We start from the raw sequence: 57671 nt of genomic DNA on the forward strand, positions 1-57671 counted from the left end.
AATCAGGATTACAATCCTATCTTTATTAATGAAGAAGACGCTGAAGATTTTAGAATCATTGGGGAGTTTGAGGGAATCATAAAAGATTAAAACACTCTCCACAGATTATCCCTTAACTTCACCTTACATTCAAAAGAATTTCTGGTAAAAATCAAATACGACTTTTAAATAGTCTTCACTTTCATATCATTATTCAAATATTAACCGTAGCTTTGTTAACTTATAAAACTCAACACATGGAACCTGAATCTAAATACGAATCCGTCCCCCAAAGTTTTGCTTACTGCCTGAATAAGCAATGCAAGCATTCCGCGAAGTGCCTGCGCTATCTTGCTTCGAAACAACTTACACCGGAACAGACAATTTTTTCAATCGTAAATCCGGCTTGCACAACGCCGCAAGCAGATAGCTGTCCCTTTTTTAAAGCTGACCAAATGGATAGATACGCTTTGGGGATTACTTATCTATTGGATGATCTCCCTCATAACAAAGCGATTGACATTAAAAGGGCAATGAAAGCCAATTTTAGTAAAGGGACCATTTACCGCATCCAGAAAAAAGAACGGTTGATTACCCCTGACGAACAAAATATCATCCGTATGATCTTTATCCAACATGGCATCCATACCGATCCGCTTTTCGATAAATATATAGAGCAATACGATTGGTAATAAACCGTTCACCCTTCAGGTCGCAATCAATTTAAAATCACGCTCGGATGGGTAATATTCCCCACATGGATGGGTACTATTCCCCACTGCAGTGGGACTAATTCCCCACGTTGAAAAAAATAGTGGGGAAATTTTAATGTCCGTCCATCATTCTGTTTCTCAAAAAGAAATACTACCTTTACCCCATTAAAATCAATAACCAACAGCGAATATGACCTTCGAATACATCAGCCAATTACTAAAAAGCCATACCTCCATCCGATTATTGAAAGCGGACAATGCTCCTCTCATCATCAGTTTTCTTTTCGAAACATTTAAGGAAAACTTTACGAATCAAGGCGAAGGAGGGATAAAAGAGAAAGAACTTGCCGACCGTTTGGCGGATATGCTTTATGTGTTGAATGATTCGAACAAGATCTATCCCAAACAACCCAACGAATACCTGACAGACTGGGCTAATGCTGGTTTCCTTCGCAAATATCCCTGAAAAACAGACGAATTTGTCTACGAACTGACACCAGCCACCGAACTTGTATTCAAATGGATCGACAGCCTGGATAAAAGAGAATTTATCGGTACCGAATCACGCCTGAAATACCTTTTCGAACGGATGCAGGAGTTGGTTGGTAAAACGCAAATGGATGTGACGGAGCGTTTGGCTCGTCTGGAAGCGCAGAAGCAGGCATTGGAGCAGGAGATTGAAAATATCAAAGAAGGCAAGCTGGAAACGATGGACGACAGACAGATCAAAGAAGAATATTTCCTGATCGAAGATACGGCAAAATCGTTACTGGCTGATTTTAAAGAGGTAGAACAAAATTTCAGAGACCTGGACCGTAACTTCAAAAGACAGATCATCACCTCCAGCCAGTCGAAAGGCGAGGTATTGTCCGATTTATTTGAGCAGCAGGATTTTCTGTCACAGACTGATCAAGGAAAAAGTTTCACGGCTTTTTGGGAATTCCTACTCTCGCAATCCAAACAACTGGAGTTCGAACAATTACTTACCCGTATGCTCGAAATCCCGGTAGTACAACAAATAAGGAACGAAAATTTCCGTATGGAACTGCTGAGAAACAATCTGATCGAGGCCGGCGACCGGACAAATAAGACGACCAACTCGCTTTGGGGACAACTCCGGAAGTATCTGGAACATAAATCCTTCTTCGAAAACAAGCGGATACACGAGCAAATCAGCGAAGGACTCAAAGTGATATTCGAACATCCGGAAATCGACTTCACAAAACTTCCGGCACTGGAAGTAGATGAAACTATTCGCATCAATCTGATAGCCGATCAACCGCTCTATATGCCTCCCGAACAGGTTAAATTCAAAAAACAGCCGATGCAGGAAGGCAAGGCTTCGGGCGGCAACGAGTTGCTGTATGAGCAGTTTGAAATTAATATACCCAAACTAAAGGATCATATCAAACAATTGTTACTCAGGAAGCACGGTCCTGTCTCTCTGCCGGAGTTAATCCGGGAATATCCGATTGAGAAAGGAGTAGCCGAAATAGTTGCTTATCTGGATATTGCAAGTAAAAACGAAAAGCGGTGCACCGTTTCTCATAATGAGCAGGACGAAATATTAATCCTGAACGCTCAAACCGGACAACGCTTTCAAGTAAAAATTCCGAAAATCATCTTTAATCAATGAAAAAGGTTTATTCAAATGTATTGATAGCCTTACTGAAAGGCATTGTTTACAGTCATCAGGAAGAGATCTGGAACACACTGATCCTACCTGAAAACGAGCGGGATGTACGAAACTATTTCGCCGATATTCATTTGGATCTCATTATCGACAAATCGGAAGGATACGCCTATCTGAAGCAGCAACAAACTTCCGCCGATGAAGGGGAAAATGAACAGGAAACGCCGATGAAACTGATCCGACGACGTGCACTAACCTTCCATGTTTCCCTACTTTGCCTGTTGCTTCGCAAACATCTGATTGAAAACGACCAGACCGGCGAATCGACACGAGCAATACTCAGTCGGGAAGAAATCAACAGTCAGATGAAACTGTATATGAAAGAGAGTACCAACGAAGCAGTTGTCAATAAACAAATCGATGCTGCGATCAAAAAGGTTGAAGACGAAGGCTTCCTGCGCCGAATGAAAACCGAACAGGAGCAATATGAAGTGAACCGCATCATCAAAGCCTTTGTTAATGCCGATCAGGTGAGCGAATGGTTGGAACGTTATAAAGAATACGTAAAACAGTCGAAGAAATGAATAACGAAATTCAGCAGGTAGGCCATCGCCTACAATATATGGAATTATTGAACTGGGGAACATTCAACGGTAAAATATGGAGAATCACGCCGGAAGGTGAAAACTCGTTACTGACCGGGGCTGTCGGTTCGGGTAAATCGACCGTGGTCGATGCGCTGACCTCGTTATTGGTTCCTCATCAACGCATTACGTTTAATAAAGCGGCCGGCGCCGAAAGTCGGGAACGAAATCTGGCATCCTATATCAAAGGAAATTACAGTTCGAAGAGCGACGAATTGACCAACGGTAGCAAAGCTGTCACCTTACGCTACACAAAAGCAGGAGAGGCTACTTTCACCGCCATCGTCGCCAACTTCCGGAACACCGGGTACGAAACAAACATATCACTGGCACAGCTTTTTTGGATAGAAAACGGCGGTGTACGTAAGCTCCTGCTGATTGGCAACGAGCCGCTCACAATCAAAGAGCACCTTTCAGGCTTTACAGACGCAAAAGAGTTGAAAAAGCGATTGCGTGCTAACAAAAGCATCGAGATATTCGATGACAACTTCGCCAGATACAGCCAGCGTTTCCGCCAGTTATTCGGCATGAATTCCGACAAAGCGATCGAATTGTTCTACCAGACTGTCTCTATGAAATCAGTAAGTAGCCTCACCAACTTCGTTCGTGAACAGATGTTGGAACACACCAATATCCAAGAACAGATCGAGGAATTGAAAAAGCGGTTCGACAACCTTCATCAAGCGCATGCCGCCGTTATGGAGGCTCGCAAACAACGGGATATACTGTCGCCCTTGACTACATTGGACCAGGAATATTCAGAAACCCGGCAGCAACTGCAGGAAATAGAGTTCTTACTCTCGGATGCCATTCCAACCTATTTTGCCGACAAGAAACTTCATCTGCTGCAAAAGGAAATCGCGACTTGCCAACGCAAACTGACCCAGTTGGAAAGCCAGTTCAACCAGGCCGAACAGGAACTCGATAACTGTCGTAATTCCATTAACGATCTGCGACAGGCTATCCATGAAAACGGTGGCGACCGCCTTGAACAAATCAAGAAAGAAATCGAACAAGCGACCGTTGCCCAACAAGAGAAAAAAAGACAACACGAACGATATCTGCAACTGACCGTAGATTGTGGAATCCCTGCCGCCAACACCGAACAGACCTTCTTCCGCAACCAGAAAACAGCCGAAGACAAGCTGGAAGAGGTGGTTGCTGAACGGGAAAAGACAACTACTTTGCAAGGTGGAAAGATAGCAAAACACTTGCAAACCAAGCAGGAGATCGAACTGCAGAAACAAGAAATAGAATCGTTACAGAAACGCTCCAACCAACTTCCCTCCGGCATCCTCGATATACGCAACCAGCTCGTCCGGCATTTGGGTATCCGGGAGGAAGAAATCCCCTTTGTCGGGGAACTATTGAAGGTACGCAGCGAAGATAAGGAGTGGGAAGGTGCTTTGGAACGCCTATTGCATGGTTTCGGGATCAGCATGTTAGTCCCTGACCGATACTATCATTTGGTCTCGGGATTTGTGAATACGAACAGACTGCAGGACAAGTTTCAGAAAGGAGTTCGCCTGGAGTATTTTCGCGTTCCGGCAGAAAATAAATTATATCAGATAGAAGATGTTTCTTCGGAATCTGTGATCAATAAAATAGACATCAAGCCCAATACGCCGTTTTATAACTGGTTAGAAAAAGAATTGGTACGCCGTTTCGACCTGCAATGCGTCTCTCTGGAAGAGTTTCGGTCGGTTAGCGACGGTATCACGAAAGAGGGGCAGATCAAAACCGGACGTCTGCGCCATGTGAAAGACGACCGTCGCGATCTGTGGGACCGTAGAAACTTCATATTGGGTTGGAACAATAAAGAAAAAATATGTGCCATCGAATCATACCTGCAAACACTCCAGAAACAATATAAAACAGAGGAGGCCGAGATCAATAATCTGTCTCAGATGATCAACCACTATAACACGACGCAATCTTACCTTCAGGAAATCAAACGATTCCGTAATTGGAACGAACTGAACTGGCAAGGTGAAATAGAGAATATAACCCGTCTACAGGAAGAAGAACGGCAGATCACCGACAGCAACGACCTGATCAATACGCTCAAAGAACAACAACAGCAGGCCGAAAAGAAGGAAAAAGAACTGAAAGAACAATATAATCAGCTCAGAGACAATATGGGGCGCCAGAATACCTTGATAGAACTGGCTACCAACCAGCTGCCGGAGCAAAAAACACTATCAGCATCCTTGTTGAAAGAAGACAAGGAAATATATTACCCGAAGATAGACCTGTTACTACAAAACAGGTTTTACACACTTCATTCTATCGACAATCTCAAAGGCGAACTCATTAAAAGCCAGGGAGGAACACGCCTGAATATTCAGAAGAAATCGGAATCTACACGTGACAAGATCACTAAAATCATGCGCGAATACCGCTACGCCTTCCCTTTCGATGCCCTCGAACTGGCTGAAGATGTCGAAGCATGCGCAGAGTATCTGAATATCTATCATCGTGTCGTCACCGAAGGATTGCCCGCCCACGAAGCCCGGCTCAAAGCAATGTTGAACCAGGATACCATACAAAGCATTGTCACTTTCGACAGCAAGTTGGACTTGCATGCCAAACAGATCCAGGAAAAGATCGGCATCATCAATACCCATTTGGAAGCCATAGAATTCAACAAAGGAACCTATATTAAACTCCAGGCTGTCACCAATCCCGACCGTGAAATCATGGAATTCAAAGAAAACCTGAAAGCATGCTACAGTAATATCCTCAACACCGACGATGCCTACACCGAAGAGCGTTTCGAACAGGTACAACAGATACTGAATCGCTTCCGAAGCAATGAAAACCGTGACATCGAGTGGACCGGTAAAGTAACCGACGTACGCCAATGGTTCCTCTTCAATGCCAGCGAACGCTATCGCGCCGATGATATGGAGAAAGAGTTTTATGCCGGAACCTCCGGTAAATCGGGTGGACAAAAGGAAAAACTAGCCTATACTATCCTCGCCTCTGCCCTCGCTTACCAGTTCGGATTAAACTATCAGGAAGAACGTAGCAAATCGTTTCGTTTTGTGGTAATAGATGAAGCATTCGGACGGGGAGACGATGAAAGTACGCAGTTCGGCCTCGACCTGTTCAAAAAACTGAACCTGCAATTGCTGATCGTTACTCCTATGCAGAAGATCCATGTGATAGAAAACTATATCCGCTCCGTTCACTACGTCTCCAACCCGGGAGGTAATGACTCACAGATACGTAACCTGAGCATAGAGGAATACAGAAAGGAAAAAACGCAGCATAATTTACATATAGAAATCGTTTCATGATTACACCGCAAGAAATAAAAAAACAATGCCTCAACTGGTGGAGAGAACTACTCTTGTCTGTCATGGCTGGAGAAGAGTTCTTCCCCAGGGCTATCACCCGCATAGGGAAGATCACAGCCAAAGATATTCTCTTAAAATTAACCGAGCATAAAGCAGCCATTGCCGAATTACAGAAAGGTGCTGTTACCTATGGGTATAGCATAGAAATGAGCGAGAAAAACTTCGATAAGATCGGCTTTCAGACAATCCCTTCAAGTATCGTCATCCCTTCATTGGACGTCTACTTACGCATCACTCGGAAACGATCGGAGTTGGATATCTTCACCCGAAATCTACACTATATTGAAACAGCGATGCCACAACTTTTAGCCTGGGCAAAAAACAATCCGCTCCGACTTATCTCTCACAATACATGGAGCGACACTGTAAAGGTTTGCCAATATTTCATCGGAAATCCCCGTCCTAACCTATACATCCGAGAATTACCGATCGACGTTCATACAAAATATATTGAAGAGAATAAGGATTTGCTTCGTTCCCTGCTTGACACGATCTTACCCGAATCGGCTATTAATTCGGAAGAAAAAACCTTTGAGAAGCGATATGGCCTGAAAATAGCAGAACCACTGATACGCATCCGTTTCTTAGATACCTCATTAGCTTACAATAAAATATTGACAGATATATCCATTCCTCTGACAACTTTCAGCCGATTAAATTGTCCTTGCAAACGTCTGTTTGTTACAGAAAATAAGATGAATTTCCTAACGTTACCCCAACTACCCGACAGTATTGCACTATGGAGCGGAGGCGGTTTCAACGTCAGTTATCTTAAAGATATTCCCTGGCTGAAAAACGTACAAAGTTTCTACTGGGGAGATCTGGATGCACAAGGCTTGCAAATTCTTAACCAGTTTCGCAGCTACTACCCTTCTACTATATCTTTACTGATGAACTGGGGTACTTTCCACCGATACACTCACCTATTCAAAAAAGGAACACCGGCTCCATTACAATTCCTCCCCAACCTAACTGCCGACGAATATTCTCTCTATCAACATCTTCAAGAGAATAACCTCCGTCTTGAACAGGAGCGCATCCCCCATTCCGATTCGCTCCGCATCTTCACTCCGTATCTCAATATATACTGAAATCCTGCGGCTTTATCACAAACCCGATCCTCAGCATGCTTTTGAACTGATTATATTCCAGCAAATTCTCTCCGTAGCCATTATAATATTGAAGGAAGAAATATTGGTTTTCGTTATTATTGAATTTATAGCTCAGTTCTACCTGGGTATTAAAGCTGAACCATGTTTTACGTTTCGTCAGAATCACTCCGCAGTTAAAGCGTTTATTATCTGTTCGGAAATTCGTTGCCACCTGGAATATACCGTTATATTTCAGTAAGTCCTTATTATATTTTCCATCGACGATCGGTATCCATGTTTTGAACTGAGCTTCCCAGTTCTTATTAAGGACAACGGCCGCTGCAAATGTGACCTTATTCCAGCTACGGGAAGCCGTGCTATCTTTCCCGTTCGACTCATGTTCTAGCATTAAATATCCCTTACCGATATACTTATTATGATGAATGATCAGGTGTCCCAAACCGATCCCCGGATTGAAGTTCAGGTCGCGCATAGGAAGAGATTCCTGAAAAACATTCCAGAAAGCTTTCTGAGTATACTGGATGAAAAGATACGTATCGAAGGGTAACTTACTCTTGGTCAGACGTTGCGCAATACTTAACTGAAATTTGACATCCGAATTGGCAGCAGTCGGTTTATGCCCGATCGTCGTTCCTCCAATGAAATAATTATCTTTAAACAAAGTAAAATAAGGAGCTTTATCCAATACCGCACGTACACTGTCTGCATTATATTCCAGCTTGGGATCCTGAACCAATACCTGGGAGAAAACGGAGACAAAGCCGGACAGAAATAAGACAAACAGAAATATAGTTATCCTTTTCATATATAATATTATTGTATGTAAAATCAATAAAAACAAAGCAAAGATAACAAGCGTACCATCAAACAATTCTCCCCGATTCCCTGAATTATGGTCAATTCAGTTACCTTTTCTTTATTAATAACCATTTCTTATCCGGTAAGTTCATTTTTTATATCTTTGTCTGCATGGAAAAAGTATATCAATATTATCAGGATACAATAGCAGCATACACACGCCGCTCGGACAATCTAAGAAAGAAAATACATTTGATAGGAACAATACGCCTGCTGCTCGTAGCCGGACTTCTTGCCGCCATATGGTTTTTAAAAGCTGAAAACTGGATGATGCTGGCAGGAGCTGTGGTTCTGTTCCTTATTCCTTTTGTCGGGCTGATGGTCTATCATACGTTTTTGTCATCGAAAAAATCGTATGCCGATGTTCTTATATCACTCTGCAACAATGAGCTGAAAGGACTGGATTATGACTTCAGCGCTTTCAACGGAGCACCTGAAAAAAGCAGCGGAGAACATTCTTTCAGCCTGGACCTGGACCTTTTCGGCAACCGTTCCATCTTCCAATCGATCAACCGTACGGTCACTTCCGTAGGAAAAGAGAGGCTTGCCGACTGGTTTATCAATCCTCTCACCGATAAAGAGGAAATTCTCAAACGGCAGGAAGCGATCCTCGAACTCAGCGAAATGACGCAGTTGAGACAACATTTCTATGTTACCGGCATGCTGCATCCCGGAGAAAAAGGAGATATTCGTACGCTGATCTCACTGACGGACTATCAGCCGGCGTTTATCACCAGTTTGCTTTGGAAAAGCCTGATGTGGATCATTCCGGCCATATGGATTGTTCTGATCGTGGGAGCATCGGTCGGCTCAATCCCTTTTGCTCCGTTAGGCATATTCTTCGCCATTGCATTTCTTATTTCCAACCTGCGGGCAAAACAGATCAGCACACTTCACAATTCAGTGAATAAGATGGAAAAAATACTATACACCTATTCTTCACTGATCAAAAGTATTGAAGGTGATATTTTCAAATCCTCCGAACTGGCAACGATCAGCAGTCGATTCAACGGACCGGAGGGAACAGCTTCCCGTTCATTGAAAAAGTTATCCCGCTGTATCGGAGCCCTCGACCAACGAATCAGCTTTATGGGAATCATCCTGAACATATTCATCCTGCGTGATACCCGGACAGCAATCAGGCTGGAACGCTGGATACAGGCACATGTCAAAGATATTCCTTTGTGGTTCGATGCTTTGGAGAAGTTCGATGCGTATAGTTCGCTGGGCGGCTTCGCATTCAATCATCCAAGTTACATTTATCCGGAAATAGCAGACACTTACTTCAAGATGAGCGGCAAGGCTTTGGGACATCCTCTCCTTCGTCGGGAAGTCTGTGTAAGAAACGATATATCCATCGAGAAAAATCCCTGGTTCCTGATTATTACCGGAGCGAATATGGCAGGAAAAAGTACTTACCTGCGAACTATCGGGGTCAATTATTTGCTGGCTTGTATCGGTGCTCCGGTTTGTGCGAAGGCTTTAACCGTCTATCCGGCAAAGATGGTGACCAGCCTGCGTACTTCCGACTCGCTGGTCAGCAACGAATCTTATTTCTTCGCCGAACTGAAACGGTTGAAGATGATCATCGACCGCCTGCAGCAAGGCGAACAATTATTCATCATCCTGGATGAAATCCTGAAAGGAACCAATTCCATCGACAAGCAGAAAGGTTCGATCGCCCTGATGAAACAGCTTGTTTCTTATCAGGCTTGCGGCATCATCGCCACACACGACCTGGTATTAGGTGAACTGGAAAAGGAGTTCCCTGATCAGATTAAAAACTACCGCTTTGAGGCAGATATCCAAAACGAAGAACTAACGTTCTCCTATCAATTAAGGGAAGGCATTGCCCAAAATATGAATGCTTGCTTCCTGATGAAGAAAATGGGAATAACCGTTTAAAAGAGGTTGTGTCTGCATTTTGACACAACCTCTTTTATGTTTTATAGTTCTGCTATATAGCCTTTAGCCTATTCAGTTTTTTTCTCATTCATTTGGTAACAAGTTAGTATTATCCAATTGTACGGGGTTCCAAATAGACCAATAACCATAGAATTAGCAAATGTAATAGAGTCCTTTCCTGCTTTTCGCAGTTCGCGCACATCTTTTTGATATTAAAAGCTATAGCAAAGAAAGGAAAGTCCATTGTAATCTTTTCCCGGATATCAGTCCTCTACTTTAGGTGTAGAAATCACCTTAAGCATCATTTTAGGATGATAAGGACAACGGCCCGTTTCTTTATAAAGTTTCTTAAAAATTGTCAAGATTGAGATTATCAACAACAGCATTGACTATGCGGACCGGGTCGTTCGCAGCTATATTTTCATCAATTCTTTGTGGAAAAAAAACGATTTGATTGGGTATGTAAGAGCGAAAATAGAACTTTGCCATAACAAAAAACTTTAGGTAATAACAAAGCCCGGGCTTGGGAAAGTCTGGGCTTTACGCATAAAGAAAAGGTTGTGCCTGAGTTTGACACAACCTCCTTTTTCTTTTGTTTCTTACTGATTCCTATAATCTTTAGGAGATACGCCATACTGTTTTAAGAATTCACGATAAAAATAAGACTTATTGGAAAATCCGGATTTAAACATAATTTCCGATACGGTAAATTTTGTACTCCGCAATAATTTAGCAGCATATTCCAATCGGATATTTCTAATAAACTCACTGGGAGTTTTATCCATTATTTCCTTAAACTTACGATATAAAGTAGCTTTGCTTACTCCAATGAAATCGGCAACAGCAGAAGGGCTAAGCGCCTCGTCATCTATGTTCTCATTGATAAAATCAGTTACATTTTGGATAAGAGCCTCGTCTTCAGGATGAAGAATAAATCCGTCTTTAACCTTCAAAGACGACAGGCTCGAATTGAAATAGTCTTTTAAAAGCGCCTGCCTCGATAACAGATTCTCTATGGTCGATATGATTTGCCGCGGATGGAAAGGCTTGCCTATATAGGCGTCAGCCCCATGATTATAAGCATTCACCTGATCGCTGACCGATGCTTTCGCCGATATTCCAATAATCGGGATATAGCTTGTCTTTACATCAGATTTCAGGTGATCGATCAAAGTGATTCCGTCCATATCAGGCATAACCATATCGCTAATGATGATATCCGGATGATTTTTCTCTATTTCCTTAAGGGCTTCCAGGCCATTGTTTGCTTCCCGTATAGTATAGTCCGATAAAATATCCTTCAGCAGACTCCGGATATTTTTCTCGTCTTCTACGATCAGGACTTTCACTTCCTTATGAAGTTCCGGCTCTTTTCCCGTTTTTTGTTCTTTTTGTATGACTTCTTCATCAATTATAATAGAAGAACTATCCACAGATAAAGATGGAATACTTACCTGAAATTCGACATACTTACCCAATTCGCTATTTACTTTTATTTCTCCTCCCAATAATTCGGTCAGGCTTTTGGTCAGATTCAGACCGATCCCGTTACTGACTGAGTTATTCAAACGCGGCGTATCAAAGATTTTGAACTTATCGAAAATTTCGGCCATCTGCTGTTCGGTTAACCCTTTCCCCGAATTTCGAATAATCAAATGCAGTCTATTGTTTTGAGTCGCATCCTGAAATGCTTCCAACCGGATATATCCATAACCCGGAGTATATTTAAAAGCATTGGATAAAAGATTGAAAACAATCTTCTCCAAAGCATTCCGGTCCGAATAGATCTGAGTGGTATCATGTATATCTATCTTGAAATCGATCTTGTTTTCCTTCAGTATATCCACATAATTGCCGGATACAGACTCTATAAATGACTCGACTTCCATATTTTCCGGATGCAAATCCATATTACCGGACTTAGTCTTACGGAATTCCATAAGTTCACTAATCAGCTTTTGCATCCGCTCTGCATTATTTTTTATAATCAACAAATATTTCTCCGTCTCTTTATCCAGTCCCGACTGTTCCAACAAATACTGGACAGGAGTATAGATCAATGTCAACGGGGTAAAGAATTCATGAGCCACATTGGTAAAGAAATTCAGTCTCGACTCGTAGAACTTTTGTTCATGCTGTTTCTCTATCTGTGCAATCAACACCTGGCGATTTAAACGGATGCGATTCTTTATAACAGACCTGGTAATGAAAAATAGAATTAAACACAAAACCCCATAGACAACCAAAGCCGGGATACTGAACCACCACGGATATCCCATTTTTATAATCAGCTTATAAGTATTGCCACCCCAAACTTTATCGCCATTGGTACTCTTCACTTCAAGCTGATATTTTCCCGGTGGAAGTTGAGTAAAAACTATATTGGGATTATTACCTACATAGATCCAGTTATCCGAATGATTTTTCAACCGATAGGCATATTCACAATTATCATTATTAATGAAGTCTTTAGCGATAAACGTAAAAGTCACAAACTTCTCCTCATAATTGAGTTTCAAGACATCCTGTTTTATCCTGTCATGGATATTCTGGACACTATCGTAAATCTTCAGACTGCTGAGAACGAGCGGAGGTGTAAACTCACGTAAATGCATATTTTGCGGATTGAAGTAACTTAATCCACTTACGCCTCCAAAATATAAAAATCCTCTACTGCCCTTAAAATAAGCACCATCCGAAAATTCATCGTTTTGCAGTCCGTTCCTAAATGTATAATTTTCAATCTTATTATCCGGGATATTCAGATTGGATAATCCCTGATTCGTACTAAACCAGATATTCCCGTCATCTCCCTTCAATATGCCATGGATTGTCTTGTTGTTCAGCTGTTCATTGGCATATTGGAAGAGCTGAAGATTACTACCCTGATTATCCAACCGGTTCAACCCATAACTAGTTCCTATCCAGATATTATTCTCATCATATAATAAAGACAATACGTCATTATTGGTCAGTAAAATATTCGTATCGATATCTTCCAGTGAGCAGATTCCGTTGTTGGGAATATCGATCCGGTTCAATCCTCCACCCCGTGTACCAAACCATAAAAAACGGTCATCAGGGCTTGAGGTAATAGCATAAACCACGTCATTATTCAATGAACTGTTTTTATCGGATGAAGTATATTGCCGGAAACCATCTACCTTATAGACACCATCTTCTTTCGAAATATTCATTTTAATTAATCCATAGCCGGAAGTTCCTATCCAGAGCAGCGAGTCGTTATTCGTAAAACAAATACTGTAAACGGCTTTAAACGCCGGATACTTATCCGGGACTTTCAGTTTCAATAATCGCCCGGTTCCAGCCTCCAGGATATTAATACCCGCCCCTTCCGTACCGATAAATACATCATCCGATCCGTTCTTCCTCATTGTGTACACAGAATTGGATATCAGCCCTTTACTCTCATCCAGAAAATCAGACAGTCGCTTTGTCTCCGTATTCAGTAATTTTACTCCGCTACCTTTTGTTCCTACCAATATATTATCATCAACTTCACAGAAACTTCTTACGGGGTGAAGCGTGTGAACCGTCCGGAAGATAGAATTATACGAATACAGTTGTGCTAACCCCTGCCCGTCGGTGCCGATCCATAATATACCCTGGCTACCCGGATAAATAGTAAACACAGATAGCTGCCTGGGCAGTTCATCCAGATACGAATAGGTCTTTTCATCCAGATCATAGACGATACACCCTCCTTCTATAAAACTAATATAAAGCTTCTTACCTAATAATACCGTCTGTGAAACCGAATTACGAATATCCAGTTCTACACGATGTGAAACAGTAAAATCTGGATTGAATAGATACAGGATATTCCCCTCATTCAAAATGAGGGTGCCGTTCGATCTGAATATCTTATTTACAGGGCCAGCTGTGGAGACTGACTGTAAATCCGCCTCCCTAAGCTCACCTTGTATCCAGTTGTAATTCAAATATTTTACATTTCCATTCTCAAACAAGAATATTATATTCCCGGTATCATCCGTACAATAATCTTTTACCGTATCCGTAAAAGTCGTTTTTACCGGATTGAATTCATCTGTCTGTTCATCGTAACGAAACAAATATTTCCCCCTGACAAAACAAATGATCTCTTTCCCTCCTATGTTTCCCAGAATAAATGATTTTTCCTGATTGGGTATTTTATTATCCGCTTGCAGATAATAGCGGGTTATTTGATGTGTCTTCTTATTCAAACGGTTTATACCATTATCTGTTGCGATCCACAAATAATCTTCTTTTTCTATGAGCTGCCTGATAATATTATTACTGATCGAGTTCAGATTACTCTTACTATATCTGAAAGTGAGTATATCTCTCCCATTGAATGCATTCAGTCCATCCCATGTTCCTACCCAGATAGTATGCTCATTATCCTCTAAAATACAATTAACCGAATTATTTGTCAACCCGTCTATGTTTGAAATGTATTTCAAAAGGTTAGAAGCATTGATATTTTCCGGAGAGAAACATGAAACAAAAAGAATGAAACATATTTTTATTACCAGTGAACTTTTCATGCAAGTGTATCTTATTTATGGCACTTAGAACAGTGACAAATATAAAGAATATATTTAGAATAAATAGGCTAAATATGTTACAGAGAATAGTCGATCACATCCTGACCGATCATCAACTTTCCTTTTTTCTTTGTCCTGACAGCCGAAGAAGGGAGGCAAACAATCGTTGCCGCTTGATCGGCCTGTAAGCGAATGGGCACTTTTCCCTGGCAATTTTTCCGGAGATACTGCTTCGACACCAGATCATACAGGTCGACAGGTGCTTCGACATCCAGGTTCAAAGTAACGGTCTTGTCTTCAAAATAAGGATTGAAGATTAAATAGGTCGGATATTTCCTGTCGGAATAGAAATCGGTGGCATTACAATCCAATTGAAGAATACCTTCCACATCGGTCGTGTCGACAATAGCCGCCAGCATTCCTACCCATGCCGAACCATACAGGCAGATGTCTGTCGCAGACGACATTGTTTTTACCTGGTCGCCTATCGCATAAGGACCTTCTTCAGCCAATAGCCCCTGAAAAGGTTCGAAATGATTACCATGTTCCAGATCCTTCCTCAAACCTTCATAACATATTACATGCTGAGGGTCTCCCTGCCAGATAGAACTCGACTGACGGTTACGAGGGTGTTCATCCGAATAAAACAAACGGCATGCATTAGCCAGGTTCAAGACCCATTTACCGATTGTGGCAGAATAAGCCGGATTATATTTGACAATGGGGACGAGTGCTGCTGCCTGTGAGAAAGTATTCATGGCAAAGGCATACTGTTCTTCTTTCTTTTGTCCTACCAGTCCATGCACATCATATTTATTCCAACGTTCACACATTACTCCCCACCCATCCCGATCAGAATTGTTTCCGTCAAAACACCAGTTCAACATTTTCAACTCATCATAATGAGTACCCAGTTCTGCATTCATTCTGACAGCCAGGTATGCACCATAAGGCATCATGATCTCATAAAAGGTACCTTCCGCTTCCTGACGGTTCTGTAAAAAAGCCATGCATCGACGAGCCGCATCCAAATACTTCCGATCACCGTATTTTATCCAGGAAATATATTGCAGCCATGCAAGCCCGGCTGCTGCATCGGGTTCACGCCATACATTATTATGATACCCTTTACGGTTCTTAAAGTCAAATGCCGTAAAGTTAAAATCGGGGTATTCTCTCCCCTGTCTTAAATCATCGATTGCTTCGAGCCAGTTATCCACAGTTATTTTCATCGGCTCCTGCATTTCTTCTTTTGCCGGATATAAATCGACCAGCATGGAATAAGCCATTGCAGGCCATATCTCATACCAGAAACTTTCGCCGGCCTTCCTGTTCAATCCGTTTAGAATAAGGTTTGTCCCGTTCTTCTTATTAAAGAACTGACGTATCATTGTCACATAATCTTCTCCCTGATAGTTACTTTTATCTATCTTGAGCAAACTCGCGCTAATCAGGGAACCCATTGTCGGCAACGATTCATAGGTGTTTCCTCCCAAACGCCTTTTATCCACATAACTGGGAAGCCCGAATGTCCGGAAAGGGAAATTGACCTGTGAGTCATCCCACCAGATAAGAGGAAGGTTTTGCCCTTTAGCATTGAAATCATAAAATAACTTATCCTGCTGTGTGGCAATATCTTTCCAGTTTTTCATCTTATAAGGGAAAGGCATATTCGGCATATACTGTACAAGACGAATCTCTTTTTGCTTCACCTGACTTTGAACGGATGTGCCGGCCGACAAGATCCCGGCCAATAAAATCAATACGATCTTTTTCATAATTGCTACATTTAGATTAAAAAATAAAGTATTAGTACATAAATAAAGTATTATTTCACCTTCTTTATTACATAAGAATTAGGCTGTGGATTATTATTTCCCCAAAGCTTCTTATTTAATTCATCAGCCCTTTCCACCCAAAAACTTTCTTTTTCTTTTAAAGTAAGATACTTATCAAAATTTTCTACATTGTCTTTAAATAGTTTCATTATATGAGCTTTGGGAGTAGTTATATCATCTATATCATATCTTCTTTTAAGTTCTCCATATTCTATCATTGCAATATAACGAATGTTCTCTACTATGGAAGTATATTCTGCTATGATTTCAGCAAGTAAGGTCGCCTGTTTATTCTGAGGCGTATGAGCTATTGTGGCCAAATTTACACCTTGTGAAAAATCAGAATCGGAAAAACTTCCAATCATCATATCATTTATGAGAAGTTCATATTTACCAGGTGTTAATCCTTCTATTTGAAGTATTTCCTGATTTAGTTCATTATCAAAATCCATAAAAAGAGAGGCTTTATCCGGCATTGCAGTTTTAGGATAAGGCAACGCATTCTCCAATAATGAAAATTTAATTGATTCTTCCTTAAATGCCAAATCACTAACCAAACAGTTTATTTGTTCACTAATAGAAGAATGTTTTACATTAAATCTTAATTTTGAGACAAAAGGAGTAGCATTTGTAGACTTAATAAAAATATATCCCATAAGAAAGTCAGCCAAGGGTGTTGTATGAATCCGATCACGCGTCAATAAAGTAAATGTGGAATCAATAGCTTGCTGTTCTAAAGTAATCCGGTGCATAGGATTATAAAAATCAACAACAGGTATATTCCGTTTTTTTCCTAAGTTAATTACTTCATTCACTAACCGTTCTAATCCAAGTCTTTTAGGATCTACAGGTTCCGTACTTTTTACTGAAGAATCATAAGGAGAAGGGGTAATTAGGATAACCTTACTTCCACTCTTTTCCAGTCTATCCACAATTCCTTCCAGATCACGGCTATAATTTTCCTTTGAAAAAAGCCCGCTCTTCTCCCACCAAATGTCATTTATTCCCAGCATAATAGTAGATATTGTAGGCTGATGTACCAGAATATCCCCATCCATACGACGGGTAAGAGTCCCTGTGGCTGTGTCTCCCCCTGCACCACAATTAAATAGAAGAAACTGCTGTGTAGGATAACGAGTTATATAATAAAGGTATACCATTTCCAAATATTTACCCCGATGAGTAATACTGTTACCTATGGCACACCAACGATCACCCTTTTTAAATGCCGTATGGGTCTGAGCAAGAGAAGGCAATGCAAGCATAAAAAGGCATAAACACGGAATTATAGTTTTAAAAATATGATTCATAAACAGTTGAATTTATTTATTAGGAATTTCTTCACTGAAAGCCAATACTGGTAAACCAAAAGTATTATATAATGAACCTTTCACCCAAGGCTGATAACAATATCTCACATATTTCGGATTTGTTATTTCAGTAATATCGATCTGGATGAAATTCTTATCTAATTCTCGTACATATACCGGATATGCTTTCACCGGTCTGAAAACTCCATCAGCTTCCGCTATTTCGAACCCTTCAATATTGTTACGGGGATAAAAACCATATTCGGCATGATCAAATTCAATCCATATCTTACCATTACCAGTGATTCTACATTCCTTAAAAGAAGGATTATCAGCCCTTATTCCCGACATTCCATATGTTTTAGCTAAAGCGATATATGCTAATCTTTTAGCCACTACCTCTTTCTGACAGGGATGAATGCAGTGCGGCTCACCCACATCAATTGTAGAAGCCATTGCTACAAAAGGAACTTTTTTTGCTACTTTATATTGTTCCATGCGTAAATCAACCGAAGCTAAATGTTCCATAGGAGCAACTTCCACAAAATAAAAAGGTAATTCGCCTTGTCCCCAATCACTTCTCCAGCGGGCAATCATTTTCTCAAATACCGGCCCATAAGACTTCGGATTAGAATCCCAATTTGATTCACCCTGATACCAAAGAAATCCTTTAATACCATATTGAGAAATAGGTTTAACTAACTGATTATATAAAGCGGAATTACCACTGGTAGTACTGTGACGTTCATTCGCAGTGAATGTATCAAGATCAATTTTGCTAGACCATTGTTCAATTCTTGTTCCACCTTTAGCAGAACATATCATTCCTATAGGTATATCCAAAACATCACTTAAAGTTCGTCCGAAAAAATATCCTATGGCACTGAAATCAGCAGCAGTAGCAGAGTCTACAATTTCCCATTTACCAGCGTATGGCTTATCTGCACCTTCACCCTCCGAACCAAATGCTACTGTAAAGATTCTCATTTTTTTCAATTTGGCCGCAGTAGCGATGGCATCATTAGAGCCAACAATAGGCTGGCTAGCAGTCATTCCTTTTAATTGCATTTCCATATTAGACTGACCGGAACAATACCACACATCACCAATCAATATATTATTTATGGTAATGGCTTCTCCATCCGTAAGAGTAATGAAATAATCACCTCCCGCAGTTGGAGTTGTAACCTTCACCAACCAATTTCCCTGATCATCGGTTTTTGTCTGGTAGGTTTTACCATCCCAACTAGTAGTTACTGTTACCTTCGATTTATCTGATTTACCCCATAACTTTACATCGCTATTTTGCTGAAGCAACATATTGTCCCCAAGTATGGGAGGTAACGTTATCCGTGCATATATACTAGAACTGAATATCCAGAACAATGATAATAGTAAAATAATATTTCGCAGCATTATGATTAGGCTTTAATAGTAAAATTTTCCCTTAAGGACTGTTCATGAACAGCCCTTAAGGGAGATTTATTAATAATTAGGATTCTGAGTTAGAACATTATTCGATTTATCAATTTCCCCTTGTGGAATAGGTAACAAATAATCTCTGCCATCGTTGAAATTTGCCCCTTTGGACGTATCATATTTCTGGGCATATGCTTTCATCACCTCACCAAAACGTTTTTGTCGCAACAGATCATCTCTTCTCCAACCTTCCATAGCCAACTCACAACGGCGTTCTTTCCAAATTATTTGACGTAACTGCGCAGGATCTGTCGTCGTAATATCGGGAAGTGTATTAGCTGTAACAACTGGAGTATAAGCCTGTTTTGTTCTACGAGGATCCACCGGATTTGTAGCACGAGCACGACTTCTTACAGCATTCAGAGGCTTAAGAGCCTGAACCGATTTTCCATTTTCATTCAATGCTTCTGCATACATTAGCAACACATCTGAATAACGAATCAAACGAATGTTATATGGAATCATCCAAATATCGTAACCTTCTTTCTCTATACGAGGTACAGTCGATTTATAGTCATGAAAACCAGTAATTGATTCGCCATTATCCTGATCTTCAGTATCTCCCACATAACGGTCACCCGTTTGTGTAAAGACATAAGTAATACGTGGATCGTCCGCATCAAATTCATCGTATAAGTTCTTGGTAGGTATATGGAAACCATATCCTTGATAACCAGCAACTCTTCTACTTGTAAAAAAGTGAGGTACATTCGTCCCGGTCAATATATTCCTATCATACATTTTATTCGGGAGTTCAAATACAGACTCACTACTATTTTCATAACTTTGAGTCCAGTTCAAACCATAATCAGGCAACAAACTATAATCACCATCTACTTCAACCACCTCTTTAAGATACTTTTCTGCATTTACAAAATCACCTCTGAACATATAGGCCTTTGCTAACATCACTTTCGCAAAACCACGAGTTAAACGATAAGCATTATTTTCATCGTATTCACCTTTTGCAGGCAAACTCATCGCTGCTGTCAAATCTTCTTCAATAAGTTTATAAACGTCATCAGCACTTGAGCGGGGAATTGTCAAAATTTCGCTTGGAGTTTTTGGTTCTGTGAGCAGAGGAACATCACCAAAAGAGCTAACCAGAAAATAATACCCAAAAGCACGCAGGGCTTTTGCTTCATTGACATACCGTGTTAACATATCTTTATCTCCTACTGCATCAGGCGCATAATAAATAACCTCGTTACAACGGTTAATGAGACGATAAAGTATTTCCCAACGACGGCTCACTTCAGCGTTGGTGGTATAAACAGTAAAATAGGAAAGGTCAAGAACCTCGCGACGATCGCCATCACTACTTCCTCCCTTCAAGGCATCATCCGTAGTACAATCACCTATGAAATAGAAATTTAAAGCAAACTCGTTATAGGTATTTCTTAATTGTAGATAAGCTCCTGTAAGTGCATAATTAATGTCGCTTTCTTTTCCATAAAAATTCTCAGTTGTTGTTTTTCCATAACTGGGTTCATCCAGCGAACAACTGTAAAAGCCCATACAAAAAAAGGCCAAAACTATTATCAATATACTATTTTTCATAATACTATTCTCTTAAAATTGTAAATTACAACCAAAAATAACCGTACGTGAAGTAGGATAACGTGTATTATCCACTCCCATATTCAGCGGGCTACTTGCTCCGATTTCCGGATCAAGACCAGAGTATCCAGTTATTGTGAATAAATTCTGACCAGATACATAGAATCTACAACTATTAAATAGTTTTGTTTTTTGCACCAATGAAGAAGGAAGGGTATACCCTAACTGTACATTTTGCAAACGAACAAAAGATCCATTTTCAACATAAAAAGAAGACGCACGGAAGTTATCATTTGTATCCGAGTTTGTCATTCGCGGATAAACAGCATTGTCTCCTTCTTTTCTCCATGCTTTCGTATATGCCTCGGTAAGTGCATTTTGCATTCCTGCAACAGCAAAACTTCCCTTAGTTGTATTCCAGACATCATTTCCAATCATCCCCTGGAAAGCCATTGAAAAATCAAAATTTTTATATTCAAAACCTAAATTCAAACCTAAAATTAAATCTGGATTCGGATCACCAATAAATGTTCGGTCGTCATCATTCAATTCACCTTCCTCTGTCAATTTAGCAAATTTAAAATCACCAGGTTGCGCATTAGGTTGTATTTTAGTTCCATTTTTATCTACATATTGATCAATCTCTGACTGATTCTGAAAAATACCAATTTGTTTGTATCCCCAAAAACGTCCAATGGGACCACCTACATAAGTACGACTTACATCTCCACTTAAATACTCAGAAACAAGTCCGGTAACTTCTGTTTTATAAGTAGATATATTTGCTCCGATACTGTAATTAAAGTCACGACCAATGGTATTTCTGTAATTAGCAGATAGCTCAAAACCTCTATTCTTAAGATCACCGGCATTGAAAAATGGACTGGTCGGGAATGCACCAAAAGAAGGTATAGGCATAGCAAGAAGCATATCTTTAGTTTCTTTTACATAGAAGTCCATCGACAAATCCAATGAGTTATTAAACAATGTCATATCTAATCCTACATTAGTTTGTTGACTGGTTTCCCATTTTACATCTGAGTTACCAGTATATTGAGGAACGTATCCTTGTGAAAAAGTATTTCCAAAATACCATTGATTAGCAGTACTCGTCCCAACGAGAGTGAAAGGAGCATCACGGTCAATACGTTGATTACCATTCTGTCCCCAACCGACACGTAATTTGAGATTAGATAACCAGTTTTCTACATTTAATGTTTGAAAAAATTCTTCATTGGAAATTCTCCAACCTAATGAAAAAGAAGGAAAATATCCCCAACGGTTTGCTTTAGCAAAACGAGATGAACCGTCAGCACGGAAACTTACTGTCGCTAAATATTTATCGGCATAAGTATAATTCACACGTCCCAAATAAGACAACATGGCTGATGTTTGTTTACCACCACCTGTTTGATCACCTTTTGTTTGGGCATCTAGTATTTGATAAATATCCTCATTACCTAATGCATTTGTTTTATAACCTCGCATAGTCTCTAGCGATTGCTTTTCATAAGTCATAGCTGCCATAATATCAAAACGGTGCTTATTAATCTCTCTATTATAATTCAGCCTCTGTTCAATAATATAGTTGAATACTTCCTGATTATTACGATTCAGTTTAGTTTCAGTACTATATTTATCTTCCCGGTTAGCAAGATTGTCTTCTGAAAAAACAGATGAATATAATGGTCTGAAATCTTTAAACTGAGAGTTATTTTTTTCAAAACTATATTGAACACGATAAGTCAGTCCTTTCATTAGTTTCAAAGAAGCAAATACATTCCCGAAAACATTAAAGAAATCCTCATGTCTTTCCGGAAGTTCAAGCATTGCAACTGGATTAGGATTGAATCCCCATTCAGTAGGAGCATATTTATTATATTCATAATTTTCAGAAGAAGGATCCACTAATGGATTTATCACAGGAGTGAAAGGATCAGCCCCTTGAATAAAACTAAAATTGGGTACTGCTCCAGCATCTTTCGAACGAATACTTGACAAACCTAAATTTGATCCTACAGTTATATAATTAGTAAGATCATATTCTTGATTAAAACGCAAAGATATTCTTTTGAACTCCGTTGTTATTAATGGACCTTGATCATTGAGATAACCTAAACTTAATGCAGAACGTGATTTATCTGTTCCTTTACGAATACTAAGATTATAATTTTGGTTGAACGCATTGCGTGTCACTTCATCCCACCAATTAGTATTATATCCTTTTTTATACTGATTCGTAAATTTATCTTTCATGGATGCTTGAAAGTTCGCATCATTCTTATAGGCTTCCATGATAAAATTGTAGTAATTATCACTATTCATCACATCAAGAGCTTTATAGCTGCTTTTGACTCCTATGTAAGCATCCAAAGTGACAATTGTTTTCCCTTCAATTCCGCCTTTTGTAGTAACAAGAATCACCCCATTGGAACCACGAGATCCATAAATAGCTGTAGCAGATGCATCTTTCAAGACTTCGATACGTTCAATATCTGAAGGATTTATACTGCGGATATTATCCATAAACTGTCCGTCCACAACATATAACGGATTGTTATCGTTTACCGTACCAAATCCACGGATACGAATAACCGTTTCCGAACCGGGCTGTCCTGACGGAGCAGCAGCAAAGACACCCGAGGCCTTACCGGTAAGTAGTTCTGAGACATTGGAAACTGCATAATTTTTAATATCTTTTTCAGTTATGGATGAAACTGACCCTGTAAGGTCACTTTTACGTTGTGTACCATAACCCACAACTACAATCTCATCCAATAGCAAATCAGATTGTAGTCTTACATTTACTACTCCTGATGATGGAATATTCACTGTCTGCATCTGGTAACCTACATAGGATACTGTAATTTGTTTACCTGTAATTTGCAAATTGAATTTGCCATCTAAGTCTGTTGTTATCCCATTGTTTGTTCCGGTTTCAACTACCGAAGCTCCAATTAAAGTTTCGCCGGTACTTGCATCGGATACAATACCCGAAACTGTTTTGGTTTGCTGTGCCCAAAGACCTATGCATCCAAAAAGTACCATTATTAAAAATATGATTCGTCTGTTAATCATGACTTAAACTGGTTTAATTATTAAAAAATAGAATTAGTTAACTTTATTCCTGTTGGTTATTCAATAATCGATTGTATCCGATCAGCAGGACTATCGAATTTACCGTATTTACTCTAATTTCAGGTGGTACCCGATCTGTCTCTCTGACATCTGCTCCATATGCTGGAAGTATTCCTGTCCAGCAGACAAAACAAATCAACATCGCCAGAGTGGTTTTCAAACGTTGTTTCATGTTTAATATAGATTAATTGTTAAAAATTATAGTCGCATATCGCAACAGCTAATTGCGAATCTGCACACCCATAGTATAAATATAGTTTTCCGTTGAGATAAGAAAGCCCTTCGAGGAATACGGTTCCATCTACGTACTGACCTCTTTTTTCGAAAGGGGCTTCGGGATAAAAGAATGGCTTATCCAAGCGATCGAGTACTTTACAAGGGTCGTTCTTGTCGAACAGAAATTGTCCGGCACAATAAGCTCCAGCGGGATATTCAGAATCCCCATTACCATCATGTTGTCCGTTTTTTCCATTGTAAATCAAGACTATGCCATCATCAGTCATTAAAGCAGGAGGACCACATTCAGTTAAAAGACTGTCGAAATATCCATTTCGGGGAGTTGCCAACACTTTTAGTTCGTTATTTTCATCTAAAACCGGAGTCCAGTCAATGAGATTATCAGACACGGCGGCAAATACTGCACTCTCTCCCCAATACATAAAATACTTGCCTTGAACCTTCTCTATGACAAGCTTATCATCTTTTATACGGGTCACTAGGGATGCTGATTTACAACTCAAATTCTTGAATCGCCCATCATAAGCTCTACCAAATGCCAAGCCATGCTTCTTCCAATTAATCAAATCACGTGAGATGGCCACGGCTAGTCGGGCTTTGTTGCGATTCCAGGCAGTATAGAGCATTACATACAATCCATCTTCAGTCATAGCAACGCGTGGATCCTCACATCCTCCTGGCCATTCGAGTACTTTGTTTGCATCTTCGGCAGGGAAAAGTACAGGTTCCATACGGCGAGTCATAATAATACCATCGGCGCTTTCGGCATAACCTATACGGGAAGTACGACTTCCAATCCCTTGTGCTGAATTATCTTCAGCGCGATACAGTACCACAATCTTGCCGTCCTTAACGACTGCTGCAGGATTAAATGTATCACTTTCTTCCCACTTTACCCTTTCTTGACGCATAGGACAGAAAAATTCGGTATCTGTTTTAGGTGAAATAACAGGATTCACATTTGGGGGACGTTTGAATTCGCCTAACACCCATGCCTTATTTTCCTGGACACACAAAGTTTGTGCAAAAGCATCCAGGCTTAGCAAAAGAATAAAAGCTAATAATAAATGTTTGCTCATAATAAATTAGTTAGATTAATTATATGAAATGATATTTTGTTTATTGGCAATAATCTTACCATCTGTTAAACTCAATGTTGTTCCCACCGGCAACTCCACGATAATCCTGGCCTCTTTGCCCGGAATGTCAAAAGAGCCTGTTGTCTTTATGTTTTTCGCTACGTATTCTTTTGCTACAATATCAAATAAATCACATGCTTGCGAAGACGTATAATGAATGGATTTAGACTCTCCATAAGGATTATAATAAAGATAGACCGGATAAGGCTTTTCTATATAGAAATCGGTTGCATTACAATCCAATTGCAGAATACCTTCTACATTCGTCGTATTGACAATAGCTCCAAGTATACCGACAGGGGAAGAACTGTACACACTGAACATGCTCTCCGTCGGATTACCTTCGATCCATTTAGGGCCATCGCCGATCGCAACTGGGCTCACACCTTTTAATTCTTCTTTCCCGTAATCATCCTCTTTACGCAACCCTTCATAGGATACATTATTGTTCGTTATATCCTTCAACTCAGGTGCCCACTGGTGCTTTTCATCGATATTGCCCGGATAGAACAAGCGACAGGCACTGGCATTATTCAACATCCATTTACCTATGGCCTTTGCAAACTGAGGCTGGTATTTCACCATCGGGATAAAAGGCCATGCCGGTTTGATACTATTCATAAAGAAGGCATACCCGCCTCTGTCGGTTATACTGCCTTGCAAACCGCTGACATCATAATCACCCCATTTTCCGACTATGATCCCCCAGCCGGTCCTGCCGGTCGGGCTTTGGCAACCGTCAAACACCCAATCCAGTAATCGGTGTACATCATAATTCGTTCCTTCGGTTGCATTCAAGCAGGCAGCCGTATAAGCCCCCAGAGGTAAAAGAGCCTCGTAAAAACGGCTCTCTTTCTGAGATAACAACGCTTCAACAGCACTTTTACAATGCTTCAAATAACGTGGATCTCCAAATTTATGATAAGCACACAACAATACATAGGCATGGCCACCGGCCGCATCCTGTTGTAACGGGATATTATTTACCATTCCTTTCATCTGTGCATAATCAAAATAGGAATAGTCATAGTTGCCATTTAAGACAGAGTCAGCCTTGACAAATTGTTCGGCAATGCTCCTTTGTATATCTTCTGCCCCCTCTACTCCCGGAAAAACATCACATACCGCATAATAAAGTGCATTGGGAAGAATATCATACCACCAGTCGCGACCATATCCTCCACCTAATAAGGCGACAGATGGGTTCGTATTATTCATAATTATATTCCAGCCATTATCCGAGTTGAAATAATTCTGTACCATTTTTACATAATTATATCCTCCCTGATTGGTTTTGTCGATGCCAACCAGGCCGGCACCCAAGATCGCAGCCAGAGAATTCAGGCTTTCATGGAACTCCCCGTTATTCGCATTTTTTCCCTGACGGATATCTTTTATGGCGGTATACAAGCCGAATGTCGTCTGGTCGATATTCCTACGACTATCATCCAGCCAGATCAGAGGACCGACCGCACTCTTATTATCCCAATCAAAAATAAATTGGTCATAACTTTTTGCTTTTTCCTTCCAGTCCAACATTTGATAACTCTCCGGCATGTCAGGCATAACCTCTACCCTGCCGATAGGAGTTTGTACAACCTTCTCTCCGAAAGCCTCTTCTTTTTCAGAACAAGAAGCCAGGAAACAACAGCAAATCAGTGTCCAGACACTTTTATTCATTACTTTCATGTTCAACAGCATTAGTTTGATTAGTTATATTTTTAGCTAACGGATACGCCAATAATTGCAATCCGGCAACGATTATCAGTGCATATTTCAATGCAAAATCCTGGGAGACGCAATAAGCCAGGAAAATAAACAATAACAATCCGAAGGCTCTTCCGAAGAATAGTCCGAATTCATGGCTCAAAATATAAGCATATTCATTGCGGTTTTCAATTTTAGCCACAGCATCGATAGTCTTCATCATAATCGGAAAGTAAGCCAGGTCAAACAGAGGCTGGAATATAACTTTACAGAGTACGAACAATATGACTCCCATTGCAGAAAAAAGTATACCGTTGCATAATGTCCCGACAACGAAAATGAGTAATCCCCCTACAAAGATCTTCAGACGGTCCTGCGGACGGGCTATACGTCCCAATACATAGACCAATATAGCCGTCAATGCACCGCTGACTCCTTGAATTAATCCCAACGCGCCTTCATTCCCAACCAGCTTCAGAACAAGGATGGCAGGTGCCGTAACCAGAAAACCTTGTACCATTCCTTTCAGTGCCGCCAACCAAAGCATCTTTCTCCAAAGAATATTAAAACGGAAATAAAGGAAATTTGTTTCTTTCGGCTTCTCAAATTTTCCTTTCCATAGTATCATACAGGCCAAAATGGTAATGAAAACCACTACGATCGTCACTACCCGGTAGGATGCATTGACATCAAATAAAAAGCCCAGAATTTCTTTTCCGCCGATCTGGCTGATAAAAGCCCCGATGATTAACGGGACACCGATAGATGTTATAGAGAAAAAGAATGACTCTAGTCCGAAGAAATAATTCCGGTTATCATCATTGGTATTATAAAGGGCTAGCAAATAGCGGTTAGTCCAGAAAAATCCGGAAGCTGCTCCCATAAAAAATCCAGCCAGTCCCAGCTCTATAAATCCAAGCGAACGAATGGCCATCATCCCGAACATGGAGATACCGCTGACAAGGATACCGACGGAATAAAGTGTCTTTATACTATATTTCTTCAATAGAAAACCGTTGACCAGAGAAGTTACAACAATACCGATATACATTGCCAGTTGATAGAAAGCAACCATTACCGGATCGCTGGTGTTCCTCATGATATATGCACCGACAAAAATCTCGACTACCGGTAAGACCAATGCATAAAGCATATTGGTCATCAACAGTGTCTGCATGTTAGGTGCCTGTTGCTTGAAGAACAGATATTCTTTTTTCAGTTTATTCATTTCAGGCCGGATTTATTTTAAAGTATTCAAGATATCCGTAATAGACAATTGTGCTTTACAAATCACTTCATCACTTGCTCCGTAATACATTATAATGGTATCTCCCTCAACCAGATGCCCATTGGTAAAAATCACATTTCCGAAAAATCCGGTTTGTTCATAAGTGGCAATAGGTTCCATTATAGGTTCTTCACTCCTGGCAATCACCTTGGAGGGATCATTCAGGTCGAGTAACAAAGCACCCAGGCAGTAACGATGATTAAAGTCTGCTCCATGATAAATCTCAAGCCAACCTCTTTCCGTCCTGATAGGAGCGGCACCGGCTCCCACGCGTGCACAATCCCATTTCCCGTCACGGGTCGTCGCTACGCATTTATGATTTCCCCAATGTAACCTGTCGGGAGACTCGGCCAGCCAGATATAATTGCCTCCGAGCTCAGGGCTGCTCGGACGGTGGAAAGCATAGTGTTTTCCATTGATTTTTTCTTCAAACAAAGCACAATCTTTATTATGAGGCGGGAATATCATTCCATACCGGGTATAATCTTTCCAGTCGGAAGTATGTATCAACCCCACACCTACAGCAACAGATGATACTTCTGTAAACGTAAGATAAAAACCGTCTTCCGTTGTCGCCACCCGACAATCCTCAATACCGAAAGCTTCCAGTTCACCTTTACCGAAAATGGCAGGATACCCCGGTTCATCTTTAAAATGAATTCCATCCGTACTTGAAACTAATCTCAGGTAAGACATCGTGGTCAGGTAGTTTTTTCCTTTATAACCTATTACCCGCGGATCTGAAGCATCCAGATCCGGATCATCCTTGGAGAAGGAAACCACTTCTATTTCCCCTTCCTTATTATATACAGGGAAACTTATAACTCCTTCTTTTTGTATAGGACGTTCGGCTACTCGCAGAAGCAGCCAGGTTTTTCCCTGATATTTGAAAACTCCGGGATTCAACAAACAAGTTATCTCCATTCCATTAATTCCCGCTTTTAAATCTTTCGGAGCAAGTAGCGGATTTTGCTCACATCTTTTAGCGATATCCATAATAATATAAATTAGTCAGATTTCTACGGCTAAAGTAGAGGACTAATATCCGGGAAGAGTCTACAATGTTCTCAAAGGGGTATATAGTGTTATAGAACATATTTGACAAAGGTATACAATTAAGGAATGGAGAAGAGAAAAACGTTCTTGTATGGTTTAGAAGGTATATTTTATTAAATCACTACAAAACAGATAGTTAACAAATAATCATAGTATATTATAGTTTCATAAACGTATAATATAGTCTCGTCCGGGCTTATAATTTAATAGCCACTTCATAGCTTATGTATAAAAAGAAAAAGAATAAGGTGAAAACAGAAAATCTTTTCTAATTTTCCGTTTTCACCTTATTTTGTAATTTGTATCAAGTCGTTATTACTTCTTCACCGCCAGCTTACTCAGCTGCTTGATCTCTTTCAGGTTCGAATAATCGTACTGATAGATACCGTCATCGGCAATCATCATTAATACGTTATCATGCGGGATCACATCATATCCTTCCATACCCGAGTAATGAGCCAGGCGGTTTGCCATCAGTGTCTGCGGATCGGAGGCATTATAGATCTTCAGGCCATCGTCGCAGAGGAAGAGTGTTCCGTTGTCGATACCGAGGCCTTTCGGTTTGGTCATGTATAAGAGACGATTGGCTGGGGATTCTTTACATCTTTTACATCCAGAATGATCAGTTCATTGAAATTCTGTCCGCAATTATTGCCGGCATGAACAGTCACATAAGCGATATCATCCTCGACAACTACCGGGTCGCAACCATATACATGCCACATCATCGACTGATATTCCGGTTTTAACGGATCGGCAACGGAATAGATCAGCATACCGGTAGGAGTTCCCATAAACATATAATCCTTATAACTGAAAATAGTCTCCACATTACCACCGAGATGCATATTATCAACAGCTTTTACAGGCTTATCTCCCGACAGGTCAAAGATGCTCATCTAGTTGTTTAACACTACATAAAGATAATTCTGATAGAAGCCAAAACGAGACATCGAACCGTTCACACTGGTTGAAACACCTGAATTACCACCAGACGAATTGACCATAGAGTCATAATATATTTCCTGATCCTTATAACGCTCGGTTGTATAACTCTCCTCTACCTGAGTCCATCCCACTACGATCTGTGAATTTGCGGCTGCCGTTTCACACATCGGATAATCGATCGTTCCTTCTTCAATAGGAGGAAATGCATAAGGAAATACATTTTCCAACCGGTTCTTTAATACCGGTAAGGCCGGATTAGAGATATCGAACCAAATCAGATCGACATACGAGTCGGCATACAACATATTATTACGGATAGCCACATCAGCGTTACCGATCAATTCAATGAAACCAACCGGAGAGGGTGATGACGGGTTACGGTTATCAATGATATGGATACCTTTTCCCGGCTCGGAAATATAAAGATAACCCTCATAAAAACAGATCTTACCCTGTTGAGTGATCTCTTCCGGCTGGGTTTTCACCTTCACGGAAGAACGAAAAGCATCCGCAGACATTAAAACCGGTTTATTCACTGTAAGGGTAATCGTTTCCTTCACTTTCATATCGTCGTTACATCCGTACAACATACAGATCACCGACATAAAAAACAGGTACATTAGTTTTTTCATCTTATACAAATTTTGTTGATTAATATTCTATATAATATATTATTAGGGTAACTATATACCATTTTACATTAAATACTCTAAAATAAAACCCTCAATACAGTAGTATTCTGAATTGAGGGTTACTTTTTAAACTTTGGATCTCTAGGATCTTTAGATGGGTCATACATTAGAGCCCTTTTTATTTTCTTTTGAAAATCGACCTTTTAAAACTTTAACAGATATTATCTGGTTTTATACTTGGTCTTGATCTCCGGCAGCGCCCGCTGTATCTCGGAGATACGGGTCGCATCACTCGGGTGAGTACTCATAAATTCCGGAGTCGCCCCACTCTTCCCGGCAGACATTTTTTGCCAGAAGTTTACAGCAACATCCGGATTATATCCTGCCATTGTCATAAATACCAGTCCCATATAATCCGCTTCCGATTCATGTTTGCGGGAGAAAGGTAACATAACACCATATTGTGCTCCCACTCCATACACCGTATTTGCCAGATTCTGAACCGCCGCACTTTTATTGCTTACCGCCTGTCCCAGGATAGCTGCGCCATACTGTGCCATCAGTTGCTGGCTCATTCGTTCGTTACTATGTTTTGCGACAGCGTGAGCCACCTCATGTCCCACTACAACTGCCAGTTCATCGTCCGACGAAACCAAAGACATCAGACCTTCATACACGACGATCTTTCCACCCGGCATACAAAAAGCATTGATCTGGTTGTCTTTTACCAAATTGAACTCCCATTGGAAATTCTTGATTTCGCTCTCCATCCCGTTGGCTTTCAGATAAGCCTCCGTAGCCGCAGCAATCTTTTTACCGACACGGGTCACCATTGCACTCTCGTTCTTGTCTGTCGATTTTGTGGCTGATTTCATATAATCGCTATATTGCGTTAAACTGGAAGTCAGCACCTCCTGATCGGAAACCAACAACACCTGTTTTCTTCCTGTCAAAGGAACGCTTCCGCAAGCACTCAGCATCAGAAGCATAACCATTAATAAACCTGTAATCTTTTTCATCTCTCTCATTTAGTTTTTACGAATACAAAATTATCATTTCTTTATAAGAATAGAACAAATCCAAAGGCATTTTTGCTCAATAGAGATATAAGACAAATAATTATACAAAAAAACAAGGCAACAATGTATATTTATTCAATTATTCGATTTATATTTGCATCCGTTTTGCATAAATATACAAACATGAGTACAAAGAAGGAACGATTGGACGCTATCTGCCGCATCATACAAACGAAGGTGATATGTAACCAGGAAGAGCTGCTGAAAGAATTGGAAGCCAGCGGATTTCAGGTTACACAAGCTACCTTGTCACGCGACATAAAGCAACTGAAAGTAGCCAAAGTACATGATGCGAACGGCGATTATGTATATTGTCTGCCAGATTATTCAGCTTTGATACAGCCGAACAAGGTGCAGACACAACATCATCCGAACATTGAATTTTCCGGAAACCTGGCAGTAGTCAAGACACGTCCGGGATATGCGATGGGGATTGCATCCGATATCGACACCCATGCTCCGCACGAGATACTGGGAACGATTGCCGGAGACGACACGATCCTGATCATTCCCCGCGAAGGGATCAGCAGGGACCGGATAGTAAAAGCATTATCACATTTTATATAAGGGCGATTAAGGGAGACAACAGTTCTTCCGTTTATAAACAAAAGAAGATTAAGAACAATCGTAAAATGAAACAAGAAACAGAAATCGATGTAATGATTGCTGACGCCTCTCACGAGATATACGTAGACAAGATATTGACTACCATTGAAGAGGCTGCCAAAGTACGCGGAACAGGTATCGCTAAGCGTACGCATGAATATGTAGCCCAGAAAATGAAAGAGGGGAAAGCAGTCATCGCACTGGCCGGAGATCAGTTTGCCGGTTTCAGCTATATCGAATCGTGGGGGAACAAACAGTATGTAACGACCTCCGGGTTAATTGTTCACCCGGATTTCCGAGGTTTGGGTATTGCCAAACGGATCAAGGATATGACGTTTCAACTGGCTCGCATGCGTTGGCCGAAAGCGAAGGTATTCAGTCTTACTTCGGGTGCAGCGGTGATGAAGATGAACACCGAACTAGGTTATGTACCTGTAACCTTTTCCGATCTGACCGACGACGAATCGTTCTGGCGCGGTTGCATCGGTTGCGTAAACCATGATATTCTGGAACGTACGAACCGGAAATATTGTATCTGTACAGCGATGTTGTTCGACCCGGCCGATCCGCATCGTGCCAAACGGGAAGCAGACGAAAGAGAAAAAAATAATAATAAATAAATCATACGGGGCTTTCCGGTAAGGGCGTTTCGCGAAACGCCCTTACCGGAACCCACAAAAACAAACAGACAATGAAAAAGAAAGTAGTAGTTGCATTCAGCGGAGGTTTGGATACCTCTTTCACAGTGATGTACCTTGCCAAAGAAAAAGGCTACGAAGTATATGCAGCTTGTGCCAACACTGGTGGATTCAGCGAAGAACAGTTGAAGCAGAACGAAGAAAATGCTTATAAACTGGGCGCTACCAAATATGTAACGATCGACGTTACAAAAGAATATTACGAAAAGAGCCTGAAATATATGGTATTCGGCAATGTATTGCGTAACGGTACCTATCCTATCTCCGTTAGCTCCGAACGTATCTTCCAGGCATTGGCTATTGCCCGTTATGCCAACGAGATCGGTGCCGACGCGATCGCCCACGGCTCAACCGGTGCAGGTAACGACCAGATTCGTTTCGACATGACTTTCCTGGTACTGGCCCCGAACGTGGAGATCATCACACTGACCCGCGACATGGCGCTGACCCGCGATTATGAAATCAACTACCTGAAAGAACACGGCTTCGTTGCCGATTTCACAAAACTGAAATATTCTTACAACGTCGGCCTGTGGGGAACTTCCATCTGTGGAGGCGAAATTCTGGATTCAGCTCAGGGATTACCGGAAAGTGCTTATCTGAAACAGGTGGAAAAGACCGGCAGTGAAGAATTACGCATCGAGTTCAAAAAGGGTGAAATTCATGCTGTGAACGGCGAAGTATTCGAAGATAAGATTGCCGCCATCCAAAAAGTTGAAGAGATCGGTGCTGCTTACGGTATCGGCCGCGATATGCACGTTGGTGATACAATTATCGGTATCAAGGGACGTGTCGGTTTTGAAGCTGCTGCTCCTATGCTGATCATCGGTGCACACCGCTTCCTTGAAAAATATACATTGAGCAAATGGCAGCAGTACTGGAAAGACCAGGTTGCGAACTGGTACGGCATGTTCCTGCACGAAAGCCAGTATCTGGAACCGGTTATGCGTGACATCGAAGCCATGTTGCAGGAATCACAGCGTAACGTAAACGGAACGGCTATCCTCGAACTCCGCCCGCTTTCTTTCTCAACCGTCGGTGTAGAATCGGAAGATGACCTGGTGAAAACTAAATTCGGTGAATACGGTGAAATGCAGAAAGGCTGGACGGCAGAAGATGCCAAAGGCTTTATCAAAGTAACTTCTACACCGTTACGTGTTTATTATAACAACCATAAGGACGAAGAAATATGATAAAGATCGGAATTATAGGTGGTGCGGGATATACGGCAGGCGAATTGATCCGCCTGCTGCTTAATCACCCGGACGCCGAGATTACATTTGTGAATAGTACCAGTAACGCCGGAAATTTGATCACTGACGTTCATAGCGGCCTGTTCGGCGAAACCGAAATGCGTTTTACCGACGAGTTGCCGTTGAACAGCATTGACCTTCTGTTCTTCTGCACCGCCCACGGCGACACGAAGAAGTTCATGGAAAGCCATACTGTACCCGAGAACGTGAAGATCATCGACCTCAGCATGGATTACCGTATCGAAAGCGACGAGCATGATTTCGTTTACGGTCTGCCGGAATTGAACCGACGACGTATCTGCAATTCCCGACACATTGCGAACCCCGGTTGTTTTGCCACCTGTATCCAGTTAGCCGTTTTGCCGCTGGCTAAACACCTGATGTTGAATTCAGAGCTGCATGTGAATGCGATCACCGGATCGACAGGAGCCGGTGTTAAGCCTTCGTCGACTTCTCATTTCAGCTGGCGAAACGATAACATTTCAATTTATAAACCGTTCACACACCAGCACCTGGCTGAGATTGGCCAGAGCCTGCGCCAGTTGCAGAATAGTTTCGAAAGTAATATCAACTTTATTCCGGTACGGGGCAATTTCTCACGCGGTATTTTTGCAACGACTTATGTCGACTGTAAAGTAGGATTGGATGAGATCCGCCGTATTTATGAAGAATATTATGACGATCATTCGTTCACTTTCATTACAGATAAGAATCCGGATCTGAAACAGGTAGTCAACACAAACAAATGTCTCCTGTATCTCCAAAAATATGATAACAAATTGCTGATCGTATCTATGATCGACAACTTGTTGAAAGGCGCCAGCGGACAAGCTGTGCATAATATGAATTTGCTGTTCGGTTTGGAAGAGACTGTAGGATTACATTTGAAGCCTTCGGCTTTTTAATTGATAATGGAAAATTGAAAATTGAAAATTATTTTCAGTTTCCTGTTTTCCATGTTACTAATTTTCAATTATCAATTTTCAATTATGAATTTATTCGACGTATACCCTTTATTTAATATAGAAATAGTAAAAGGCAAAGGATGCCATGTATGGGACAGCGAAGGTACAGAATACCTCGACCTGTATGGCGGCCATGCCGTTATCTCCGTCGGTCATAGCCATCCTACTTATGTAGCTGCTATCACCGATCAAGTGAACAAATTGGGATTTTATTCCAACTCCGTCATCAATAGCCTGCAACAAAAACTGGCTGACAAGTTGGGAAAAGCTTCCGGTTATGACGATTATTCCTTGTTCCTGATCAACTCCGGTGCCGAAGCAAACGAAAATGCGTTGAAACTGGCTTCCTTCCACAATGGGAAGAAACGGGTAATCGCTTTCAAGCACGCTTTCCACGGACGTACTTCTGCTGCCGTTCGCGTCACTGATAATCCGAAGATCATCGCTCCGGTCAACGAAGACCTGGCTGTTACTTACCTGCCGTTAAACGATGCGGTAGCTGTTGAAGCCGAATTGCAGAAAGGGGACGTTTCTTCCGTTATTATTGAAGGTATCCAGGGTGTCGGCGGTATCCAGCTTCCGACAGACGACTTCATGAAGGAATTGCGTGCTTTATGTACCAAATATGAAGCATGTTTGATCCTGGATGAAATCCAGTCCGGTTACGGTAGAAGCGGAAAGTTCTTTGCCCATCAATATGCTGGTATCCAGCCGGATTTGATTACGGTAGCCAAAGGGATCGGTAACGGTTTCCCGATGAGCGGTTTGCTGATCAGTCCGATGTTTAAACCTGTTTACGGCATGCTGGGAACGACTTTCGGAGGTAACCATCTGGCTTGTGCTGCTGCTATCGCTGTATTGGATATCATGGAAAACGAGAAGTTGGTTGACAATGCAGCCAAAGTCGGAGAATTCCTGATCGAAGAGTTACACAAACTGCCGGGAATCAAGGAAGTTCGTGGTCGCGGTCTGATGATCGGTATCGAGTTTGAAGAATCGATCAAAGAAGTACGTAGCCAGCTTCTTTTCGAAGAAAAAGTATTCACCGGGGTTGCCGGAACCAATACAATCCGCCTGCTTCCGCCGCTTTGCCTGACAATGGATGAAGCGAAAGAATTCCTTGCCCGTTTCAAAAAAGTACTGAATAAATAAATACTTAATTGCATCTTTATATAAGAAATCCACCTCCGGGCTCCCGGTCGGTGGATTTCTTTCGTTTATGTTTGACCATCTCATAAAACATTCCGTTCTTTGTAGGTATAAAACATTTAATAAACAAATATATATGAAACTTTATAAACTCATCTTTCCGGTAGCTTGTTTCCTGTTAGCCGGAAACATAAGCAACGCACAAATCATGCCTTGGGAAAACCGGACGGAAACAGACGAGTATTCATTTGCCTCCAATGAAAAGACAGAAATACGGGGCAAACTATACCTGGAAGATGTACTTACCGGACGTTTGATCCAAACCAAAGGGGTCGGAGCCATGAACTGGATGAAAGACGGAGAACGGTACAGTCGCCTGGAGCAAAATAAAAAAGACGGCGGCATGGATGTGGTAGCCTACCGGGCCAAAGATAATGCCCGTGAAGTGATTATCCCCTCCACCCTATTTATAGACCCATTAACCGGAAAACGTATTGGAATGGGTAGCCTCTCCTGGAGTAATAACAACGACAAGGTACTGATATTTAACAATACCCAACGGGTTTGGCGGTATAACACCCGTGGCGATTATTGGGTACTCGACCTCACCGATAAAAGCCTTCGCCAATTGGGTAAAGGACTGCCCGAATCGTCTATGATGTTCGCCAAGTTCTCCCCCGACGGAACTCGGGTAGCATACGTCTTTGAGAATAATATATATGTAGAAGACATCCATACCGGCAAAAGAACACAGTTAACCAGCGATGGAAGCCAAACAATCGTAAACGGCACGTTCGACTGGGTATATGAAGAAGAATTCAGCTGCCGCGACGGTTTCCGCTGGAGTCCGGACGGTAAGTACATAGCCTACTGGCAAAGCGACACGGAAGGGACAGGTGTATTCGATATTATCAATAATATAGACTCCATCTATCCAACCATCCAGCATTTTCCCTATCCGAAAGCCGGTACTGCCAATTCTGCCGTAAAAGTAGGATACATCCCGGCTGAAGGAGGAACAACTACCTGGATCGATATCCCTGGAGATCCCCGCAACAATTACATCCCCCGCATGGATTTTATCCCGGAAAGCAATGAACTGTTCATCCAGCAACTGAACCGGGAACAGAATACCAACAAAGTATGGATCGCCCGAATCGGCAGCGCCACACCGGAAAATATCTTTACCGACAAAGATGCCGCATGGCTGGATACGAACGACAACATCCTGTGGCTGAAGAATAACCAATTTTTCACCTGGGAAAGTGAACGCAGCGGATGGCGTCATTTATATCGCATTAGTCGTGACGGAAAAGAAATAGCACCCATTACCAAAGGTGATTTCGACTATATCCAGCCGGTTGGAACCGATCTTCAAAAGGGACTGGTTTATTTTATCGCTTCACCGGAAAACTATACCCAACGTTACCTGTACAGTGCTAACCTGTTCGGTAAAGGAGAAGTGAAACGTCTGAGTCCGGAAAGCCAGCCGGGACAACACCGCTATAACATGTCACCGACGGGAAAATGGGCGGTACACACCTACAGCAATTCAGTGACACCACCGATGATCGATATGGTATCATTCCCCAAAAACCAATCCGTCCGTATACTGGAAGACAATGCAAAGGCTAAAGAACAATATGAAGCTCTGGGATTGAATCCGAAAGAGTTTGTCAAAGTAAAATCAGGCGACCTGCTACTGGATGCCTGCATGATCAAACCTGTAGGTTTCGATCCGTCAAAGAAATATCCGGTAATCATCGAAGTCTATGGCGAACCGGCGGGATCGACCGTACAGGACGTATGGAACGGCGGTGACCTTTGGAATCAATATATGACCAACCTGGGATATATCTATGTCAGCATCGAAAACCGTGGAGCGAATGCACCACGCGGACGTGAATGGCGCAAATGTATCTATGGAGAAGTCGGCACATTCGCATCCGAAGACCAGGCACGCGGCATACAAGACCTGGGACGGCAATATTCGTTTATCGACCTGTCCCGCATCGGCATCAACGGATGGAGCGGCGGCGGCAGCCAGACCCTGAACTGCATGTTCCGTTATCCTGAAGTATTCCATACCGGTATTGCGATCGCAGCTGTTGCCGACCAACGTCTGTACGATACCGTTTATCAGGAACGTTACATGAACACGCCACAAAACAATCCGGAAGGCTATCGCAAAGGTTCGCCCATCACCTATGCCGATGGATTGAAAGGAAACTTACTGATGATACACGGCACCGGTGACGACAACGTACATTACCAAGCCTGCGAAATGGTAGTGAACGAACTGGTCAAACACGGGAAGATATTCAGCCAGATCAGCTATCCGATGCGTAGCCACGGTATCTACGAACGCGAAGGTACGACACTGCATCTGCGGAAAAGTATGGCTGATTACTGGTTAAAACATTTGCCCGCCGGAGGTAAATAAAATACAATTAATTAAAAGTAGAGAGTAAAAGCGCTATGAAACGTTTGGTGTTATGTTTTGCCGCCCTTGCGGTTATATTCCTTATGCCGGGTCGGGCTGCATCCCAGATCAGAGAAAAGGCCGAAGGATTACTGAATGCTGTTATTGCAGAGAATAAGACAGATGAGATCCCAGCCGATTCTTTATCTATCCTGGCAGAAATGCATCGCAAGGATTCTATCAGGATGCAGGAGCTGGAACTTCAGTTACAGGAGATGAAGCTGAATGAAATCATGCTCCGCTCCGAACGGGATGATGCGTTATACAAACATATCACAACCGATTCGCTGAAAAAAGAAGAGCAACGCCGCAGTATCGATTCACTGAGGACACTGACACCCGGCGTTCCTCTTATTATCGACGGTGATACACTTCTTACTTTCTATGCCAAAAGAGGGGGTGTATCCGCCTATGACCGGGCAGAGAATGCCGTCAATATGATCCTGAAGATCGGCAAAGACCTCAGCCTGAAAAACGACTCCGTATATTTGTTCAGAAGCGAATACCAAACGGATATCATGTATGGGGAAAAGGTGATACTAAGTGTCACTGACCAGGATGCTCTTTGGCTGAACACGGAAAGGGATGAACTAGCCAAAACATACCGGTTTGTCGTCAGTGATAAAATACAGTCACTGAAAAAAGAACATGGTATTCTCCAGGTTACCAAACGAGTTGCCTTGTTTATCCTGGTACTGGTTGTCCAGTATCTCCTGTTCAAGCTGACCAACTATCTGTTCAGAAAACTACGCCGTCGTATCATCTGGCTGAAACAGAACAAACTCAAGTCCATCACCATACGGGATTACGAATTTCTGAATACCCACCGGCAAGGGAGGATACTTATATTCCTGAACAACATCCTTCGTTATATAGTATTGCTGATACAGCTCATGTTCAGTGTCCCGATGCTGTTTGCCATATTCCCGCAAACAGAGAATCTGGCAATGAGATTATTCACTTATATTATCGAACCGATCAAAATGGTTCTCAAATCCGTAGTTGAATATATTCCTAATCTGTTCATCATCATTGTCATTTATTACTGCGTAAAATATATCATTAAGGGTATTCAGTATATAGCGAATGAGATCGAAAGCGAGAAACTGAAAATCACCGGATTCTATCCGGACTGGGCACAGCCCTCTTTCAATATTATACGTTTCCTGCTGTATGCGTTTATGATCGCCATGATCTATCCCTATCTGCCGGGGTCTGACTCAGGCGTATTCCAGGGTATTTCAGTTTTTGTCGGACTGATCGTTTCTTTGGGATCAAGTACGGTTATCGGAAATATCATCGCAGGTCTGGTCATTACTTATATGCGTCCGTTCAAACTGGGTGACCGCATCAAGTTAAACGAGACAACAGGGAATGTGATTGAAAAAACACCGTTCGTCACCCGTATCCGCACACCGAAGAATGAAGTGGTTACCATTCCGAACTCATTCATCATGTCGTCACATACAGTCAATTACAGCGCGTCCGCCCGTCAGTTCGGCCTGATCATTCACTCGACCGTCAGTATCGGATATGATGTTCCCTGGCGCCAGGTCCACCAATTACTGATCGATGCGGCACGTTCCACTCCGGGTGTTATGCCACACCCGAAACCTTTCGTTCTGGAAACGGAATTGCAGGACTATTATCCCTGCTACCAAATAAATGCCTATATAAAGGAAGCTGATCAATTATCGCAGATATATTCCGATCTGCATCAGAACATACAGGATATATTCAATGAAGCGGGCATAGAGATCATGTCGCCTCATTATTATGCAGAACGTGACGGAAGTGCCATCACGATTCCTTCTGAGTATCAGAAGAAGCCGGACAGCCCGGATAAAAAATAAGAAACAGCCTGTCATATAGTTAAAAAAGTCCTCCTGCAAAACAAAATGCAGGGGGACTTTTGTTATAACGGCAAAGTCACTAATAAATAAAAACGCAGAATAATGAAAAAGTATTTTATCGCAGTAGCAGCTCTGGCTTTATTAGCTGCATGTAGCGGGAAGAAAACAACCGAACCCGCTTTAATAGAAGAAGAAAGCGTAACAGTAGCTGAAGCGGTACCTGATGCACCGGCTTTGCCTGAAATAACAGGGAAAACAACCAAGCCTGTGAATATGCGTGATTCGCTGAAGGTTGACCCTAAAAAAGGAACTGTTATTCAGAAAAAATACAAGGGAACATTCCCGGCAGCAGATGGTCCAGGTATCGTTTATGACCTGACTTTGTTCTATCAGCAGGATAGCGACGACGGTGTTTACGAAATGGATGCCACTTACCTGGAAGCCGAAAACGGACAGGACAAGACATTCTCTTCTACCGGTAAACGCCAGGTAAAACATGGTACACCGAACGATTCGGAAGCTGTTGTTTACGAATTGATCCCCAGTGACGGAAGTATGACATTCTATTTCCAGGCAGAGGGCGACAGTCTGACACTATTGAATCAGGAACTGCAAAAAGCAGCATCCGATCTGAATTATACCCTGATATTAGTTCCGTAAATAAGCAGATCTTTAAATAAGCACATCTTTGTATAAATAGAAAAGAGGCGCCCCAACTCCTACCGGGAACGCCTCTTTTCACATTTTATGATACAAATAATTACTTGATACCTAATTTAGATTTAATAGCTTTAGGCAGTGCATCTTTGTGAACAACAATATTCATCGTTTTGTAACGTACGAATGCTTTTGAAGCATACCAAATACCGTTATATTTATTAGATGTCCCCCAAGAGTTTTTCACCATGTAATATTCGTTTCCTTCCTGGTCTTTGGCAATACCATAAATCTGCATACCGTGGTCGTCAGTAGTTTCCCAGTTATCATAAGCCAACTGGCGTTCTGCCTGCGTACACCATTTCTGCGGTTGCGGTTTCGTATTCAATTTCTTTTCTTCCGGTTTCATCTTCAACCAATGAGCCATGTCCGATCCGCTCAGTTCCTGTACCTTTTCGTTGTCAGGCATAACAGCTACACCGTCGCGGGTAAAACCGGACTCACTTACATCGGATCCCCAGGCAATCGTATAGCCTGTATTGATCGCATTGTCGAACACTTCCATGAACTCGTCGATCGGCAGGTTGTAAGACAGTGCGTGACGCCAGTTATCCTGGATTTCCAGCGAAAACTGCGTATAGAACGGATGATGCGTATAAGAAGTCAACGATACATAATCCGACGGTTTTAATCCTGTAGATTCATAGAATGACTTCGGAGTGTATTCCTTTCCCTTATAAGTAAACTTTTCCGGAGCTTTTCCCAGATAGATTTCATGTACGGCAGCTACAGCCTTTTTCCACAACAAGTTGTAATTCTCGTCATACTGGAATTTTTTTACTTTACCGCCGGCCATAGCACCTACCATAGCATCTGTGAGGGCAGACAACTCTCCATGGTTACTCAATGTATCGCTATACATCACCCCGGGGCGCATTTCTTCTTCCGGCACCAAACCGAAAGCCTCCATTCCGTAAATCACATCATAGAAAGACCCACCCTGCGAGAATGAAGCATCACCATGAGTACGGACAGCCATATCGGCACGATCCTGATAAGTGTGGTAAACGGTAAACATCTCTGAAAGATCATATTCTCCCTTTCCCATACGAAGCAATTCCGATTCCAGGAAAGCCATGGTAGAGTAGCACCAGCAAGTACCTGCCCGGTTCTGATTCTTAATGGATGTAATCGGGTTTTCCTTTACGGTCGTAAAAATGAAACCTTCTTCTTTTTCTCCTTCTTTTTCTTGTGCTCCGACATTTGTTGTAGAGAACGCACAAGCCAGCATCAGGCTGGCAGCAATAAGTTTCTTCATCTTTTGTTTTCGATTTTATTAGCAATTATACATTTTGTGACAAATGTACGGGTTTTATTCCTTTTTTCCATACTTTTGCAACTCATGATTTTACAATTATAAATAAACGGAGACATGAAAATAACTATTATCGGAGCCGGAAATATCGGTGGTGCTATTGCCCGGGGACTGGCAAAAGGAAATATGTTCAAAGCATCGGATATCACCTGTACGGCACAGTCGCAAGCAACATTGGATAAGATCAAAGCTGCCAATCCTGATTTTGTCGTATTATCCGACAACATCGAAGCCGTGAAAGGTGCCGACATCATTGTCATAGCAGTAAAGCCCTGGCGAGTGGAAGAAATTATCGACCAGATAAAAGGCGTACTCGATTCCGACAAACAGATCATTGTTTCAGTAGCTGCAGGAATCACTTTTGAGACACTGAATGCCTATCTTACGAAGAAAACCAGTTACGAAGACTGGGTGACACCGGCGCTTTTCCGTATCATGCCCAATACGGCTATCGAAGTATTGAGCAGCATGACCTTTGTCTCTGCACACAATGCATCGAAAGAGCAATGTGACCTGATCATCAATATATTTAATGAATTGGGAAATGCCATGCTGGTGGAAGAACGTCTGATGGGTGCCGGAACAGCGTTGGCTTCCAGTGGTATTGCTTTTGCCCTCCGTTATATCCGTGCTGCGATCGAAGGCGGTGTAGAACTCGGCTTCTACCCGAAACAGGCACAGGAGATCGTTGTTCACACGGTAAAAGGGGCTACGGACCTGTTACTGGAGAATAAAAGTAATCCCGAAATGGAAATAGATAAAGTGACTACTCCGGGCGGCATTACGATCAAAGGTTTAAATGAAATGGAAATGTCCGGCTTCACCTCATCTGTGATCAAAGGATTGAAAGCAAGCAAGTAAATTCCGTACAACATACTTTCAAAAAAGTGTTTCACCCTAATGGAACAACTGTTTCTTCCCAATGAAACAACTGTTTCACTAGGGTGAAACACTTTTGGCAACATAGCTGCCGTTAAATCCATCAATAAATTTATCAGTCTTTCCTAGTTATGACGGCTGATTATTGTTTTACTTTTTTACGGCGATTCAACTCAGACTGCAACATTTTCAGTTCACGACTGGTCTGTCCGGCTACCGACGTATTTTCTTCTGCCCGGCGGATCAGGTAAGGCAAAACGTCCCTTACCGCTGCATAAGGTACATATTTCGTCACGTTATATCCTTCATGTGCCAGATTAAATGAGATATTATCACTCATTCCCAACAACTGGGCAAAAAAGATACGCGAATCATTCCTGTCAAGCCCCTTTTCATCTATCAGTTTTGCCAATTTATAATTACTCTCCTCATTATGTGTCCCCATAAACATTTCCATATGATCCAAATGATCCATAGTAAACCGCACGGCTGCATCAAAATTCTCATCCGTTGCCTTTTTATCTTTACAGATCGGATCGGGATAGCCTAAAGCAGCTGCACGTGCACGTTCGGCTTCCATATAAGCGCCCCTCACAAACTTGACTCCGGCAATATACCCTTTTTCCGTGGCATCATCCAGGATACGGCGCAGATAAGGCATACGGTCGTGGCGGTACATTTGCAAAGTGGCAAATACGATCGCCCGCTTTTTATTGAATTTCCGCATCGCTTCATCAGTCAGTTCATCCAGGGCATCCTGGAAACAGTAATCCTCTGCATCGACGATCAAACGGACATCATTCTCATACGCCCGCTGGCAAAAAGCCATGAAACGTTCTTTGAATTTACGAAATTCCACCACCTCCTCGATAGTCAGTTCGCTGCGTTTTTCGGAAGCCTTTGCCAGTAATTCATCCGTTATAATAGTAGAAGGTTTGAATACGGCATAAGCCAAGTTGTCGTTTCCCTTGGCAAAGTCGATCGAACGTATCGTTTCTTCAAAGGTAGCCTGAATCCCCTCGGGAGTCTGTTCACCCTCGGCAGAGAAATCGAGCGTAGAACGCACATTGAACTTGCGAAGATGGTCGATAGCCTTCGTACAATCCTGCAAGGTCTCACCACCGACAAACTGTTTATACAAGGTTGGCTTTACTGCCCACGCAAGGGGAAAATGAATTTTTAAGGCGATATTACTAGCGAAGCTGGCACATTTTACCAACCACGGATATTTGATTGTGTTGAATAGTAAGTAAGCGTTTTTCAGTTCAGACTGCGATTTGGATGAAAATGCAATCTCGGTATTATTAAAGTCTAACATAGTATTTGAGTTAATTGAAATTTGAGAATTGAAAATTGAAAATTAAGAACCGGGATTAGTATTTCTTCTAATTATCCATTCTCAATTTTCAATTTTCAATTTGTAAACTATTTTTCTCCTAAGAACGGATAGCCGTAAGAAGTGGGCGGGACCAAAGCCTCTTTGATACAACGAGGATTCGTCCAGCGGATCAGGTTCAACGGACCACCAGCCTTGTCGTTCGTACCGGAAGCTCTCGAACCGCCGAACGGCTGCTGTGCAATAACGGCACCGGTCGGCTTATCATTGATATAGAAGTTACCTGCCGCATAACGGAGCTTATTGAAAGCTGTGTCGATCGCATACCGGTCGCGTGCAAAGATTGAACCGGTCAGACCGTACGGAGAAGTGCGGTCGCACAGTTCGAGCGTTTCTTCATATTTATCGTCATCATAGACAAAAATAGTAATAACCGGCCCGAAGATCTCTTCCACCATGCTCTTGAACATCGGATCAGTCGTCTTGATAACAGTCGGTTCAACAAAATAGCCTACCGATTTATCACCATTACCGCCAAAGACGATCTCTGCATCCGGTGATTGTTTCGCATAATTGATATAGCTCATGATATTATCGAACGAAGCCTCATCGATAACAGCATTGATAAAGTTCGTAAAGTCCTGTACATCTCCCATCTTGATCTCTTTCAGCATATCCCCTACCAGATCTTTTACTTCTTTCCACATGGAAGCAGGAATATAAGCACGTGATCCGGCAGAACATTTCTGTCCCTGATATTCGAAAGCACCGCGAACGATAGCCGTTGCCACGTCCAAAGCCGGAGCAGACGGATGAACAAAGATAAAGTTCTTTCCTCCTGTTTCACCGACAATCTTCGGATAAGATTTATAATGGCCGAGGTTTTCCCCCATCTGACGCCATAACGTATTGAATGTTGCAGTAGAACCCGTGAAATGGAAACCAGCCAAATCACGGCTGCCTGTTACCACCTTACCGATCACACTGCCCTGTCCCGGAATAAAATTGACTACGCCGTCCGGAAGCCCGGCTTCCTGGAACACCTTCATCAACAAATAATTCGAATGGATAGCTGTTGTAGATGGTTTCCATACAGCCACATTCCCCATCATAGCCGGAGCCATATTCAAGTTGCAGGCGATAGAGGTAAAGTTGAACGGTGTCAACGAGAACACAAAACCTTCCAGGGCACGATATTCCATCCGGTTCAGGATGCCCGGTTCAGAATAAGGCTGGTCGGCATACACCTGACTCGCATAGAACGTGCTGAAACGCAGAAAGTCGATCAGTTCGCAAGGAGCGTCGATCTCCGCCTGGAACGGATTCTTGCTTTGTCCCAGCATGACAGAGGCATTCAACAGATAACGATATTTTGTAGTAAAAAGCTCCGCCACCCTTAGCATTACGGAAGCACGTTCGACCCAAGGCAGTTCCGACCAGTCTTTGTGCGCTTTCATAGCGGCATCGATGGCCATTTGTACCTCTTTCTCACCAGCTTTATGGTAAGTTGCCAATACATGGTGGTGATCGTGTGGCATAACCACTTTACCGGTATTTCCGGTACGAACTTCTTTTCCTCCGATGATTAATGGGATATCCCATTCTTCATCCGACAATTGCGCTAATGTCTTTTTCAATGCTGCTTTTTCACTCGATCCGGGTGCATACGATTTTACCGGCTCATTACCTGGCTTAGGAAATCTAAAAATAGCGTTATCCATGTTGTTTTAGTTTATGAATGGTTAATCAATGATTTTATCTATGCTGTAAACGTAGTAAAATAATTTTAAATCAGAGGGTTTAATGCGTTAAATTAGTTTTAATCGGACAACTGTCTTTGTAGCGGACACATCAACATTTTCTTTACTATATCTGTTATTAGGATATAATCATCTTAAATGTATAAAGTATGGCAATTAAAAGTGTTTGGATAGAAGAAGACTGTATCGCTTGCGGTACTTGTGAAGGCATATGTCCGGAAGTTTTTCATGTAACCGACCGTTCCCACGTAAATGAAGGAGTAAACTTCAACGATTTTGAGGAAGGGATCAAAGAAGCTGCAGAAAGCTGTCCGGTCAGCGTTATTAAATATGATTAAGTGAGGATGGACCACTCACCGTTTGACAGAGTAAAAAGTAGAGAGGTTATTCCATCCGGGATAACCTCTTTTTCTGACGGTATTCGCGGTTATTCCGATAAAAAACCGTATATTCACAAAAAAGATAATTGGGATGAAAAGAGCTGTTATATTTCCGGTATTCTGTCTTATTCTGCTTAGTTACTGTACGACAAAAACGGACAGAGCGGTCTCCGGCGGAGAAGCTCTCCCGGACTCGACGACCATAGTAACAGTGGAAGAGATCGATACGGTCCCTAAAGAGATCATCCTGGAAAAAGAGTTACTTTACGACCAGCATACCCTGGCGGACACATACCCTTATAAAGATACCACCCGGGAATTTCAATGGGATAAAATAAAAGAACGTCTCTCCTGGCTGGAATCTATCCAGAAGAAACCGGCGACCTGGTCAGTCCTGCAGAATTACAGGAATAAAAACGGAGAAGCCCCACTGGTAAAAAACTATCACAGGGATTCCTACCGGCGTATTGCAGATTCTTTAGGTGTCGAACGTTTCCAGGGCGTTCCTCTTTACCTGACGGCAGACACCTCCGTACCTGAACTCTATGGCAGAGACGGTGCTTTGGTTAAACATTTGGAAGATTATACGAATTTCACGAAAGTAGCCTCCGTACATACCGGAAAGGAATGGATGATCCCTAAAAAATATATTAAGACCATTCCCGACACAATCATATTCAGAAAAGCCATCTTCGTCGATACAAAGAATCAAAACATCGCCACATTGGAACAGGATGGCGATAAGTGGCTGGTTAGAAGTATGAATCCGGCAACTACCGGGTTACACAGACCACCTTACGCCCAGGAAACACCTCCCGGCATATATGTCGTCCAGGAAAAGAAACCCCGTATGATCTATCTGGTAGACGGGACAACTGAAACCGGAGGATTTGCGCCTTACGCCAGCCGCTTCACGAATGGAGGGTATATCCACGGCGTACCGGTCAATGCCCCACGCAAAACATTTATCGAATACAGCCCATCGCTGGGCACGACTCCCCGCTCCCATATGTGTGTCCGGAACGCCACTTCGCATGCTAAATTTATTTACGACTGGGCACCGGTTTATGAGGCACTCGTTTTTGTTTTCGATTAAAAATTCTAACTTTGCAGTCTGATTCACACAGACATGCACAAAATTTTCATCTACCTGCTCCTCCTGTTCATACCTGTGAAATTCTCCCAAATGAGAAGTTCAGAACCTGTCATGCGCGAAGTTTCAAGCTGCCGGCAATTATACCAGGAGATGCAACTGGAAGGGATCGTCAACTTCACGGCATTCGAACAGGCAATCGCCGGATATAATAAAATCGAAGAAAAGTCAAAAGAGATACTGACACTGGTCGATTTCAGCAAGCCTTCCACCGAAGAACGTTTTTATGTATTCGATATGAGACATAAAAAGTTGCTATTCTCTTCCCTTGTGTCACATGGAAAGAACAGCGGCGGAAATTACGCCACCTCTTTCTCCAACGAGAACGGTTCGCTGAAAAGTTCGCTGGGATTCTTTCTGACGGAGAATACCTATCAAGGAAAAAACGGTTATTCGCTTGTCCTGAACGGACTGGAAAAAGGGATCAACGACCGTGCCAAAGAACGGGCAATCGTGATCCACGGAGCAGCCTACTCCAACCCTTCTGTCATAGCTTCATCCGGTCGTCTAGGACGCAGTTTCGGTTGTCCGGCACTGCCACAAGCTGTAAGCAAGCCTATTATCAACACGATCAAAGGCGGTTCTTTGCTCTTTATCTATGCCAATAATCAAAACTACCTCGCCTACAGCCCTATTTTATCCAAACAACAGGTTGCTTCCATGTAGATCATTCATCCCCGTGCTTAAACGGGATGTCGATCATCTCCGATTCCAAATGGCTTCCTGCTTTCTTATCGAAACTGATCTTAAAAGCATAAGCATATTCACACGGCTTCTCTGCCGGAACAGATAGTTTCAAACCTTGGTCGGTCTGCTTCCAGCTGATCTTCGCATCGGATCCCAACAACTTCACATCCAGTATCTTTGCATCGGCAACAGTAGTCTTATCCAGCGATTTTATTAAAACACCGGCCTTATCCCAATTCAGAACAATCGCATAAAGATCGTTTCCTTTGGTTGTAAAACGCATATCACGGGCGGTATAAGCGGTCGCTTCATTATCCGTGAAGGTACCGGCAGTACCGGCAATATCTCCTTCTCCTGATTTTATCCAGCAACGAGTTCCGTAGATCGCTTCTCCGTTCACTTTTAGCCAGTCACCGATAGAAAGCAACACTGATTTTTGTTCTTCCGTAATCGTTCCGTCCGCACGGGGACCGATATTCAGCAACAGGTTACCGTTTTTACTGACAATATCGATCAGGTCGTGTACAATCTGTTCCGGGGTCTTATTCTCTTCCCCATCGGTATAACACCACGAATGCTTACCAACGGAAGTATCTGTTTGCCAGGGATATTTACGCATCTTATCCAATTTACCACGCTCTACGTCGCCAACCTGGATATTTGTCGGGTAACCATGCTTGGTATTTACCACAACACCTCTTCCCCAATCTATCGAATTATTATAATAGTAAGCCATAAACTTGTTGAAGTAAGGACGTATAACCGGATTATTCACTGTCCAGTCAAACCAGATCAACTGAGGCTGATACTTATCTATCAGTTCATGAGTATGTGCCAAGAAGTCCAGACCGACCTCATCCGTATATTTCTCCTGTTCCAGTCGACGGCCATATAGAGAGACCGACTTATCCTGCACATCCGAAGGAAACTCCATTCCTCCATTGTAAAACCAGGAGTTTTCCAGCCGGTGGCTCGACAGGCCGAAAATGAGTCCTTCCTTCTCGGTTGCTTTCTTCAACAAACCGATAATATCTTTCTTAGGTCCCATCTTTACGGCATTCCACGGATTCAGATCGCTGTCATACATAGCAAAACCGTCATGATGCTCCGCAACAGGCACCACATATTTTGCACCGGCAGCCTTGAACAACGACACCCATTCATCCGCATTAAACTTCTCCGCCCCGAACATCGGTATAAAGTCTTTATAACCGAACTTTACATGATCGCCGTATTTTTCAATATGGTACTTATATTCCTTAGAATCTTTCTGATACATATTTCTCGGATACCATTCATTTACATAGGCCGGAACTGCATAAACACCCCAATGGATAAATATACCGAACTTTGCATCCGAAAACCATGCAGGAAACTGGTAATTCTCACCCATATTTTCCCAGTTATCCTGAAACACAGCCGTCCCCTTCGGAGAGGCTACCGAAAGAACATCCTTTGCCGGTGTACCGGCCTGCTTGCATGACATAAACAAGGATAATGCAATGAATAGAAAAGAAGTGTGTTTGCCCATAAGATTAACAGATTAAATTAGATATACAAAAGAACTATTATTAATATGAAATGAGTGATACAAAAAAGAGAAGGAATAACACGATTTCGACATTTTATCATTCATACCCGGAATAGTATAGTTATTTTTCATAAAAAAACTCTATCTTGCAAACGTTAAAGAAAAGAGATAGAACACACTTACATAACAATTTAAATCTAATAAGTAACAATGATGAGTAAAGTACTAAATGCTCTGTCGGTAATATTACTGACCCTTATAACATTACCGATATCGGCACAATCAGAATTTTACGTTGCCGAGACAGGCAAAAACACAGGCGACGGAAGTATAAGGAATCCGTTGAACAGTATCCCTGCCGCTTTGGAAAAGGCTCGGACGGAAAAAGGAGACGTGGTCATTTATATCCGGGAAGGGAAATATATTCTTGACAAACCGGTCATATTCACCCCGCAAGATGGAAACGACAGCCGGCAACTCTCCGTAAAAGCCTACCCGGGAGAAAAAGTAATCCTCTCTTCAGGTATCCCTTTAACCCTAAAATGGGAACCTTATAAAAAAGGAATTATGAAAGCCCAAATAGATGGTAACCCCGTAATGGATATGCTGGTTGCAGACGGCCAGCTCCGCCACATGGCCCGTTACCCGAACTTCGATGAAAAAGCAGTCCGTTTCAATGGAACATCAGCTCAGGCTACCGCTCCCGAACGGGTCAAAAAATGGAAAAATCCTATAGGAGGATATCTGCATGCCATGCACAATCATGACTGGGGTGACTTCCATTACCGCATTACGGGGAAAAATAAGAAAGGAGAATTAGAGATGGAAGGAGGCTGGCAAAATAACCGCCAGTCCGGTCTTCACCCGGATAACCGGATGGTGGAAAATATATTTGAAGAACTCGATGCACCGGGCGAATGGTATTATGCTGCCGGTGAACATACATTATATTACTATCCATTGGAAGGCGAAAATGTATCTAAAGTTCTTTTTGAATCTCCTCAACTCAAACACCTGATCGAATTTCGGGGAACAGAAGCCACCCCGGTAAAGAATATCACACTGGAAGGTTTGGAATTGACACAAACACTGCGTACGTTCATGGAACCGTATGAACAACTGCTCCGCTCGGACTGGACGGTCTACCGGGGGGCTGCCGTATTCTTTGAAGGAACCGAGCATTGTGCATTACGCAACTGTTACTTGCATAACCTGGGAGGAAACGCTATTTTCTTTTCCAATTATAACCGTCATTCAGAAGTATCCGGTTCTCATCTCACCCGGATCGGTGCCAGTGCCATTTGTTTTGTCGGTGATCCGGATGCGGTCCGTTCACCGAGTTTTGAATACGGAGAATTTGTTCCATATGAACAACTGGATCATACCAAAGGCCCCAAAAGCAATAACTATCCGGCTCAATGCCTGGTATACGATAACCTGATCCACTCGATCGGCCTGTTTGAAAAACAGATCACCGGAGTTGAACTATCCATGTCGCAAGCTATCACCGTCAGCCACAACAGTATCTACGACACCCCCCGCGCCGGAATCAATATCAGCGAGGGAACATGGGGAGGACATATCCTGGAATTCAACGACATTTTCGATACGGTGAAAGAAACCGGCGACCACGGTTCTTTCAATTCCTGGGGACGCGACCGTTACTGGCATCCGAGCTACAAAACAATGGAATCCATCGTAGCCAAAGACCCGGCCCTTATTCTGGCGGATGCTGTCCGGACGACCGTAATCAGAAATAACCGTTTCCGCTGTGACAGGGGTTGGGATATCGATCTGGACGACGGTTCCAGTAATTACCACATATATAACAACCTATGCCTCAACGGAGGGATCAAGCTACGGGAAGGTTTTTACCGTGTAGTAGAAAACAACATCATGGTCAATAACTCTTTCCATCCGCATGTCTGGTTTATAAACAGCGGCGATGTCTTTACACGCAATATCGTCATGACAGAATACAAACCGATCGGTGTACGGGAATGGGGATTGATGGTAGACTATAATATTTTCACTGATAGCCTCTCCTGTGCTACCGCCCGAAAAAACAATACGGATGAACACTCCATTGTGACTTCCGTACAATTCAGTAATCCATCAGAAGGAGATTTTACCGTTACCGATGATTCCGAAGCCATAACCAAAGGCGGCTTCCGCAATTTTGTTATGGACCAGTTCGGAGTGGTCTCTTCTCGTCTGAAAGCGATCGCACATACTCCCAAAATGCCTACTCCCATCATCATCGCCACTCATGCAGATGACGAAATAATCAACTGGAGCGGAGCAACGATCAAAAGCCTGCAAACACTCGGAGAACGGTCGGCAACAGGAATGGACTCAGAACGGGGAGTATATGTAGTATCGGTCAATGCTCTAGGCGGTAAACTACGGGATTATATCCGCCCGAATGACGTGATCCTGAAAATAGGAACTGTCACCGTCAACAACCTGAAAGAAATGCAGGATGCTCTTCAGAAGATCGATAAGTCGAAAGATATCGAATTTATTATCTTCCGGACACAAAAAGAAAACAAAATAGTTATCCCCGGCAAGTTATTGGACTAACCGGATTATAGTCAAAGAAATATGAAAGAAAAAGAGAACACAGACCTGATCCTGCTGAATATCGGATATGCGGTTCATCGTGCCGACTGGAATTACAAAAATGTAAACAGCCCGTTCGCCCGCATTTATCTGGTCAGGCAAGGCATAGCCAAACTGCATTTACAGGATCAGGTCCAGTCTCTTACCCCCGGACATCTTTACCTGATTCCTCCATTCACGCTGCATAGTTATGAATGCGACGATTTCTATACATTATATTATATACATATTTATGAGAACCCGCTATCCAACCAACGTATCCTGGAAGATTATATTTTTCCGGTGGAAGTGGATGCGACCCCGCTGGACAGTCAACTGGTGGAACAACTGGCCGTCATCAATCCCGGAAGAAACCTGAAAGAATACGATCCTTCCAATTACGACAATTCATCCACCCTGATGCAAAATATCCTGCTTCACACTAAAAACCCAACCTATACCATGATGGAAACACAGGGAATTTTGCTTCAACTATTGTCACGTTTTATGAAAGAGGCGACACACAAATACGAGATTACCGATAACCGGATACGAAAAACGATCCGATATATACGTAAAAACATCGACAAGAACATAACCATCGATGAACTGACCGAGATTTGTTGCCTCTCTAAAGATCATTTCATCCGGCTTTTCAAAGAGGAAATGCATATCACTCCGGTGCAATACATCAACCAAAAGAAAATAGAAAAAGCCCAGTTGTTAATCATTACCGACAATCGTCCAGTCAAAGACATTGCTTATACACTTTCTTTCGAGAACGTATCTTACTTCAACCGGCTTTTCAAAAGATACACGGGGCTGACTCCCGTCATGTATAAAAGTAAATTATAAGTTATTCATACAAATGGAAAATACGTTCCATCAACTGCCATTTTTCGGCAGAACTGGCATTCGGATCAGCTTGTTGGAAAACCGACATATATTCTTCCCATTCAGCCTGTCGCGGTAAACCCGCCAGACGAGCGAAAGCTGTATCCCAATCAAAATCGGCCGGAGTCTCCACGATCATGAACAATCGGTTCCCGCACAGATAAATTTCCATTTCCAATATCCCGACGCTCTTGATTCCTTCACCTATTTCAGGCCAATAACATGCTTGTCCATGTCTTTTCTTATATTCTTCGATCAATTCCGGATCGTCTTTCAAATCCAGCGTCTGACAATAACGCTTGGTAGGGAAATCATATCGCTTGCTCTTGTATCCATTCTTTTTATCTTCCATAAACTGTATTATTTAATAAAATCATCCGACAGAAATAAACTAGATACAAATAAAACAAATATTCCAATAACACAATAATATTATTCCGACAAGGGATAAACCGATATCGATACAAGCATCGTAAAATACGGATCAAAATAGCTATCTTTATCCGCTTATAAAAACAAAATACAATGAAGATAACATCTCCCCGCATAACCAAGGTATTGAAAGAAGACAATTCACTCAACGAAACGCTCCTGCAGACAGGAGAAGACCTGACGGAATACTCGTTCAGGAACCAAAGATTGTTCGAGGTTAAAACAGAAAATATCGGCATGCAATCCTGTGTGTTTTCGAACTGCCTGCTGATCGGTTGCCACATAAAAAAGTCGCAGTTCAGTGATATTATCTTCCGAAACTGCGACTTATCAAATGTCAATTTCTCCGGTTCAGGTTTTCACCGGATCGAATTTATCGAATGTAAACTGATCGGAGCTAATTTTTCCGAATCAGCATTAAACCACCTGGTTTTCAGTAACTGCAAAGCCGAATATCTGAATCTGACCATGAGCAAGCTCAAATATGTCGACTTCGACCGGTGCGACCTGCGAAACAGCTCTCTTGAGAATTGCCAGTTTGCCAGCGTCAGCTTCAATGCCAGCGACCTCAAAGAGGCGGAATTTTATCGTACGTCTTTAAAAGGCACCGACTTCAGCAACTGCGACATATCCGGCATCCGAATAAGTCCCATAGTAGGTTGTGAGTTACGCGGAGCTACCGTCACTTCTTTACAAGCACTCGAACTAGCCCATCTACTGGGGGTGACTATCAAAGGATAGTCTTCATTTTCAAACTGATTATCTTGCATATTCCTGATGTCTTTTGAGCCAGGCGACTGCATAGGAGCAGACAGCCCGCGGTTTCAACTGATTTTCTAACGCATAGTCGAAAGCCGCTTTCACCAGCGAGGCGGCTATTCCCTGACCTTCGAGAGGTTCCGGCACTATCGTGTGAATAATATCCAAATTATTGCCTACAAGCCTGTACTGCACAAAGGCAGTTAAACCATCCTGCTTCAATTCAAAGCGATACTTTTCAGGACAGTGAATAATATTATATTCCATATTCTATTTTTTTATCGACAATACAACACCCTATATTGTTAAAACAGTTTAGTCCGGGTTTGGTTCACCGTCCGGAGCATTTTGTCCGGAAACTTTATCCTCCTGCCGCTTTTTCTTTTTCGGATGGAAAAAGTTCTTCACTTTGGCGAAAAAGCCGGTGACTTCCTTAGCCATATCCTGCGTCTTTTTAGAGACACCCACCGATTCGGTCAGTGCCGGACGAAGTATCTGCCACAGGTAATTGAATGTGGAATGATACGGATCACGTTCGATGCTCAGACGGGAATACCGCGGGCGGTGCGTTCCCCGTTCCGGATGATCGGGATTATCATGTTTCAGTACCAGATTTGCCAGGCGGGAAAGGAACTTATTGTCGGTCACTTCGCCATTTTTCTCCTTCATGATTTCCGCCTTCAGGTCCCTGTAAAGGAATAGCATCCCGACAGTGGCACCTTTGGAAGAGGCTTCGGTACTGAATGTAAAGTCCGTCAGCCTGCCGCTTTCCACCTTGGCAAAAGCCAGGGGAGTGATCAGTTCGTTGAGCGCAGTCAGGTCAAAGTCAGTCAGATGTGCATCCAGCAGGAAACGGTCGTTCAGGGAATCGACCGGGAGCATCCAGGTGGCAGTAAAATACCCTTTCCCCATCAATTTACCGTTTGCGTCCAGACGGATATACTGGTCCGGACGGGAAACGATATTGGTAAAGCCGGAAAACTGCCCATTCATCTCCGTGAAAAAGAGTTTGCCCGGTTCCGTCCCTTTCTTGGATAATTCTTCATAAACGACGGTAAGGTTATTCACGGCAAGACTGTCGACCGCCACTTTCACCGGTGCTTTCTGCAAACCGAAATAAATCATCGGAACGATATGGCGGGGAACGGCAATCTGCTGGTTCTTGAAGTTCTGAAGTTCCGTATCGTCGATCTGTACATTCCTGATCCGGACAGTTTGATCCGAGAAGTAAGCCGGCAAATCGATTCCCGACAATCCCAGCTTACCGACCTTCACATCAAACCAATCCTGGTGTTTGGGCTGCCGGTAAGCAAATTCCATTTTCGGCCAGGCAGAAATGAGACGGATATTTTCCAGACTCAGATCGGTATTATCCAAATGAACCTTTCCTATCTTCAATGTATAAGAACCATTATCCAACGGGAATGCCAGGTCGCGGGTGTCGAACCGGACGGTTTTCAACCCGAAAGTCCGGTCTTTTGCATTGATATGCAGTCCTTCCAAGTACAAGCTTGCCGTATCGCCGTTCCAAACGGCATTGGAAACAGCCAGTTTCCCCAACGAAAGGTCGGGAGTGAAACGGTTGACTGCTTCATAGATATCATTCGATATGATCAGAGGAGATTTCTTTTTTACCTTTATCGTATCAGGTGAGTTTCCGGCCTGATAGCGGATAACTGGTTCAGACAGATCTATCGAACCGACAGAAAAATGCAAGCTATCCCAGGCGATCTTACCAATTTCCAAATCATGGAGTGTGAGATGCAATAAACTACCATCCTTTTTCAACATTCGTATATCAGGCGATTCGACATGTAGGGAGGCTGCATCCAGATGTTGAAGCAACTTTTGAGGCAAATGGCTCAATCCTGTAGCATAGACCATCGGAGTTTCTACACTAATATATGAATTCGCCCCCAGCTGCCATAAAGAATCCTGTGGAAGCAGTTTCACGTCCTGCAAACTCAATACACCTTTTGATGTTGAGAAATTTCCTTTCCTCACAGCCAGGCGATAGGCTTTACCCGGTAAATAATTATCGAAATCGCTGAAAC

At 42.3% G+C, this 57671-nt stretch carries 40 protein-coding genes and 3 pseudogenes (2 of these 43 only partly in view); 22 read left to right on the forward strand and 21 right to left on the reverse strand.

Annotation, left to right across the window (positions count from 1 at the left end; translation table 11 throughout):
• From DXD68_RS20555 to DXD68_RS20585, 6 genes and pseudogenes are all read left to right on the forward strand, one after another.
• Positions 1-90 carry the end of a DNA/RNA helicase domain-containing protein gene (locus DXD68_RS20555; protein WP_122363367.1) on the forward strand. The gene continues 2274 nt to the left of window position 1, outside the view, so the window shows 90 of its 2364 coding nt (coding positions 2275-2364); its start codon lies beyond the left edge, outside the window; the stop codon is at positions 88-90.
• A 146-nt stretch (positions 91-236) separates the two neighbouring features.
• Positions 237-671, forward strand: coding sequence for a DUF6078 family protein (locus tag DXD68_RS20560; RefSeq protein WP_122363368.1), 435 nt, complete (start codon positions 237-239; stop codon positions 669-671).
• Positions 672-882: 211 nt separating this feature from the next.
• Positions 883-2328 (forward strand): annotated as a pseudogene (locus DXD68_RS20570) (DUF3375 domain-containing protein).
• A complete protein-coding gene (locus tag DXD68_RS20575) occupies positions 2325-2909 on the forward strand; it encodes a DUF4194 domain-containing protein (RefSeq protein ID WP_122363371.1) in 585 nt (194 codons plus the stop codon). Before DXD68_RS20570 ends, DXD68_RS20575 begins: the two are co-directional and overlap by 4 nt.
• Complete coding sequence (locus DXD68_RS20580) at positions 2906-6271, forward strand: ATP-binding protein (RefSeq protein WP_122363372.1); 3366 nt, start codon at positions 2906-2908, stop codon at positions 6269-6271. Before DXD68_RS20575 ends, DXD68_RS20580 begins: the two co-directional genes overlap by 4 nt.
• Positions 6268-7422, forward strand: coding sequence for a Wadjet anti-phage system protein JetD domain-containing protein (locus DXD68_RS20585; RefSeq protein ID WP_122363373.1), 1155 nt, complete (start codon positions 6268-6270; stop codon positions 7420-7422). The genes DXD68_RS20580 and DXD68_RS20585 overlap by 4 nt, the downstream gene beginning before the upstream one ends.
• Here DXD68_RS20585 and DXD68_RS20590 read toward each other — a convergent pair.
• Positions 7409-8248 carry a phospholipase A gene (locus tag DXD68_RS20590; protein WP_122363374.1) on the reverse strand — a complete coding sequence of 280 codons (840 nt, stop codon included), beginning with the start codon at positions 8246-8248 and terminating at the stop codon, positions 7409-7411. The genes DXD68_RS20585 and DXD68_RS20590 overlap by 14 nt on opposite strands.
• Positions 8249-8412: 164 nt before the next feature.
• Here DXD68_RS20590 and DXD68_RS20595 point away from each other — a divergent pair, with 164 nt between their 5' ends.
• Complete coding sequence (locus tag DXD68_RS20595; RefSeq protein WP_199715783.1) at positions 8413-10206, forward strand: MutS family DNA mismatch repair protein; 1794 nt, start codon at positions 8413-8415, stop codon at positions 10204-10206.
• Positions 10207-10493: 287 nt separating this feature from the next.
• Here DXD68_RS20595 and DXD68_RS20600 read toward each other — a convergent pair.
• From DXD68_RS20600 to DXD68_RS20660, 13 genes and pseudogenes are all read right to left on the reverse strand, one after another.
• A pseudogene (locus DXD68_RS20600) lies at positions 10494-10695 on the reverse strand (transposase); the annotation flags it as partial.
• A 110-nt stretch (positions 10696-10805) separates the two neighbouring features.
• Complete coding sequence (locus tag DXD68_RS20605) at positions 10806-14756, reverse strand: response regulator (protein ID WP_122363376.1); 3951 nt, start codon at positions 14754-14756, stop codon at positions 10806-10808.
• Between the two features lie 77 nt (positions 14757-14833).
• Positions 14834-16534, reverse strand: a complete 1701-nt coding sequence (locus tag DXD68_RS20610) for a hypothetical protein (protein ID WP_122363377.1) — start codon at positions 16532-16534, stop codon at positions 14834-14836.
• 50 nt (positions 16535-16584) lie between these two features.
• Positions 16585-17904: an SGNH/GDSL hydrolase family protein gene (locus DXD68_RS20615; protein ID WP_122363378.1), complete on the reverse strand. Its 1320-nt coding sequence runs from the start codon at positions 17902-17904 to the stop codon at positions 16585-16587.
• Between the two features lie 12 nt (positions 17905-17916).
• A complete protein-coding gene (locus DXD68_RS20620; protein WP_122363379.1) occupies positions 17917-19320 on the reverse strand; it encodes a sialate O-acetylesterase in 1404 nt (467 codons plus the stop codon).
• A 69-nt stretch (positions 19321-19389) separates the two neighbouring features.
• Entirely contained in the window at positions 19390-20943 is a 1554-nt protein-coding gene (locus tag DXD68_RS20625) for a RagB/SusD family nutrient uptake outer membrane protein (RefSeq protein WP_122363380.1), read from the reverse strand.
• 12 nt (positions 20944-20955) lie between these two features.
• Positions 20956-24021 (reverse strand): SusC/RagA family TonB-linked outer membrane protein, encoded by a 3066-nt coding sequence (locus tag DXD68_RS20630; protein ID WP_233577258.1) that lies wholly within the window; start codon positions 24019-24021, stop codon positions 20956-20958.
• 251 nt (positions 24022-24272) lie between these two features.
• Positions 24273-25397, reverse strand: coding sequence for a glycoside hydrolase family 130 protein (locus DXD68_RS20635; protein ID WP_122363381.1), 1125 nt, complete (start codon positions 25395-25397; stop codon positions 24273-24275).
• A gap of 15 nt (positions 25398-25412) precedes the next feature.
• The gene (locus DXD68_RS20640) at positions 25413-27146 is read right to left on the reverse strand and encodes a hypothetical protein (RefSeq protein WP_122363440.1); all 1734 of its coding nucleotides are present in this window, start codon (positions 27144-27146) and stop codon (positions 25413-25415) included.
• Positions 27130-28392, reverse strand: a complete 1263-nt coding sequence (locus DXD68_RS20645) for an MFS transporter (RefSeq protein ID WP_122363382.1) — start codon at positions 28390-28392, stop codon at positions 27130-27132. The genes DXD68_RS20640 and DXD68_RS20645 overlap by 17 nt, the downstream gene beginning before the upstream one ends.
• 12 nt (positions 28393-28404) lie before the next feature.
• Positions 28405-29448: a glycoside hydrolase family 130 protein gene (locus DXD68_RS20650; RefSeq protein WP_075555856.1), complete on the reverse strand. Its 1044-nt coding sequence runs from the start codon at positions 29446-29448 to the stop codon at positions 28405-28407.
• Positions 29449-29823: 375 nt separating this feature from the next.
• A pseudogene (locus DXD68_RS24765) lies at positions 29824-31088 on the reverse strand (LVIVD repeat-containing protein).
• Between the two features lie 221 nt (positions 31089-31309).
• Positions 31310-32107, reverse strand: a complete 798-nt coding sequence (locus DXD68_RS20660; protein WP_122363441.1) for a M48 family metallopeptidase — start codon at positions 32105-32107, stop codon at positions 31310-31312.
• A gap of 183 nt (positions 32108-32290) precedes the next feature.
• On the opposite strand from DXD68_RS20660, the gene argR reads away from it, so the two are divergent.
• The 8 genes from argR (at position 32291) to DXD68_RS20700 (ending at position 41833) form a co-directional block, all read left to right on the forward strand.
• Positions 32291-32734 carry an arginine repressor gene (argR, locus tag DXD68_RS20665; RefSeq protein ID WP_199715785.1) on the forward strand — a complete coding sequence of 148 codons (444 nt, stop codon included), beginning with the start codon at positions 32291-32293 and terminating at the stop codon, positions 32732-32734.
• Positions 32735-32799: 65 nt separating this feature from the next.
• Positions 32800-33393: a GNAT family N-acetyltransferase gene (locus DXD68_RS20670; protein WP_122352273.1), complete on the forward strand. Its 594-nt coding sequence runs from the start codon at positions 32800-32802 to the stop codon at positions 33391-33393.
• 71 nt (positions 33394-33464) lie between these two features.
• Positions 33465-34664 (forward strand): argininosuccinate synthase, encoded by a 1200-nt coding sequence (locus DXD68_RS20675; RefSeq protein ID WP_007653701.1) that lies wholly within the window; start codon positions 33465-33467, stop codon positions 34662-34664.
• The gene (gene argC, locus DXD68_RS20680) at positions 34661-35629 is read left to right on the forward strand and encodes an N-acetyl-gamma-glutamyl-phosphate reductase (protein WP_122363384.1); all 969 of its coding nucleotides are present in this window, start codon (positions 34661-34663) and stop codon (positions 35627-35629) included. The genes DXD68_RS20675 and argC overlap by 4 nt, the downstream gene beginning before the upstream one ends.
• 84 nt (positions 35630-35713) lie before the next feature.
• On the forward strand, positions 35714-36841 hold the full coding sequence (locus DXD68_RS20685) for an aspartate aminotransferase family protein (protein ID WP_122363385.1): 1128 nt from the start codon (positions 35714-35716) through the stop codon (positions 36839-36841).
• A 133-nt stretch (positions 36842-36974) separates the two neighbouring features.
• Positions 36975-39281: a S9 family peptidase gene (locus DXD68_RS20690; protein ID WP_122363386.1), complete on the forward strand. Its 2307-nt coding sequence runs from the start codon at positions 36975-36977 to the stop codon at positions 39279-39281.
• A gap of 35 nt (positions 39282-39316) precedes the next feature.
• Positions 39317-41173, forward strand: coding sequence for a mechanosensitive ion channel family protein (locus tag DXD68_RS20695; protein ID WP_122363387.1), 1857 nt, complete (start codon positions 39317-39319; stop codon positions 41171-41173).
• 102 nt (positions 41174-41275) lie between these two features.
• Positions 41276-41833, forward strand: coding sequence for a copper resistance protein NlpE N-terminal domain-containing protein (locus DXD68_RS20700; RefSeq protein WP_122363388.1), 558 nt, complete (start codon positions 41276-41278; stop codon positions 41831-41833).
• Positions 41834-41933: 100 nt separating this feature from the next.
• On the opposite strand, the gene DXD68_RS20705 is transcribed toward DXD68_RS20700, so the two are convergent.
• Entirely contained in the window at positions 41934-43148 is a 1215-nt protein-coding gene (locus DXD68_RS20705; RefSeq protein ID WP_122363389.1) for an aminopeptidase C, read from the reverse strand.
• Between the two features lie 114 nt (positions 43149-43262).
• Here DXD68_RS20705 and proC point away from each other — a divergent pair, with 114 nt between their 5' ends.
• Positions 43263-44066, forward strand: coding sequence for a pyrroline-5-carboxylate reductase (proC, locus tag DXD68_RS20710; RefSeq protein WP_122363390.1), 804 nt, complete (start codon positions 43263-43265; stop codon positions 44064-44066).
• Positions 44067-44226: 160 nt separating this feature from the next.
• Here proC and DXD68_RS20715 read toward each other — a convergent pair whose 3' ends face one another.
• Positions 44227-45402, reverse strand: coding sequence for a proline dehydrogenase family protein (locus DXD68_RS20715; protein WP_122363391.1), 1176 nt, complete (start codon positions 45400-45402; stop codon positions 44227-44229).
• A 107-nt stretch (positions 45403-45509) separates the two neighbouring features.
• Complete coding sequence (pruA, locus tag DXD68_RS20720; protein ID WP_122363392.1) at positions 45510-47141, reverse strand: L-glutamate gamma-semialdehyde dehydrogenase; 1632 nt, start codon at positions 47139-47141, stop codon at positions 45510-45512.
• 188 nt (positions 47142-47329) lie between these two features.
• On the opposite strand from pruA, the gene DXD68_RS20725 reads away from it, so the two are divergent.
• The 3 genes from DXD68_RS20725 to DXD68_RS20735 all read left to right on the forward strand — a co-directional run bounded on the left by DXD68_RS20725 (position 47330) and on the right by DXD68_RS20735 (position 49379).
• Positions 47330-47518: a ferredoxin gene (locus DXD68_RS20725; RefSeq protein ID WP_122352205.1), complete on the forward strand. Its 189-nt coding sequence runs from the start codon at positions 47330-47332 to the stop codon at positions 47516-47518.
• 133 nt (positions 47519-47651) lie between these two features.
• The gene (locus tag DXD68_RS20730) at positions 47652-48656 is read left to right on the forward strand and encodes a L,D-transpeptidase (protein ID WP_122363393.1); all 1005 of its coding nucleotides are present in this window, start codon (positions 47652-47654) and stop codon (positions 48654-48656) included.
• A 90-nt stretch (positions 48657-48746) separates the two neighbouring features.
• The gene (locus tag DXD68_RS20735; RefSeq protein ID WP_122363442.1) at positions 48747-49379 is read left to right on the forward strand and encodes a murein L,D-transpeptidase catalytic domain family protein; all 633 of its coding nucleotides are present in this window, start codon (positions 48747-48749) and stop codon (positions 49377-49379) included.
• A gap of 1 nt (position 49380) precedes the next feature.
• Here the strand turns inward: DXD68_RS20735 and DXD68_RS20740 are convergent, their stop codons facing one another.
• Positions 49381-50931: an alpha-L-fucosidase gene (locus DXD68_RS20740; protein ID WP_122363394.1), complete on the reverse strand. Its 1551-nt coding sequence runs from the start codon at positions 50929-50931 to the stop codon at positions 49381-49383.
• A 210-nt stretch (positions 50932-51141) separates the two neighbouring features.
• Between DXD68_RS20740 and DXD68_RS20745 the strand changes: the two genes are divergently transcribed.
• Both DXD68_RS20745 and DXD68_RS20750 read left to right on the forward strand, forming a co-directional pair.
• A complete protein-coding gene (locus tag DXD68_RS20745; protein ID WP_122363395.1) occupies positions 51142-53514 on the forward strand; it encodes a PDZ domain-containing protein in 2373 nt (790 codons plus the stop codon).
• A gap of 21 nt (positions 53515-53535) precedes the next feature.
• Positions 53536-54387 (forward strand): AraC family transcriptional regulator, encoded by an 852-nt coding sequence (locus DXD68_RS20750; RefSeq protein ID WP_122363396.1) that lies wholly within the window; start codon positions 53536-53538, stop codon positions 54385-54387.
• 1 nt (position 54388) lies between these two features.
• Here DXD68_RS20750 and DXD68_RS20755 read toward each other — a convergent pair whose 3' ends face one another.
• On the reverse strand, positions 54389-54778 hold the full coding sequence (locus tag DXD68_RS20755; protein WP_122363397.1) for an L-rhamnose mutarotase: 390 nt from the start codon (positions 54776-54778) through the stop codon (positions 54389-54391).
• A 173-nt stretch (positions 54779-54951) separates the two neighbouring features.
• On the opposite strand from DXD68_RS20755, the gene DXD68_RS20760 reads away from it, so the two are divergent.
• A complete protein-coding gene (locus DXD68_RS20760; protein ID WP_122363398.1) occupies positions 54952-55599 on the forward strand; it encodes a pentapeptide repeat-containing protein in 648 nt (215 codons plus the stop codon).
• An 18-nt stretch (positions 55600-55617) separates the two neighbouring features.
• On the opposite strand, the gene DXD68_RS20765 is transcribed toward DXD68_RS20760, so the two are convergent.
• Positions 55618-55884 carry a GNAT family N-acetyltransferase gene (locus tag DXD68_RS20765; RefSeq protein ID WP_122363399.1) on the reverse strand — a complete coding sequence of 89 codons (267 nt, stop codon included), beginning with the start codon at positions 55882-55884 and terminating at the stop codon, positions 55618-55620.
• Between the two features lie 48 nt (positions 55885-55932).
• Positions 55933-57671, reverse strand: the final stretch of a protein-coding gene (locus DXD68_RS20770; protein WP_122363400.1) for a DUF748 domain-containing protein. 1762 nt of this gene lie beyond the right edge of the window; the window shows 1739 of its 3501 coding nt (coding positions 1763-3501); its start codon lies beyond the right edge, outside the window; its stop codon occupies positions 55933-55935.

Origin of the sequence: Parabacteroides sp. TM07-1AC (assembly GCF_003480915.1) — a bacterium.
GTDB classification, from domain to species: Bacteria; Bacteroidota; Bacteroidia; order Bacteroidales; family Tannerellaceae; genus Parabacteroides; species Parabacteroides chongii.

Excerpts from the sequence above, each read along its gene's own strand:
- DXD68_RS20560 (WP_122363368.1), top strand. The coding sequence starts at position 237 with ATGGAACCTGAATCTAAATACGAATCCGTCCCCCAAAGTTTTGCTTAC.
- DXD68_RS20575 (WP_122363371.1), top strand. The coding sequence starts at position 2,325 with ATGAAAAAGGTTTATTCAAATGTATTGATAGCCTTACTGAAAGGCATT.
- DXD68_RS20580 (WP_122363372.1), top strand. The coding sequence starts at position 2,906 with ATGAATAACGAAATTCAGCAGGTAGGCCATCGCCTACAATATATGGAA.
- DXD68_RS20585 (WP_122363373.1), top strand. The coding sequence starts at position 6,268 with ATGATTACACCGCAAGAAATAAAAAAACAATGCCTCAACTGGTGGAGA.
- DXD68_RS20590 (WP_122363374.1), bottom strand. The coding sequence starts at position 8,248 with ATGAAAAGGATAACTATATTTCTGTTTGTCTTATTTCTGTCCGGCTTT.
- DXD68_RS20595 (WP_199715783.1), top strand. The coding sequence starts at position 8,413 with ATGGAAAAAGTATATCAATATTATCAGGATACAATAGCAGCATACACA.
- DXD68_RS20605 (WP_122363376.1), bottom strand. The coding sequence starts at position 14,756 with ATGAAAAGTTCACTGGTAATAAAAATATGTTTCATTCTTTTTGTTTCA.
- DXD68_RS20610 (WP_122363377.1), bottom strand. The coding sequence starts at position 16,534 with ATGAAAAAGATCGTATTGATTTTATTGGCCGGGATCTTGTCGGCCGGC.
- DXD68_RS20615 (WP_122363378.1), bottom strand. The coding sequence starts at position 17,904 with ATGAATCATATTTTTAAAACTATAATTCCGTGTTTATGCCTTTTTATG.
- DXD68_RS20620 (WP_122363379.1), bottom strand. The coding sequence starts at position 19,320 with ATGCTGCGAAATATTATTTTACTATTATCATTGTTCTGGATATTCAGT.
- DXD68_RS20625 (WP_122363380.1), bottom strand. The coding sequence starts at position 20,943 with ATGAAAAATAGTATATTGATAATAGTTTTGGCCTTTTTTTGTATGGGC.
- DXD68_RS20630 (WP_233577258.1), bottom strand. The coding sequence starts at position 24,021 with ATGATTAACAGACGAATCATATTTTTAATAATGGTACTTTTTGGATGC.
- DXD68_RS20635 (WP_122363381.1), bottom strand. The coding sequence starts at position 25,397 with ATGAGCAAACATTTATTATTAGCTTTTATTCTTTTGCTAAGCCTGGAT.
- DXD68_RS20640 (WP_122363440.1), bottom strand. The coding sequence starts at position 27,146 with ATGAAAGTAATGAATAAAAGTGTCTGGACACTGATTTGCTGTTGTTTC.
- DXD68_RS20645 (WP_122363382.1), bottom strand. The coding sequence starts at position 28,392 with ATGAATAAACTGAAAAAAGAATATCTGTTCTTCAAGCAACAGGCACCT.
- DXD68_RS20650 (WP_075555856.1), bottom strand. The coding sequence starts at position 29,448 with ATGGATATCGCTAAAAGATGTGAGCAAAATCCGCTACTTGCTCCGAAA.
- DXD68_RS20660 (WP_122363441.1), bottom strand. The coding sequence starts at position 32,107 with ATGAAAAAGATTACAGGTTTATTAATGGTTATGCTTCTGATGCTGAGT.
- argR (WP_199715785.1), top strand. The coding sequence starts at position 32,291 with ATGAGTACAAAGAAGGAACGATTGGACGCTATCTGCCGCATCATACAA.
- DXD68_RS20670 (WP_122352273.1), top strand. The coding sequence starts at position 32,800 with ATGAAACAAGAAACAGAAATCGATGTAATGATTGCTGACGCCTCTCAC.
- DXD68_RS20675 (WP_007653701.1), top strand. The coding sequence starts at position 33,465 with ATGAAAAAGAAAGTAGTAGTTGCATTCAGCGGAGGTTTGGATACCTCT.
- argC (WP_122363384.1), top strand. The coding sequence starts at position 34,661 with ATGATAAAGATCGGAATTATAGGTGGTGCGGGATATACGGCAGGCGAA.
- DXD68_RS20685 (WP_122363385.1), top strand. The coding sequence starts at position 35,714 with ATGAATTTATTCGACGTATACCCTTTATTTAATATAGAAATAGTAAAA.
- DXD68_RS20690 (WP_122363386.1), top strand. The coding sequence starts at position 36,975 with ATGAAACTTTATAAACTCATCTTTCCGGTAGCTTGTTTCCTGTTAGCC.
- DXD68_RS20695 (WP_122363387.1), top strand. The coding sequence starts at position 39,317 with ATGAAACGTTTGGTGTTATGTTTTGCCGCCCTTGCGGTTATATTCCTT.
- DXD68_RS20700 (WP_122363388.1), top strand. The coding sequence starts at position 41,276 with ATGAAAAAGTATTTTATCGCAGTAGCAGCTCTGGCTTTATTAGCTGCA.
- DXD68_RS20705 (WP_122363389.1), bottom strand. The coding sequence starts at position 43,148 with ATGAAGAAACTTATTGCTGCCAGCCTGATGCTGGCTTGTGCGTTCTCT.
- proC (WP_122363390.1), top strand. The coding sequence starts at position 43,263 with ATGAAAATAACTATTATCGGAGCCGGAAATATCGGTGGTGCTATTGCC.
- DXD68_RS20715 (WP_122363391.1), bottom strand. The coding sequence starts at position 45,402 with ATGTTAGACTTTAATAATACCGAGATTGCATTTTCATCCAAATCGCAG.
- pruA (WP_122363392.1), bottom strand. The coding sequence starts at position 47,141 with ATGGATAACGCTATTTTTAGATTTCCTAAGCCAGGTAATGAGCCGGTA.
- DXD68_RS20725 (WP_122352205.1), top strand. The coding sequence starts at position 47,330 with ATGGCAATTAAAAGTGTTTGGATAGAAGAAGACTGTATCGCTTGCGGT.
- DXD68_RS20730 (WP_122363393.1), top strand. The coding sequence starts at position 47,652 with ATGAAAAGAGCTGTTATATTTCCGGTATTCTGTCTTATTCTGCTTAGT.
- DXD68_RS20735 (WP_122363442.1), top strand. The coding sequence starts at position 48,747 with ATGAGAAGTTCAGAACCTGTCATGCGCGAAGTTTCAAGCTGCCGGCAA.
- DXD68_RS20740 (WP_122363394.1), bottom strand. The coding sequence starts at position 50,931 with ATGGGCAAACACACTTCTTTTCTATTCATTGCATTATCCTTGTTTATG.
- DXD68_RS20745 (WP_122363395.1), top strand. The coding sequence starts at position 51,142 with ATGATGAGTAAAGTACTAAATGCTCTGTCGGTAATATTACTGACCCTT.
- DXD68_RS20750 (WP_122363396.1), top strand. The coding sequence starts at position 53,536 with ATGAAAGAAAAAGAGAACACAGACCTGATCCTGCTGAATATCGGATAT.
- DXD68_RS20755 (WP_122363397.1), bottom strand. The coding sequence starts at position 54,778 with ATGGAAGATAAAAAGAATGGATACAAGAGCAAGCGATATGATTTCCCT.
- DXD68_RS20760 (WP_122363398.1), top strand. The coding sequence starts at position 54,952 with ATGAAGATAACATCTCCCCGCATAACCAAGGTATTGAAAGAAGACAAT.
- DXD68_RS20765 (WP_122363399.1), bottom strand. The coding sequence starts at position 55,884 with ATGGAATATAATATTATTCACTGTCCTGAAAAGTATCGCTTTGAATTG.